Annotated in this window: 57 protein-coding genes and 1 pseudogene (1 of these 58 cut by a window edge); 36 read left to right on the forward strand and 22 right to left on the reverse strand. The window is 69.2% G+C overall.

What is annotated here, in order from left to right:
• The 4 genes in view from ABZX92_RS05485 to ABZX92_RS05500 are tightly spaced (at most 40 nt apart) and all read left to right on the forward strand, a layout consistent with a single transcriptional unit that may run on beyond the window.
• Positions 1-203 carry the end of an MFS transporter gene (locus tag ABZX92_RS05485; protein ID WP_355554468.1) on the forward strand. 1,429 nt of this gene lie to the left of the window's left edge, so the window shows 203 of its 1,632 coding nt (coding positions 1,430-1,632); the start codon falls outside the window, past its left edge; its stop codon occupies positions 201-203.
• Positions 185-1,444 (forward strand): GNAT family N-acetyltransferase, encoded by a 1,260-nt coding sequence (locus tag ABZX92_RS05490; RefSeq protein WP_355554365.1) that lies wholly within the window; start codon positions 185-187, stop codon positions 1,442-1,444. The genes ABZX92_RS05485 and ABZX92_RS05490 overlap by 19 nt, the downstream gene beginning before the upstream one ends.
• Before the next feature lie 40 nt (positions 1,445-1,484).
• Positions 1,485-1,997, forward strand: coding sequence for a general stress protein (locus ABZX92_RS05495; RefSeq protein ID WP_355554367.1), 513 nt, complete (start codon positions 1,485-1,487; stop codon positions 1,995-1,997).
• A complete protein-coding gene (locus ABZX92_RS05500) occupies positions 1,994-2,218 on the forward strand; it encodes a hypothetical protein (RefSeq protein ID WP_355554369.1) in 225 nt (74 codons plus the stop codon). The genes ABZX92_RS05495 and ABZX92_RS05500 overlap by 4 nt, the downstream gene beginning before the upstream one ends.
• A 71-nt stretch (positions 2,219-2,289) precedes the next feature.
• Here the strand turns inward: ABZX92_RS05500 and ABZX92_RS05505 are convergent, their stop codons facing one another.
• Positions 2,290-3,114 (reverse strand): MarR family transcriptional regulator, encoded by an 825-nt coding sequence (locus ABZX92_RS05505; protein WP_355554371.1) that lies wholly within the window; start codon positions 3,112-3,114, stop codon positions 2,290-2,292.
• Positions 3,115-3,153: 39 nt separating this feature from the next.
• Between ABZX92_RS05505 and ABZX92_RS05510 the strand changes: the two genes are divergently transcribed.
• The 6 genes from ABZX92_RS05510 (at position 3,154) to ABZX92_RS05535 (ending at position 7,750) form a co-directional block, all read left to right on the forward strand.
• The gene (locus ABZX92_RS05510; RefSeq protein WP_355554372.1) at positions 3,154-3,855 is read left to right on the forward strand and encodes a hypothetical protein; all 702 of its coding nucleotides are present in this window, start codon (positions 3,154-3,156) and stop codon (positions 3,853-3,855) included.
• Between the two features lie 49 nt (positions 3,856-3,904).
• Positions 3,905-4,552: an SGNH/GDSL hydrolase family protein gene (locus ABZX92_RS05515; protein ID WP_355554373.1), complete on the forward strand. Its 648-nt coding sequence runs from the start codon at positions 3,905-3,907 to the stop codon at positions 4,550-4,552.
• 56 nt (positions 4,553-4,608) lie between these two features.
• Positions 4,609-5,364, forward strand: coding sequence for a TetR/AcrR family transcriptional regulator C-terminal domain-containing protein (locus tag ABZX92_RS05520; protein ID WP_355554375.1), 756 nt, complete (start codon positions 4,609-4,611; stop codon positions 5,362-5,364).
• Positions 5,361-6,194 carry an NAD(P)H-binding protein gene (locus ABZX92_RS05525; protein ID WP_355554377.1) on the forward strand — a complete coding sequence of 278 codons (834 nt, stop codon included), beginning with the start codon at positions 5,361-5,363 and terminating at the stop codon, positions 6,192-6,194. The genes ABZX92_RS05520 and ABZX92_RS05525 overlap by 4 nt, the downstream gene beginning before the upstream one ends.
• A gap of 67 nt (positions 6,195-6,261) precedes the next feature.
• Positions 6,262-6,492: a hypothetical protein gene (locus ABZX92_RS05530; protein ID WP_355554379.1), complete on the forward strand. Its 231-nt coding sequence runs from the start codon at positions 6,262-6,264 to the stop codon at positions 6,490-6,492.
• Between the two features lie 7 nt (positions 6,493-6,499).
• On the forward strand, positions 6,500-7,750 hold the full coding sequence (locus tag ABZX92_RS05535) for an RNA polymerase sigma factor (protein WP_355554381.1): 1,251 nt from the start codon (positions 6,500-6,502) through the stop codon (positions 7,748-7,750).
• On the opposite strand, the gene ABZX92_RS05540 is transcribed toward ABZX92_RS05535, so the two are convergent.
• Positions 7,747-8,337, reverse strand: a complete 591-nt coding sequence (locus tag ABZX92_RS05540) for a LysE family translocator (protein ID WP_355554383.1) — start codon at positions 8,335-8,337, stop codon at positions 7,747-7,749. The genes ABZX92_RS05535 and ABZX92_RS05540 overlap by 4 nt on opposite strands.
• A gap of 108 nt (positions 8,338-8,445) precedes the next feature.
• On the opposite strand from ABZX92_RS05540, the gene ABZX92_RS05545 reads away from it, so the two are divergent.
• Positions 8,446-8,883: a VOC family protein gene (locus ABZX92_RS05545; protein ID WP_355554385.1), complete on the forward strand. Its 438-nt coding sequence runs from the start codon at positions 8,446-8,448 to the stop codon at positions 8,881-8,883.
• Here ABZX92_RS05545 and ABZX92_RS05550 read toward each other — a convergent pair.
• Positions 8,876-9,649, reverse strand: coding sequence for a helix-turn-helix domain-containing protein (locus ABZX92_RS05550; protein WP_355554387.1), 774 nt, complete (start codon positions 9,647-9,649; stop codon positions 8,876-8,878). The genes ABZX92_RS05545 and ABZX92_RS05550 overlap by 8 nt on opposite strands.
• 67 nt (positions 9,650-9,716) lie before the next feature.
• Between ABZX92_RS05550 and ABZX92_RS05555 the strand changes: the two genes are divergently transcribed.
• The 4 genes from ABZX92_RS05555 to ABZX92_RS05570 all read left to right on the forward strand — a co-directional run bounded on the left by ABZX92_RS05555 (position 9,717) and on the right by ABZX92_RS05570 (position 14,763).
• Positions 9,717-10,271: a TIGR03086 family metal-binding protein gene (locus ABZX92_RS05555; protein WP_355554389.1), complete on the forward strand. Its 555-nt coding sequence runs from the start codon at positions 9,717-9,719 to the stop codon at positions 10,269-10,271.
• 9 nt (positions 10,272-10,280) lie between these two features.
• Positions 10,281-10,964 (forward strand): aspartate/glutamate racemase family protein, encoded by a 684-nt coding sequence (locus tag ABZX92_RS05560; protein WP_355554391.1) that lies wholly within the window; start codon positions 10,281-10,283, stop codon positions 10,962-10,964.
• A gap of 41 nt (positions 10,965-11,005) precedes the next feature.
• Positions 11,006-11,512 (forward strand): hypothetical protein, encoded by a 507-nt coding sequence (locus tag ABZX92_RS05565; RefSeq protein WP_355554393.1) that lies wholly within the window; start codon positions 11,006-11,008, stop codon positions 11,510-11,512.
• A gap of 113 nt (positions 11,513-11,625) precedes the next feature.
• On the forward strand, positions 11,626-14,763 hold the full coding sequence (locus ABZX92_RS05570) for a S8 family peptidase (RefSeq protein ID WP_355554395.1): 3,138 nt from the start codon (positions 11,626-11,628) through the stop codon (positions 14,761-14,763).
• Between the two features lie 75 nt (positions 14,764-14,838).
• Here ABZX92_RS05570 and ABZX92_RS05575 read toward each other — a convergent pair whose 3' ends face one another.
• From ABZX92_RS05575 to ABZX92_RS05595, 5 genes are read right to left on the reverse strand one after another with little or no spacing between them, the layout of a single operon-like run.
• Positions 14,839-15,249 (reverse strand): YciI family protein, encoded by a 411-nt coding sequence (locus tag ABZX92_RS05575; RefSeq protein ID WP_355554470.1) that lies wholly within the window; start codon positions 15,247-15,249, stop codon positions 14,839-14,841.
• A gap of 5 nt (positions 15,250-15,254) precedes the next feature.
• Complete coding sequence (locus ABZX92_RS05580; RefSeq protein ID WP_355554397.1) at positions 15,255-15,653, reverse strand: VOC family protein; 399 nt, start codon at positions 15,651-15,653, stop codon at positions 15,255-15,257.
• A gap of 48 nt (positions 15,654-15,701) precedes the next feature.
• Positions 15,702-16,283 (reverse strand): TIGR03086 family metal-binding protein, encoded by a 582-nt coding sequence (locus ABZX92_RS05585; protein ID WP_355554398.1) that lies wholly within the window; start codon positions 16,281-16,283, stop codon positions 15,702-15,704.
• A 5-nt stretch (positions 16,284-16,288) separates the two neighbouring features.
• Positions 16,289-16,960, reverse strand: coding sequence for an RraA family protein (locus ABZX92_RS05590; protein ID WP_355554400.1), 672 nt, complete (start codon positions 16,958-16,960; stop codon positions 16,289-16,291).
• A gap of 11 nt (positions 16,961-16,971) precedes the next feature.
• Positions 16,972-18,132, reverse strand: a complete 1,161-nt coding sequence (locus tag ABZX92_RS05595) for an MFS transporter (protein WP_355554402.1) — start codon at positions 18,130-18,132, stop codon at positions 16,972-16,974.
• A gap of 74 nt (positions 18,133-18,206) precedes the next feature.
• Between ABZX92_RS05595 and ABZX92_RS05600 the strand changes: the two genes are divergently transcribed.
• Both ABZX92_RS05600 and ABZX92_RS05605 read left to right on the forward strand, forming a co-directional pair.
• A complete protein-coding gene (locus tag ABZX92_RS05600) occupies positions 18,207-18,944 on the forward strand; it encodes a DeoR/GlpR family DNA-binding transcription regulator (RefSeq protein WP_355554404.1) in 738 nt (245 codons plus the stop codon).
• Positions 18,941-19,516, forward strand: coding sequence for an HAD-IA family hydrolase (locus ABZX92_RS05605; RefSeq protein ID WP_355554406.1), 576 nt, complete (start codon positions 18,941-18,943; stop codon positions 19,514-19,516). The genes ABZX92_RS05600 and ABZX92_RS05605 overlap by 4 nt, the downstream gene beginning before the upstream one ends.
• Here ABZX92_RS05605 and ABZX92_RS05610 read toward each other — a convergent pair.
• Complete coding sequence (locus ABZX92_RS05610; protein ID WP_355554408.1) at positions 19,466-20,224, reverse strand: SDR family oxidoreductase; 759 nt, start codon at positions 20,222-20,224, stop codon at positions 19,466-19,468. The genes ABZX92_RS05605 and ABZX92_RS05610 overlap by 51 nt on opposite strands.
• Before the next feature lie 86 nt (positions 20,225-20,310).
• On the opposite strand from ABZX92_RS05610, the gene ABZX92_RS05615 reads away from it, so the two are divergent.
• Both ABZX92_RS05615 and ABZX92_RS05620 read left to right on the forward strand, forming a co-directional pair.
• Entirely contained in the window at positions 20,311-21,147 is an 837-nt protein-coding gene (locus ABZX92_RS05615; RefSeq protein ID WP_355554410.1) for a helix-turn-helix transcriptional regulator, read from the forward strand.
• On the forward strand, positions 21,144-21,629 hold the full coding sequence (locus ABZX92_RS05620; protein WP_355554412.1) for a hypothetical protein: 486 nt from the start codon (positions 21,144-21,146) through the stop codon (positions 21,627-21,629). The genes ABZX92_RS05615 and ABZX92_RS05620 overlap by 4 nt, the downstream gene beginning before the upstream one ends.
• Here the strand turns inward: ABZX92_RS05620 and ABZX92_RS05625 are convergent.
• The 3 genes from ABZX92_RS05625 to ABZX92_RS05635 are packed head-to-tail and all read right to left on the reverse strand — an operon-like array spanning position 21,626 to position 23,178.
• A complete protein-coding gene (locus ABZX92_RS05625) occupies positions 21,626-22,162 on the reverse strand; it encodes a vitamin K epoxide reductase family protein (RefSeq protein WP_355554414.1) in 537 nt (178 codons plus the stop codon). The genes ABZX92_RS05620 and ABZX92_RS05625 overlap by 4 nt on opposite strands.
• On the reverse strand, positions 22,159-22,758 hold the full coding sequence (locus ABZX92_RS05630; RefSeq protein ID WP_355554416.1) for a thioredoxin domain-containing protein: 600 nt from the start codon (positions 22,756-22,758) through the stop codon (positions 22,159-22,161). Before ABZX92_RS05630 ends, ABZX92_RS05625 begins: the two co-directional genes overlap by 4 nt.
• A 57-nt stretch (positions 22,759-22,815) precedes the next feature.
• Positions 22,816-23,178, reverse strand: coding sequence for a hypothetical protein (locus ABZX92_RS05635; protein ID WP_355554418.1), 363 nt, complete (start codon positions 23,176-23,178; stop codon positions 22,816-22,818).
• 246 nt (positions 23,179-23,424) lie between these two features.
• Between ABZX92_RS05635 and ABZX92_RS05640 the strand changes: the two are divergent.
• A pseudogene (locus tag ABZX92_RS05640) lies at positions 23,425-25,053 on the forward strand (TIR domain-containing protein); the annotation flags it as partial.
• Between the two features lie 654 nt (positions 25,054-25,707).
• Here the strand turns inward: ABZX92_RS05640 and ABZX92_RS05645 are convergent.
• Genes ABZX92_RS05645 through ABZX92_RS05660 form a run of 4 tightly spaced genes read right to left on the reverse strand, consistent with a single transcriptional unit; the run spans position 25,708 to position 29,502 of the window.
• Positions 25,708-26,850 carry a VWA domain-containing protein gene (locus ABZX92_RS05645; protein ID WP_355554472.1) on the reverse strand — a complete coding sequence of 381 codons (1,143 nt, stop codon included), beginning with the start codon at positions 26,848-26,850 and terminating at the stop codon, positions 25,708-25,710.
• Positions 26,847-27,479 carry a helix-turn-helix domain-containing protein gene (locus ABZX92_RS05650; protein ID WP_355554420.1) on the reverse strand — a complete coding sequence of 211 codons (633 nt, stop codon included), beginning with the start codon at positions 27,477-27,479 and terminating at the stop codon, positions 26,847-26,849. The genes ABZX92_RS05645 and ABZX92_RS05650 overlap by 4 nt, the downstream gene beginning before the upstream one ends.
• Positions 27,479-28,642: a fumarylacetoacetate hydrolase family protein gene (locus ABZX92_RS05655; protein WP_355554422.1), complete on the reverse strand. Its 1,164-nt coding sequence runs from the start codon at positions 28,640-28,642 to the stop codon at positions 27,479-27,481. The genes ABZX92_RS05650 and ABZX92_RS05655 overlap by 1 nt, the downstream gene beginning before the upstream one ends.
• Complete coding sequence (locus ABZX92_RS05660; protein WP_355554424.1) at positions 28,639-29,502, reverse strand: hypothetical protein; 864 nt, start codon at positions 29,500-29,502, stop codon at positions 28,639-28,641. The genes ABZX92_RS05655 and ABZX92_RS05660 overlap by 4 nt, the downstream gene beginning before the upstream one ends.
• Before the next feature lie 70 nt (positions 29,503-29,572).
• Here ABZX92_RS05660 and ABZX92_RS05665 point away from each other — a divergent pair, with 70 nt between their 5' ends.
• Genes ABZX92_RS05665 through ABZX92_RS05685 form a run of 5 tightly spaced genes read left to right on the forward strand, consistent with a single transcriptional unit; the run spans position 29,573 to position 37,028 of the window.
• Positions 29,573-30,745 carry a homogentisate 1,2-dioxygenase gene (locus tag ABZX92_RS05665; protein WP_355554426.1) on the forward strand — a complete coding sequence of 391 codons (1,173 nt, stop codon included), beginning with the start codon at positions 29,573-29,575 and terminating at the stop codon, positions 30,743-30,745.
• A 33-nt stretch (positions 30,746-30,778) separates the two neighbouring features.
• On the forward strand, positions 30,779-31,942 hold the full coding sequence (locus ABZX92_RS05670; protein WP_355554428.1) for an SWIM zinc finger family protein: 1,164 nt from the start codon (positions 30,779-30,781) through the stop codon (positions 31,940-31,942).
• Positions 31,943-31,988: 46 nt separating this feature from the next.
• Positions 31,989-33,593, forward strand: coding sequence for a DUF5691 domain-containing protein (locus ABZX92_RS05675; protein WP_355554430.1), 1,605 nt, complete (start codon positions 31,989-31,991; stop codon positions 33,591-33,593).
• Between the two features lie 47 nt (positions 33,594-33,640).
• Positions 33,641-34,726, forward strand: coding sequence for an AAA family ATPase (locus ABZX92_RS05680; RefSeq protein WP_355554432.1), 1,086 nt, complete (start codon positions 33,641-33,643; stop codon positions 34,724-34,726).
• Positions 34,719-37,028, forward strand: a complete 2,310-nt coding sequence (locus ABZX92_RS05685) for a DUF5682 family protein (RefSeq protein WP_355554434.1) — start codon at positions 34,719-34,721, stop codon at positions 37,026-37,028. The genes ABZX92_RS05680 and ABZX92_RS05685 overlap by 8 nt, the downstream gene beginning before the upstream one ends.
• On the opposite strand, the gene ABZX92_RS05690 is transcribed toward ABZX92_RS05685, so the two are convergent.
• Complete coding sequence (locus tag ABZX92_RS05690; RefSeq protein ID WP_355554436.1) at positions 37,025-37,387, reverse strand: cupin domain-containing protein; 363 nt, start codon at positions 37,385-37,387, stop codon at positions 37,025-37,027. The genes ABZX92_RS05685 and ABZX92_RS05690 overlap by 4 nt on opposite strands.
• A 63-nt stretch (positions 37,388-37,450) precedes the next feature.
• On the opposite strand from ABZX92_RS05690, the gene ABZX92_RS05695 reads away from it, so the two are divergent.
• The gene (locus tag ABZX92_RS05695; protein WP_355554438.1) at positions 37,451-37,900 is read left to right on the forward strand and encodes a MarR family transcriptional regulator; all 450 of its coding nucleotides are present in this window, start codon (positions 37,451-37,453) and stop codon (positions 37,898-37,900) included.
• Between the two features lie 3 nt (positions 37,901-37,903).
• On the opposite strand, the gene ABZX92_RS05700 is transcribed toward ABZX92_RS05695, so the two are convergent.
• On the reverse strand, positions 37,904-38,482 hold the full coding sequence (locus ABZX92_RS05700; protein WP_355554474.1) for a TMEM165/GDT1 family protein: 579 nt from the start codon (positions 38,480-38,482) through the stop codon (positions 37,904-37,906).
• A 329-nt stretch (positions 38,483-38,811) separates the two neighbouring features.
• On the opposite strand from ABZX92_RS05700, the gene ABZX92_RS05705 reads away from it, so the two are divergent.
• Genes ABZX92_RS05705 through ABZX92_RS05720 form a run of 4 tightly spaced genes read left to right on the forward strand, consistent with a single transcriptional unit; the run spans position 38,812 to position 45,396 of the window.
• Positions 38,812-40,278 (forward strand): cytochrome ubiquinol oxidase subunit I, encoded by a 1,467-nt coding sequence (locus ABZX92_RS05705; RefSeq protein WP_355554440.1) that lies wholly within the window; start codon positions 38,812-38,814, stop codon positions 40,276-40,278.
• Positions 40,279-40,290: 12 nt separating this feature from the next.
• Complete coding sequence (gene cydB / locus ABZX92_RS05710; RefSeq protein WP_355554442.1) at positions 40,291-41,259, forward strand: cytochrome d ubiquinol oxidase subunit II; 969 nt, start codon at positions 40,291-40,293, stop codon at positions 41,257-41,259.
• A 1-nt stretch (position 41,260) separates the two neighbouring features.
• Positions 41,261-44,284, forward strand: coding sequence for a thiol reductant ABC exporter subunit CydD (cydD, locus tag ABZX92_RS05715; RefSeq protein ID WP_355554444.1), 3,024 nt, complete (start codon positions 41,261-41,263; stop codon positions 44,282-44,284).
• Positions 44,285-44,289: 5 nt separating this feature from the next.
• Positions 44,290-45,396 (forward strand): GAF domain-containing sensor histidine kinase, encoded by a 1,107-nt coding sequence (locus ABZX92_RS05720; protein WP_355554446.1) that lies wholly within the window; start codon positions 44,290-44,292, stop codon positions 45,394-45,396.
• Here ABZX92_RS05720 and ABZX92_RS05725 read toward each other — a convergent pair.
• Complete coding sequence (locus ABZX92_RS05725; protein WP_355554448.1) at positions 45,374-45,991, reverse strand: response regulator transcription factor; 618 nt, start codon at positions 45,989-45,991, stop codon at positions 45,374-45,376. The two genes, ABZX92_RS05720 and ABZX92_RS05725, sit on opposite strands and share 23 nt — an antisense overlap.
• 61 nt (positions 45,992-46,052) lie before the next feature.
• Between ABZX92_RS05725 and ABZX92_RS05730 the strand changes: the two genes are divergently transcribed.
• The gene (locus ABZX92_RS05730) at positions 46,053-46,547 is read left to right on the forward strand and encodes a GNAT family N-acetyltransferase (RefSeq protein WP_319967269.1); all 495 of its coding nucleotides are present in this window, start codon (positions 46,053-46,055) and stop codon (positions 46,545-46,547) included.
• A gap of 42 nt (positions 46,548-46,589) precedes the next feature.
• On the opposite strand, the gene ABZX92_RS05735 is transcribed toward ABZX92_RS05730, so the two are convergent.
• Positions 46,590-47,108: a macro domain-containing protein gene (locus ABZX92_RS05735; protein WP_355554476.1), complete on the reverse strand. Its 519-nt coding sequence runs from the start codon at positions 47,106-47,108 to the stop codon at positions 46,590-46,592.
• Positions 47,109-47,255: 147 nt separating this feature from the next.
• On the opposite strand from ABZX92_RS05735, the gene pheA reads away from it, so the two are divergent.
• Both pheA and ABZX92_RS05745 read left to right on the forward strand, forming a co-directional pair.
• Complete coding sequence (pheA, locus tag ABZX92_RS05740; RefSeq protein WP_355554450.1) at positions 47,256-48,146, forward strand: prephenate dehydratase; 891 nt, start codon at positions 47,256-47,258, stop codon at positions 48,144-48,146.
• A complete protein-coding gene (locus ABZX92_RS05745; RefSeq protein ID WP_355554452.1) occupies positions 48,143-48,736 on the forward strand; it encodes a histidine phosphatase family protein in 594 nt (197 codons plus the stop codon). The genes pheA and ABZX92_RS05745 overlap by 4 nt, the downstream gene beginning before the upstream one ends.
• A 91-nt stretch (positions 48,737-48,827) precedes the next feature.
• On the opposite strand, the gene ABZX92_RS05750 is transcribed toward ABZX92_RS05745, so the two are convergent.
• Both ABZX92_RS05750 and ABZX92_RS05755 read right to left on the reverse strand, forming a co-directional pair.
• Positions 48,828-49,178, reverse strand: a complete 351-nt coding sequence (locus ABZX92_RS05750) for a metallopeptidase family protein (protein ID WP_355554454.1) — start codon at positions 49,176-49,178, stop codon at positions 48,828-48,830.
• Entirely contained in the window at positions 49,175-50,194 is a 1,020-nt protein-coding gene (locus ABZX92_RS05755) for a septum formation family protein (RefSeq protein WP_355554456.1), read from the reverse strand. Before ABZX92_RS05755 ends, ABZX92_RS05750 begins: the two co-directional genes overlap by 4 nt.
• Before the next feature lie 192 nt (positions 50,195-50,386).
• On the opposite strand from ABZX92_RS05755, the gene ABZX92_RS05760 reads away from it, so the two are divergent.
• From ABZX92_RS05760 to ABZX92_RS05770, 3 genes are read left to right on the forward strand one after another with little or no spacing between them, the layout of a single operon-like run.
• A complete protein-coding gene (locus ABZX92_RS05760) occupies positions 50,387-51,058 on the forward strand; it encodes a hypothetical protein (RefSeq protein WP_355554458.1) in 672 nt (223 codons plus the stop codon).
• 5 nt (positions 51,059-51,063) lie between these two features.
• Entirely contained in the window at positions 51,064-52,227 is a 1,164-nt protein-coding gene (locus ABZX92_RS05765) for a glutathionylspermidine synthase family protein (RefSeq protein WP_355554460.1), read from the forward strand.
• 21 nt (positions 52,228-52,248) lie between these two features.
• Positions 52,249-52,704, forward strand: a complete 456-nt coding sequence (locus ABZX92_RS05770) for a DUF350 domain-containing protein (RefSeq protein ID WP_355554462.1) — start codon at positions 52,249-52,251, stop codon at positions 52,702-52,704.
• The last annotated feature ends 123 nt before the right edge of the window (positions 52,705-52,827 follow it).

A 52,827-nucleotide genomic window follows, 5' to 3' on the forward strand; every position in this document is an offset into this window, starting at 1 on the left:
CGACGCTCCCGCCGGACCAGGCCGCCTTCCTGACCGGGCGGGGGTTCTTCCCGAGCCTGATCTCGCAGCCGTTCGCGCAGGGGCTCGCGATCGCCTTCGGGTTCGCGATCGTGCTGTGCCTGGTGGCGGCCGTGGCGTCGCTGATGTGCGGGAAACCGGTGGACAACCGGGTCACGATGGCGAAGTGGAAACAGAACGCCTGACGCTGCGCCCGCTCGGGCCGTCCGATGTGGACCTGCTGCACGAGTTGCACGCCGATCCCGAGGTCATGCGGTACCTCGACCCCGAACCGGTCGAGCACTTCCTCGGCGAGAGCTTCCTGGCGGCGTTCGAGAAGGACACCGGCCGGTTCGTCGGCTGGTTCGAGTTCAAGCCCGTCGGGGACGGTGTGGTCGAGCTCGGCTACCGGCTGCACCCGGAGTTCTGGGGCCGCGGATACGGCACCGAGGGCTCGAAAGCGCTGATAGCACGCGGTTTCACGACCGGTGACGTGCAGCGGGTCGTCGCCACCACGATGTTCGTCAACTCCGGCTCGCGGCGCGTGATGGAGAAGTCCGGGCTGCGGCACATCCGGACGTTCCACGTCGACTGGGCCGAGCCGCTGCCGGGCAGTGAACAGGGCGAAGTGGAGTACGCCCTCACCAAAGAGGAATGGCAGTCTGCGGTCATGTGGCAGACGGACTTGGTGGACCTCGACGCGTACTTCGCGCGCACGGGAGCGTCCGCGTCGAGCACGCTCACGGAGTTGCACGAGGCGCATGTGCGCGCCATCCCGTTCGAGAACATCGACGTGATGCTCGGCCTCGTGCCGTCGCTGGATCTCGCGGACATCCAGGCCAAGATGATCGGCCGACGCCGCGGCGGCTACTGCTACGAGCACCAGCTGCTGTTCACGGCCGTGCTGGAACGCCTCGGACATTCGGTCGCGCGGCGGATGAGCCGGGTGGCGACCGGGCCGCGCACGCATTTCGTGTCGCTCGTGGACGACCACCTGATCGACGTCGGGTTCGGCGCCGGGATGCTGCACCCGATGCCGCTGGTCGACGGCGCGGTGGTGGATCAGGCCGGGTGGCCGCACCGGCTGCGGCGCGCGGAAGGTCTGTGGGTGCTGGAGAAGGAGACCGCGGACGGCTGGCAACGCATGCACGCGTTCCACCCCGACGTCGAGCAGCTGCCCGTCGACTACCTGATGGCCAACCACTACATCGCCACGCACGAACGGTCGCCGTTCAGCCGCCAGCTCGTCGTCATGCGCCTCGAACCAGGACTGAGCCGCCGTTTGGTCGGCACGACGCTGACAATTGAGCGAGCGGGGAACAAACCTGAGAATTCTCAGGTTGAAAACCTTTCGGAAACCCTGGAATCGCTGGACATCACGCTTACCGAGAGGGAGCTGAGTCACATCGGCTCAACTGCGGGAACAATCGTGGGAGCGCATTCGTAATACGTGGTGTAAGGGAATCGCATATCGGAGGTGTTGCAAAATGACCACCGCGACTCCGTTCACCGCAGGAGCTGGCAACGCCGCAGGCGTGAACGCACTGCCCACCCCGCCCTCGGGCTGGCCGATCGGTTCCTACGCGACCTACGAAGAGGCGCAGCGGGCTGTCGACCACTTGGCGGACAACGACTTCCCGGTCGCCGACGTGACCATCGTCGGCGTCGAGCCGATGATCGTCGAACGTGTCACCGGCCGCCTGACCTGGGGCCGCGTCCTCGGCGCTGGTGCCGCGTCGGGTGCCTGGTTCGGTCTGTTCGTCGGTCTGCTGCTGGGCCTGTTCTCGACCGGTGGCGCTCTCGCCCCGATCGTCGTGGGCCTCATCGCCGGTACCGCGTTCGGGCTCGCCGGCGCCGCGGTCCGCTACGGCGCCACTCGCGGCAAGCGCGACTTCGCGTCCGTCACCCAGCTCGTGGCCGGTCGCTACGACGTGCTCAGCCAGCCGCGCAACGCCGAACGAGGCAAGGAAATGCTGACCAGCCTGGCCTGGCGGTCATGAGCACCCCGCTGACGGTCGACGAGCTGCGGGTCGCCCTCGAGGAGATTCGGCAGACCAGCGCCCGGCTGGGCATGTCCGCCGCCCAGCTGGCCTCGCGGGCCGACCAAGACCTGGGCCACGACGTCGCCGAGATCGTGAAGGACCTGAGGGCCGCCGCCAGTCAGCTGCGGGTGACCCAGCTGCTGCTCGAACCGGCCGGAGCCGATCTTCGAGTGGCCTGACAGACCAGCTCCCACCACACAGGAAACGCCGTCCCGGACCGGGGCGGCGTTTCCGCGTCTCCGTCCCTGGGTCACTGCGAGCCCGCGGCCACCAGCTTCGCGCTGATGGGTTCGAGCACGGCGACCAGCTCGTCCTGTTCGGCGGGCGAGAGCGCCTCGTACGGCGGGGCGGCGAGTTCGTCGGTCAGGTCCTCGACGCGTTGCTTGAGCTCGCGGCCCGCGTCGGTGAACCAGCCCTCGGCGTCGACGATCCCGCGCTCGCGCAGGCCGTCCATGGCCGCTTTGAGCCGCTTCTTCGGCAGGTGGTGGATGCGCCCGTGCGACTCCGGCGGGTGGATGCCCATCTCCAGCGCCGAGAGCACGTGCGCCTCGATGCCGCCGATGCCCGCGCCGACCAGGGCGGCGATGTGCCCGTCACCGCGGTGCTCGCGCAGCATGGTCGCGGAATGCCACAACCGGGCCACCGGATCGGCCGGGATGGGCAGCGTGCGCATCCCCGCGTACATAACCCGGCCGACCACGGGCGCGCTCGTCGCGGCTTTGGTGGTCAGGTCGGCGGCGCGCACCAGCCCGGGAGAGTCGGCCAGGTCGCCGACGATCCGCCGGACCGAGGCCGCGCTACCCCGTTCGCGGGCGGCGACGGACTCCTCGGGCGGGATCTTCTCCCACGCGCCCGGGATGTGCCGCGCGGCCTCCCCGTCGCCGAAGTTGTAGAACGCCGCGTGCACGACCTCCGCCGGCACGCGGCCGAGCGGTGCGGCGCGGCTGGCGAAGTAGCCGTCCCAGTAGTTGCCGTGGCCGAGCGCGGCCAGCTCCTCGTTGCACTCGTCGGCGAAGAAGGTGACCAGGCAGATCGGCTCGAGCAGGTCGTGGAAGCGCCGGGCGGTGTGAATCATGGCCGCCATCTTGCTCCCTCGGTTCCGCATACTGGCCAGGTGTGGATCACTGGGCTGCGTGCGCATTGGTGGCGTTTTGCGTTGGGTGCCGCGGGACTGGCGGTGTCCTTCGCGGACGCGAGCCTGTACCTGGCGTTGCCGATCCTGCTGTGGTGCGCGTTGGCCCGCACCGTGCGAACCGGACTCGTCGTCGGGCTGGTCCTGCTGGCTCTGCAGGCGTGGTTCGTCGTGCCGCGCGGGCTGGGCTGGTCCGGGCCGTGGGTGCCGGCCGCGATGGAGGGCTTCTGGCTCTACCCGCTGCTCACCGGGGTGGTGTGCTCGGTGAGCCTGCTGGTGGACGGGCGGTGGCTCGTCGGCGTCGTGTGGCTGGCGGCCGTGGTGGGGCTGGGTCTGCTGGGCACCGCGGTCGCCGTGCTGGACGAGCACGAGGGCGCCGCGCCCGGTGACGAAGGCGTCCTGCCCGGGCCGTCCGGGTTGCGGCTGAGCCATGCCGAGATGTGGTGCGGCTCGGGACACGGGGCCAATTGCGCGCGTCAGGTGGAGGCGACCGGCGAGCGCGCTCACGAGGTGATGCGCACACATCTGGCGTCGCACGGTTATACGTCCGCGAAGTCGTTGAGCAACAACGAAGAGCGGGTCTGCCGCAGCACCGGACTGGTGTTCGGGCGCGAGGTGTGTGCCGAGCTGAAGGACCTGTCGGCGACCGCTGTGAAGGTCACCTGGTACGTCAACAGGCGCTGATCAGCGTCGTGTGCGCGGCCTGTCAGCGGGTCGCGTCAGGGTTGCGGGCATGACGATCACGCTGAAGGCCGGCAGCACCGTGATGTTCACCGGCGACTCGATCAGCAGCTTCGTGCGACCGCCCGGTGAGGACCGCGCGGCGTACGCGCTGCAGGCCGCCGGCCGGTGGTGCTTCGAACACCCCGACCGGCCTCTGACCTGGCTCAACACCGCTCACCCCGGCGACACGGTGACCGATCTGGAAGCCCGCTGGCAGACCGACGTCCTCGACGCGCGCCCGGACGTGCTGTCGATCCTGGTCGGGATCAACGACGTCGGCCGGCGCACGATCCTCCCCGAGGCACCGGTGATCTCGACCGAGGAGTACGCGGACACCTATGACCGGCTGTTGAAGCCACTGGCGGACACAGAGCTGATCCTCGTCGAGCCGTTCCTGCTGCACGTGTCGGCCGTGGTCGAGGCCGGGCCCCACGGCGTGCTGATCGGCGACCAGGAACGCGAGGAGTGGCGCGCCGACCTGGAGCCGAAGATCGAGGTCGTGCACGAGCTCGCCACCCGGTACGACGCCGAGCTGCTCGAAGCCGACCGCCTCTTCACCGCCCTGGACACCCCGGAACGCTGGTCAGAGGACGGTGTGCACCTCACCGCCGCAGGTCACAGCGTTCTCGCGGAGGCTTGGCTGGAGCTGGTCGGTTGATTCCCGCAGGTCGTACGGTATTGTTTCCGTATGGCCTACGGAATTGGGGTGGACGGATGGCCTCCGAACGCAGTGGCGGGGGAGACCCGGTCAGGACGCTCGCACTGCTCTGGCGCACGCCGCAGGAGCCGAAGCCGGTCGGCAGGAAGCCCAAGGTGAGCGTCGACCAGATCGTCGCGGCGGCGATCGCGGTGGCCGACCGCGAAGGGCTCGGCGCGATGTCGATGGCCCGCGTCGCGCAGGAGCTGACCGTCGGCACGATGTCGCTCTACACGCACGTGCCGGGCAAGGGCGAGCTCCTCGACCTGATGGCCGACACCGTGCTGCAGGAACGTGCGCTCGGCTTTGACGGCACGTGGCGTGAGCGCATCAAGCACTACGCGGACCGCACCCGCGCGGTCTACCAGGCACATCCGTGGATGCGGGACGTGTCGATGGTCCGCCCGCCGCTCGGGCCGGGCCTGATGGACGGCCAGGAGTTCGTGCTGGCCGCTCTGACCGACGCGGGCCTGGAACCGCGCCAGGTCACCGTGGCGCACGTGGCGATCGAGGGGTTCGTCCACGGCGCGGCGGCGTCCGAAGTGGACGATCAACAGCTCGCGGCGGCCACCGGTGAGTCCGGCGACTCGTGGTGGGGCGCGCGGCAGGTGTTCTGGGACGACTACTTCGACGTGGAGCGCTATCCCGCGATGACCGCGCTGTGGAACGCCGGCGCCTACCACGCCGAGGGCACGCTCGCGGACAACATGCGCGGCTCGTTCGACTACGGGCTGGAGAAGCTGCTGGACGGAATCGAAGGGGGCCTGCGATGACGATCCTGGTGACCGGCGCGACGGGCAACGTCGGCCGATTGGTGGTGCGTGGCCTGGGTTCTGACGTCCGTGCGGTGAGCCGCAACCCGGCTCGCGCGTCGTTCCCGGCGGGTGTGGAGGTCGTGCGGGGCGATCTCGACGACCCGGCGAGCATCCCGTTCGACGGCGTGGAGAAGCTGTACTTGTTCGTCCACCCGCCGACCGCCGCGGAAGTCGTTGCGCGAGCGGTGAAAGCCGGTGTGCGCAGGATCGTCACGCTGTCCTCGGGCGCGGTGACCCACGGCTACGACACCAGCCACCACCTGCCGGTCGAGCAGGCGGTCGAGGCGTCCGGCGTCGAGTGGACCCACCTGCGGCCGGGCGAGTTCGCGGCCAACAAGATCGACCTGTGGGGTCCGTCGATCCGCGCGGACGGCACCATCGTGCACCCGAACCCCGACGAGTTCGGCCAGCCGATCCACGAGGCCGACATCGCCGAGGTGGCGATCAAGGTCCTGCTGGCGGACGGGCACGCGGGCAAGGCCTACAACCTGACCGGCCCGCCGCGGCTCACCCAGCGGCAGATGGCAGCGGAGTTGGGCGAGGCGATCGGGCGTCCGCTGCGGTTCCGGGACGTCACGGTCGAGGAGGCGCTCGCCTACTACGTGAGCGTCGGCTGGCCGGAGGAGATCGCCCGCTACATCCTCGGCATCGCCGGGTACGAGGGTGGCGAGGCGGACGACTTCAGCGACTACGAGTTCGTGGTGTCGCCGGACTACGAGCGGCTCATGGGCCGGCCGTACCGGACGTTCGCGCAGTGGGCACGTGATCACCGCGCCGACTTCACCTGATCATCGCGTCGATTTCCGGGCCTCCCGTTCGACGTCTCTGCAAGGGGAGCGCGATCGAGGAGGCCCGGTGCGGTTCATGGTGTTCGTCATAAGTCCGGATCCGTTGGCAGCACTGCACACCGACGCCCTCGAACGCGGCGGTGTCCTGCTCGACGCCGGCGACCTCGTGCCGCACGCCTGCGGGGTGTCCGGGTACTGGCTGATCGACGTCCGCAGCCGCGAGGAGGCGGTCGAACGCGTCAGGCGCATCCCCCTTCCGGCGTGCGTCGTGGAAATACGGCAGGTGGCTGTGGTCTGATGCCTCCATGGGGGCTACTACCTCGGTGCACCGCACCATCGACGCGGTTTGGCGGATGGAGTCGGCGAAGGTCATCGCCGCGCTCGCCCGGTACACGCGCGACGTCGGGCTCGCCGAGGAGATGGCGCAGGACGCGCTGGTCGCGGCGTTGGAGCAGTGGCCTGAGGACGGCGTGCCGAAGAATCCCGGCGCGTGGCTGATGACGACGGCCAAGCGGCGGGCGATCGACCAGATTCGCAGGCGGGAGAACTTCAACCGCAAGGTCGAGGAGATCGGGCGCGACGTCCAGGAGGCCACGCCGGATGCCAGCGAGGGCGTCGACGACGAGATCGGCGACGACCTGCTGAGCCTCATCTTCACCGCCTGCCACCCCGTTCTGGGCACCGAGGCACGGGTCGCCCTCACCCTCAAGATGCTCGGCGGCCTCAAGACCGAGGAGATCGCCCGCGCGTTCCTGGTCAGCGACTCGACCGTGGCGCAACGGATCGTGCGCGCCAAGAAGGCGCTGGCCGACGCCGGCGTGCCGTTCGAGGTCCCCGAAGGCCCCGACCTGCAGACCCGCCTCGCGTCCGTGCTCGAAGTCCTCTACCTGATCTTCAACGAGGGCTACTCCGCAACCCAGGGCGACGACTGGATGCGCCCTGAGCTGTGCGCGGAGGCGCTGCGGCTCGGTCGTGTGCTCGCGGAGCTCGCGCCCAAGGAGGCCGAGGTCCACAGCCTGGTCGCGCTGATGGAGATCCAGGCCTCGCGGTCGAAGGCCCGCACCGGACCGAACGGCGAACCCGTGCTGTTGCTCGAACAGGACCGCGGCAAGTGGGACTGGCTGCTCATCGGCCGCGGCCTCAAGGCGCTGGAACGGGCCGAAGCGCTCAACCAGCCGCCCGGCCCGTACTACGTGCAGGCCGCCCTCGCCGCGTGTCACGCCCGGGCTCGAAGGCCCGAGGACACCGACTGGCAACGCATCGCCACGCTCTACGAGGTGCTCGGGCAGATCTCGCCGTCGCCGATCGTCGAGCTCAACCGCGCGGTGGCGCTCTCCATGGCGTTCGGACCCGCCGCCGGGCTGGCGCTGGTCGACGAGATCTCCGGCGCGAAGGCGTTGCAGGGCTACCACCTGCTGCCCAGTGTGCGCGGCGACTTCCTGCTCAAGCTCGGCCGCGCCAAGGAGGCCAAGGCGGAGTTCGAGAAGGCCGCGAAGCTCACCCGCAACGAACGCGAGAAGACGCTGCTGCTCGAACGCGCCGCCGCCTGCGACTAGGTCAGCGCGAGCTTCACGCCCAGAGCGGCGAACGAAGCGGCGAAGAACCGGCGCAACCACACCAGCACGCGCGGCCGGGCCAGCACCCGGTCGCGCATCGACGCCGCGAACACCCCGTACACGGCGAAGACCGCGAACGTCAGCGCCATGAACACGCCGCTCAACGTGACCATCTCCTGAAAGCCCGAAGCGAACTGCGGCAGGAACGCCACGAAGAAGATCGTCAGCTTCGGGTTGAGCAGGTTGATCAGCACCGCCGACACCACGATCCTCCGCGCCGACGCAGGACCCGCCGCGGTGTCCACCACCAGCTCGCTCTTGTCCCGCAACGTCATCCACGCCAGGTACACCAGATAGGCGACACCCAGGTACTTCACGACCTGGAACGCCAGCGCGCTCGCGTGCAACAGCGCCGCCAACCCGGTGACCGTGGCCAGCACGTGCGGCACGATCCCCAGCGTGCAGCCGAACGCGGCGATCACACTCGCCTTCCGGCCGTGTGCGAGACCGGCCGACAACGTGTAGAGGACACCGGTTCCGGGTGTGGCGACCGCGATCAACGTCGTGACCAGGAATGCAAGGCTCATGCCGACAACCCTGCCGCGCAAGCGGTCCAGAAAGCAGAGCCAGATCTCGCCTTCGAAATTGGACCACTTCCGATGTCGAAGTGACGTCGGCGGTACCGTCCCAGGGATATGACCATCAAGAGCATGCACCACGTCGGCATGACCGTCACCGACCTCGCGGCGGCCGTCGCGTTCTTCGAAGCCCTCGGCATGGAGCTCGAAGGCAAGGCGCACATGGAGGGCGAGTTCGTCGACGGCGTGATCGGCCTCGACGGCTCCAAGAGCGAGATCGCGATGCTGCGCACCCCGGACGACCGGTACCGCATCGAGTTCAGCGAGTTCGAGACGCCGGACGCCGTCGACGGCAGCTCACATGCCCCGATCAACGCTCTCGGCCTGCGGCACGTCGCGTTCGTTGTGGACGACCTCGACGACACGCTCGCCCGCTTGAAGCCGCTCGGCGGCGAAGTGGTGCGCAACGTCGAGACCTACCAGAGCATGCTCAAGACCTGTTACGTCCGCGGTCCCGAGGGCATGCTCATCGAGCTGTGCGAGTACTTCAACTGAGTGCCCGCGCATAAGCCGCTGGAGACACTCCGACGGTCTGGGTGAAGTCCCGCACCAAGTGGGCCTGGTCGCTGTAACCGAGGTCGGCGGCCAGCCGTGACCACTCCACCTCGGACTCCGCCCGCTCCAACGCCTCGTGGATCCGGTACCGCAGGATCACCCACTTCGGGCTCACCCCGACGTAGTCCGCGAACAGCCGCTGCATCGTCCGCACCGAGACACCGGCGGCCCGCGCGAAGTCGGTGACCTTCCGGATCTCCCGGTCCTCGCGGATCTGTTGCACCAGGTCCATCGCGAGCGTGGCCTGCGCATCGGGCGTTGGTCCCCACGAGAGAAGGAACGCGTCGAGTGCGGCAACTCTCTCGTCCTCGTCTTCCACGTCCAGCACCGGCGACGACGGTATGTCGGTCTGCCGGACGCGCTTCCCGGTCCACCGCGACACCGGCTCGTCGCGGAACGGCCGGAACCCGCCGGGCCGGAACTGCACACCGGCCACCCGAATCGGCCCGTCGAGCACGTGGCTGAACAACCCCAGCGCCACTCCGGCGATCTCCGGGTGCGCGTACCCGTGTTCGAAGACGACGTTCACAGACGGATGCGGCACCACGTAGGAGGTGTACGGCTCATCGAGCGTGCCGTCGATCAGCCAGTAGTGCTCCAGATACGGCTGCAACTCCGCACACGGCACACGGCGGCGGAACCGCACGCGAGAGAAGAGCTCGCGCGCGTCCACGATCCCCCGAGTGTCCCGGCGCGGCCTTTGCACACCGGAGATCCTAGGTTGGCGCGTTTCTTCAAGAACGGCGAACCGCGGGCCAATAGCGTTCGGAACCATGAAGCTCAGCGTTCTGCTCGACCGCGCCCGCGACCACGCGTTGCCCGTCATCGCGAACATCACCGACGACGACCTGACCAAGCCCACCCCGTGCGCCGACTACGACGTCAGCGCCCTGCTCGACCACCTGCTGCACGTCGTCGTCGAGTTCCAGAAGCTCGCCGTCAAGCAGGACGCCGACTTCAGCCACACCCCGAACTACCCGCAGTGGCGCACGCAGTTCCCGTCCGAGACCGCAAAGCTCGTCGACGCGTGGGGCCAGCCCGGTGCGGACGAGGGCATCGCCGGGAACATGCAGATGCCGGCGCAGACCGTCGGTGGCCTGGCGCTGCTCGACCTCACCATCCACGCGTGGGACCTCGCTCAGGCGACCGGCCAGAACTTCGAGCCGGACACCGAGGTGTTCGACGAGGTCTCGAACCTCGTCACGCAGATGGGCCCGACGGCCATCGAGTGGAACGTGTTCAAGCCGCCCGTCGAGCCTCCGGCGGACGCGTCGCCGATGCAGCAGCTCGTCGCCCGCACCGGCCGCGACCCGCGCTGGAGTGCTTGACTTGGAGGCATGCTGACGATCGGGATGCTGGGCGGGATGAGCTGGGAGAGCAGCGCGGAGTACTACCGGCTCGCGAACGTGCTGGTGCGCGAACGCGTCGGCGGCCTGCACTCGGCCAAGATCGTGCTGCACTCGGTGGACTTCGCCGAGATCGAACGCATGCAGGTCGAGGGCCGCTGGGACGACGCGGGCAAGGCGCTCGCCGAAGCCGCCGCCGGTGTCCAGGCCGGCGGCGCTGACTTCCTGCTCATCTGCACCAACACCATGCACAAGGTGTTCGACGAGGTGCAGGCCGCGGTTGACATCCCGGTCATCCACCTCGGCGACACGACCGCGGCGGCCATCAAGAACGCGGGCCTGACCACGGTCGGGCTGCTCGGCACGGGGTTCACGATGGACCAGCCGTTCTACCGCGAACGCCTGGAGTCGCACGGGTTGCGCGTCCTGCTTCCGTCCACGGAGGACCGCGCGACCGTGCACAGGATCATCTACGACGAGCTGTGCCTCGGCATTGTCCGCGACGAGTCCCGCCGTGCCTACCAGGACGTGATCGCGCGGTTCGAGGGGGCGGAGGGGATCATCCTCGGCTGCACCGAGATCGAGCTGCTGATCAGCCAGGACGACGTGCCGCTGCCGGTGTTCCCGACGACCCGCCTGCACGTCGAGGCGGCCGTGGAGCGTGCCATCGGGTGAACGCCGGCGCTGATCGCCCAGGCATGCCCGATAGTGGACGGGTGCGCAGCGAGCGACTCGCGTGGTCCGGCCGTGACTGGCGGATGCCGGTCTGGTTCTGGCTCGGCCTGGTGACGATGTTCGTCAGCGTGCTGCACATCGTCATCGACTTCGGCGTCGGCTTGTTCGACCTGCACGGGACGCTCAGCCTGCCCGAGGCGACGACGCTCGTCGGCGTCGCGCTCATCCAGATCTGGTGGGCGGTCTCTTTCACGGCGGGCGCCCAGGGCAACGGCAGCGGTGTCGCCAGCGCCGGGATCCTCGGTGCCGGCTGGGCGGCGCTGACCAACGGCTTCCCGATCGTCTACTGCCCGCCCGTGTGCCCGGAAGCACGGCCGCTGACCGACATCGGCCACATCGGCAGCATCGTGTTCGGAATCCTGCTCCTGTTCGTCGCCATCTGGTCGCTGTGGCGCGCTCGGGTGCGCCCGCACTGGTTCCTGCCGGCCGTCGCGCTGGTGCTGCTGGTCGGCACCGTCGTGTCGCTGGCGAACACCGCGATCAGCTAGGCGCACGCCATTCTGTGAACGGTTGATGTGACCTGGCGTACAACGCGATCACCCTGGGACGTGTCTCAGTCACTGAGGGCTAATGCCTCCACGGTGAACCAGGGGAGTTCGCGTTGACACGAGCACATCTCGCCGCAGGGCTGACGGCTGTCGTGGTTGCCGCCACGGCAGCCGTTCCTGTTTCCGCGGCGCCACAACAAGAGGTGAATGCGGACGGGCTGACCACGAAGGTCACGCTCGTCACCGGTGACGAGGTCACCGTCACCAACGGCAAGGTCGAGGTCAGGGGCAGGGACAACGTCCGGTTCCACAGCTTCAAGGACGCTCGCGGCGACCTGCACGTCGTCCCGGACGACGCCCAGGGCAGGCTCAACTCGGGCGAGCTCGACGCGCGGCTGTTCGACGTCAGCCTGCTCGCCAGATCCGGTTACGACGACGCGTCCAGCAAGACCATTCCGCTGATCGTGCAGGGGCAGGGGATCAGCGCGGCGAACGCCGAGTCGTTGCCGAGCATCAACGCGCACGCGATGACCGCCGAGAAGAACGGCAGCTTCTGGTCCGGTGTCCGGGCGGCGGGCACCGGAAAGGTCTGGCTCGACGGCAAGGTGACCGCGTCACTGGACCGCAGTGCCGCGCAGGTCGGCGCGCCCGAGGCGTGGGCGAAGGGCTGGACCGGCAAGGACGTCACGGTCGCGGTGCTCGACACGGGCGTCGACGAGACGCACCCGGACCTCGCGGGCGCGGTCGTCGAATCGAAGAACTTCAGCGACAGCGACTCCACCGACGACCGCCTCGGCCACGGCACGCACGTCGCGTCCACGATCACCGGTGAGGGCAAGTACAAGGGCATCGCGCCCGACTCGAAGATCGTCAACGGCAAGGTGCTCGGCGACTACGGCGGCGGCCGCGAGAGCGACATCATCGCCGGCATGGAGTGGGCCGCGACCAAGGCCAAGGTCATCAACATGAGCCTCGGCAGCTCCTGGCCCGACGAGGGCACGGACCCGATGTCGTTGGCGCTCAACCGGATCACGGAGCAGACCGGGGCGCTGTTCGTGGTCGCCGCGGGCAACTCCGGTGGCCCGATCGGTTCACCCGGTTCCGCCGACGCGGCTCTCACCGTCGGCGCCGTGGACCGCGACGACAAGCTCGCCGAGTTCTCCTCGCGCGGCCCGCGGTGGACGAACAACGCGATCAAGCCCGACATCACCGCGCCGGGCGTCGACATCGTCGCGGCCAAGGCGAAGAACGGCCGGATCGGCACGCCCGCCGACGAAGGCCACGTCGCGCTCTCGGGCACCTCGATGGCCACGCCGCACGTGGCGGGCGCGGCGGCTGTCCTCGCGTCGCAGCACCCGTCGTGGAAAGCCGGTGACCTCAAGGCCGCGCTGATGAACTCGGCCAAGCCGAACCCGACGCTGACCGTCTACGACCAGGGTGCGGGACGTCTCGACGTGGGCCGTGCGGTGTCTTCGGCAGTGTCGACGAACGCGGGCAGTCTGTCGTTGGGCACCGCGTTGTGGCCGCACGACGACGACAAGCCGATCACGCAGAAGCTGACCTACCGCAACACCGGTACGTCCGACGTGACGGTGGATCTGAGCATCGCCGAGGTGAAGCCCGCCGGGTCGTTGTTCAGCGTGTCGCCGTCGAAGCTGACGATCCCCGCCGGTGGCACCGCGGACGCCGTGGTCACCGCCGACACCCGAGCTGCCACGCCGGACGCGATCTACGGCGCGGTGGTGCTGTCGTCCGACGGCGTGCGCGTGCCGATCGGTGTGGTGAAGGAGGTCGAGAGCTACGACGTGAAGCTCTCGTTCGTCGACGGGACCGGCAAGCCCGCGCCGGACTACACCTACCGGTTCGTCAGTGTCGACCAGCCGAAGGCGTACTTCCGCTTCGACCCGTCCGGCACGGTCGTGCAGCGCCTGCCCAAGGGCGCGTACTTCCTCGACTCGTCGGTCTACACGCCCAACGCCGACCCGACCAAGCGCGGCAGCAACACCGTCGCGATCGAGCCGGCGTTCAGCGTCACGGCCAACACCGACCTCGTGATCGACGCGCGCCAGGGCGTCAAACCCGTCATCAAGGTCGACCAGAAGGAGGCCATGCCGGCCGCGTCCGAGCTGGGTTTCGACATGACGACCAACTGGGGCACCACCGGCAGCACCTGGATCCTGAACGACTTCGAGAACGTGGCCGTGCGCCCGTCGGCGTCGTCCTGGCCGAAGTTCGACTTCTACGCGCAGAGCGTCATGGCCCGCCCGGACGGCAACGGGTCCTTCGCCGGCAGCCCGTACCAGTACCACGTGCGGATCGCCGAGAAGACCCGCGTCCCTGCCGACCTCCAGCGTGCCGTCCCCGACCGCGCGCTGGCTCACGTCAACTCGGTGACGCACGCGCGCGTCCCGGGTTCGATCGGCCAGCGCGACAACGGTGCGTCCGGGCCGTTGCCGTTGCGGCTCAAGGAGTTCTACACGCCCGACGTCGACTGGTCCGGTTCGCTGAGCGAGTTCACGAAGCTCGGCGAGTACCCCAGCCTCGGCTACCAGTTCTCGGCGGCGCCGCGGGTGTTCAAGGCCGGGCGCACGGTGACCGAGCACTGGAACAGCGCCGTCTACGGCCCGAGCCTGCCGAACGACCCGCGCTACGTCCGGTTCGCCGGCCGCGTGGGCAACGTGCTGCGCCTGGACGTGCCCATGTTCGGCGCGCAGGGCATGAACGGTGGCAGCCAGCACACCGGCCGCACCACCGTGACCGTCGACGGCAAGGTCATCTCCGACCAGGCCTACGCGGGCTCGGCGTACATCCCGAACGCCCCGGCGGAGAACAAGCGCTACTTCGCCCACGTCGAGGCGACCCGCGACTCGCAGTCGGCGCAGATCACCACCGACTGGCAGTTCACCTCGCAGAACGTGCCCGGCGAGGACTACAAGCCGGTGCCGCTGCTGGCGGTCCGGTTCGCGCCTCGGTTGGACGAGTACAACCGTGCCGGTCGGGTCGTCACCGTGCCGATCACGGTGGAGCGCAACGGAACGGGCACCGTCACGAACATCAAGGACCCGGCGGTGCAGGTGTCCTACGACGAGGGCAAGACGTGGAAGCAGATGCCGTTGCAGAAAACCCGCACCGGTTGGCAGGTCACTCTCTTCCACCCGCACAACGCCAAGAACGTCTCGTTCAAGGCCAGGGCCGCCGACGCGGGCGGTGAGGTCCAGCAGACCATCATCCGCGCCTACGACCTGAAGTAGCTCGCTCGGACGGTACGCGGGGCCCTTTCGTCCTCCAGGAGAGTACGAAAGCTCCCCGCGTACTGTTCCCGAGCGCTACTTCTGGTAGGGCGCGAGGGTGTCGGGGTCGACGTCCGGAGCGCCCATGACGGGGTGCACCTCGATCGGCTGGTTCAGGATCTGGCCGCCTGGACCGGGGCAGGCGGAGCACTTCTGCGCGATCTCCAGCACGCGGTCGTGGCTCGCGACGTCCACCACCCAGTACCCCGCGATGACCTCCTTGGACTCCGCGAACGGACCATCCACCACAACGGGACCGGAGTCGGAGCCGCGCACCACGAACGCCCGAGCCGGACCGCTCAAGCCCTCGGACTGCAGCAACTCACCCGTGGTCTGCAACTCCTCGTTCAACGCACGCATGTAGGCGATCATGCGGTGCATGTCCTCGTCCGACCACGCGGCGAGCCCCTCCCAGTCCTCCTGGCTGCCGCCGTAGCTGACCAGCATGTACTTCACTTCTGCTCCCCACCGGTCGCGCGGGCCTTGATCTCCTGCACGGCCCAGCTGTTGCCGTCCGGATCGTCGAAGAAGATGAACGACCCGCCGTCCAATTCGTTCATGCGCACGATCTCGCCGACGTCGACGCCGCGTTCGACGAGCTGCGCGCGGGCCTTCTCCAGGTCGGAGACGACCAGCTGCACGCCTTTCAGCGTGCCGGGCTCGCCCTTGACGATGCCCTTGCCCAGCACGATCGAGCACCCCGAGCCGGGCGGCGTGAGCTGCAGGACGCGGGTGTCCTCGTTGAACGTCGTGTCGTGGTCGACCTTGAAACCGAGCTGCTCGGAGTAGAAGCGCTTCGACCGGTCGATGTCCGAGACCGGCACGACGATGACTTCCAGGGTCCAGTCCATGGTGAAAGTTCCTCTCAGCGGTGGCCTTGCACCGACCCGTCGAAGTGCTCAGACACTTTTCGACACGGGGTCCCGGCCCACATACCCGAGCAGCCGGTCCTGCAGCGGGGCGTCGTCCGGCACGCGCACCTCGGCGCCGTAGACCTCGATGCCCGGACCGAACGCGCCGGGCGTGCGGAAGCGTTCCATCAGGTCGGCGGGCACGGACCGGGCCGTCGCCCAGAGTCGCTCCACGTCGGCCGCCGGAATCGTCTCGTCCTGGCCGGTGGCGCGCGCGAGGTCCCAGCCGTGCAGCACCAGGTCGTCGCTCACCACCTGGTCCACGTGGTCCTCCAGCAGCATCGGGCCCATCGGCGTCGAGACCTCGGTCGTCGCGCGGTCCGAGTCCAACGCCTCCTGCACCTGGCGCCGGGCCTCGCGGAAGTCCGTGAGCGGGTCATCGGTGCGTGGGATCGCGGCGCCGAGCATCACGCCGTGCATCTCGATGACGTGGTCCACGACCTCAAGAGCGGTCCACTTCGCGCAGGGCGATGCGTTCGTCCATTGGTCCGCACGCACGGCAGCGACCTTCGCCTCGAATGCCGCAGCACGAGCCCGGTACCGCGCCGAGATCGATGTTCCAGGGATCATGACCCTCACTCCTCGACTGCGCCACCGATCTTGCGCAGATGCTCGCGGAACGTCAGCCCGCTCGCCAGGTAGTCGCCGAACTGCAGCTGGCCGCGCAGGGACTCACCCTGCCTGACCCGTTCGGCCTGCGCCCGCTCAACGTCGCGAATCCCCGCCGCCTTGGCCAGCACGACCGGGACCTCGGATGCCGGCACGAACAGCACGCCGTCGTCGTCACCGAACACCACGTCGTCGGAAGTGACCGTCCACTGGTCGACCTCGGCCGTCGAGAGAGCTTCCGGCGCACGGTCCCGCAGCGACAACGGCCCGGTCGGGTTGGTGCCGAGGCTGAACACCGGCAGCCCGATCGCGCGGATGTCCTGGGTGTCGCGGTGCAGCCCCCAGATCACCACTCCGGCGAGCCCGGCGGCCTGCGCTTCGAGCACGATCAGGTCGCCGACACACGCCTCGTCGGTACGGCCGTCGTTGTCCACGACCAGCACGTCGCCGGGCTGCGACCGTTCGATGGCCTCCAGGAAGATGTCGACGCTGCCCGCGTGCCGGGCGGGCAGGACGCGGCCGGCGGTCTTGGTACCGGGGACGACCGGTGTGAGAGTGGCGGTGCGGACCGGGATGTTCGCCCGGATGCAGGCGTCGGCGAGATGCGCGGTGGTGAGATCCAGGGTGGCGAGATCCATGCCGCACAGTCTTATGCAGACACGCGCTCCGGCGTGTGTTCGGCCCGCAACACGCCCGCCGAGAGCGCCGCGACGACGCAGAACGCGACCGGCAGCAGGAACGCGACGTTGAGCGGCATGAGGTGCGTCATCCAGCCGATCACCGCGGGTCCGGCCAGCACGCCGACGTACCCGACCCCGACGACCCGCGACATGTTCGCCGCGGCCGCACCGGCTTCCGCGTGCCCGGCCGCGCTGAAGAGCTGCGGCACGGTGCCCGACAGCCCGGCGCCGGCGATCGCCCAGCCCGCCAGCGCGAGCCAGATCCACGGCGAGAACGCCGCCGTCGCGATCCCGGCCGCCCCGATCGCCGAGCCCCAGCGCAACACCGCCCGTGAGCCGATCCGCGCGGTGACGCGGTCCGCGAGCAGCCGTCCACCGGTCATCGTCGTCGCGAACGCGCCGTAGCCCAGCGCCGCGATCTCCGGTGCCGCGCCGAGGACGCCCTGCAGGTGCAGCACGCTCCAGTCGTAGGCCGCGCCCTCGCTCAGCATCACCAGACCCGCGAGCCCGGCCATGATCCAGATCCGGCGTGGCACCTTGCGCTTGCCGGTCGACGTGCTGACCTGCTGCTCTTCCTTCTCGTTGAGCAACGCACGAGCCGTGACGAGGCTGACCACGACGCCGAGCGCACTGGCCGCGCCGAGCGTGACAGCGGGGGAGAGGTCCCAGCTGAGCGTCCGCGACCCGATCAACGCCGCCGCCACGCCACCGAGCGACCACGTCGCGTGGAAGGCCGAGATCACCGGCCGCCGGTAGTGCCGCTCCACCACCACGGCGTGTGTGTTCATGCCGACGTCGATCAGCCCGTTGCCGAATCCGAAGATGAGCAGGGCCGCACCGAGCGTCCACGGCCCGACGGCGAAGCCGGGCAGCACCGCGGTGACGCTGTTGAGCACGCCAGCGACCGGCACCACGTACTTCACGCCGATGCGGTCGGTGACCTTGCCGCCGATCCGCATGCCCAGGAACGCGCCCAGCCCGAGCAACAGCAGCAGCCGGCCGAGCTCGGCGTGGTCGATGCCGGTGCGCTGCTCGACCGTCGGGATGTGCACGAGCCACATCCCGAGCAGGAACCCGTTGAGCCCGAAGTACGTGAAGGTGGCCACCCGCGCGGCCTTGAGAGCGTTCACTTGCCTCACGCTAACGAACAACATGCCTGTTCGAAAGATTGTGTTTCGCACACCACAAGTGTTCAATCTTGTTCGTGTCCCGCTTGAAACAGATCACCGAGGCAGTCCGCGACGCGGGCTCCCTGGGCGTGGCCGACCTCGCCACGCTGACCGGGGCGTCCGAGATGACCATCCGCCGCGACCTGGAGGTTCTCGCAGCTCAGGGAGTTCTCGAACGCTATCGTGGCGGCGCGCGCAGCCTGCTGCTGCGCGGCGAGGAGCCGCCGTTCGCGTTGCGCTCCGACGAGAACCCGGACGCCAAGCGCCGCATCGCCACCGTCGTCGCGGGCCTGATCGCGGACGGCGAGTCGGTCGTGCTCGACAGCGGCACCACGTGCTTGGAGGTCGCGCGGCTGCTGCACGACCGCCGCCTGACCGTCATGCCGCTCTCGCTGCACGCCGTGAACGCGCTGTCGACCAGCCCGTCGTTGACTTTGCTCGTACCTGGCGGACGACCTCGACCCGGCGAACTGGCGTTGACCGGTCCGCTGACTCTCGCGTCCTTGCAGGCTTTGCGCTTCGACACCGCCGTGATCGGCTGCTGCGGGCTTTCGGCATCGCAGGGCCTGACCGCTTTCGACCTGGAGGACGCCTCGGTGAAACGAGCCGCCATCGCCTCGGCCCGGCGCGTGATCGCCGCGGTCGACGCCTCGAAACTGACCCGCACCGCGCTCGCGTTCGTCGCCCCGGCGTCCTCTTTGGACGCTGTGGTGACCGACGCGGACGGCGACGAAGGCCTTGCCACCGCGGGCGTCACGGTGGTGACGGCGTGATCGTGCTGTTCGACATGTTCGGGGTGATCGCGCGCGACCAGAACCCGGAGGTCATGGCGCGGATGAGCACCGACCCGGAGTTCTGGGACGCCTACTGGAAGCACCGCCCGGCCTACGACTGCGGCGACGTGACGGCTCGGGAGTACTGGCAGCTCGTCGGCCACCCGCCGCAGGTCGAGAGGGACGTCCAGAGCTGGAGCCGGGTCGACTACGAGATGGTCGCGTACCTGCACGAACTGCACCGGGCCGGGCAGCGGATCGCGTTGCTGTCCAACATCCCCGAGGACCACGCCCAGAACTTCGAACGCACCTACGCGTGGCTGGACCTGTTCGAGGTGCGCGGCTTCTCGTGCCGGATCGGTCACGCCAAGCCGGAAGCCGGGGCGTTCGAATGGTGCCGCTCAAGGCTCGGCGACGACGACATCCTGTTCGTCGACGACAAGCTGGAGAACGTGCAGGCCGCCGAACGTCTCGGCATGCGCGGGCATCACTTCACCGGCATCGACGGCCTGCGGTCCGTTCTAGGCTCCGGCGCCGCCGTCGACCGGCACGATCGCGCCGGTCACCATTGACGCGCGGTCGCTGAGCAGCCACGCGGCGACCTCGGCGACCTCACGCGGTTCGGCCATGCGCCCGAGCGGGGTCGACGCGTTGATGCGCTCGACGATGCCGGGCGTGGCCGCCTCCCACGCGTCGATCATCTCCGTCGCCGTGCCGCCGGGCGTGATCCCGTTGACCCGGATTCCCTGAGGAGCCCAGGTCACGGCAGCGGTCTCGGTGAGGGAGTTGAGCGCCCTCTTCATCGCGCCGTACGCCGGCAGGGCGGGGTTCGCGCGGCGGCTGCCGATGCTGGAGGTGTTGACGATCGCCCCGGCTCCTCCCCGTCGCATGAGCGCGGCCTCGGCCGTCATGGCGGTCCAGTGAGCGCGGAAGTTCACCGCGAACTGCACGTCGACGTCCTCGTCGCTGGTGGTGTCGAGCGGCCCGGGGTGCTGGATCGTCGCGCCGTTGTTGAACGCGCCGTCGAGCCGTCCGTGCAGCTCCTCGACGCGGTCGACGGCAGCACGGATGCTCGCGCGGTCGGCGAGGTCCATGGTCACGGCGTCGGCGACACCGCCTGCCGCGCGGATCTCCTTCACGAGCAGGTCGAGAGGTTCACGGCTGCGCGCGGCGAGCACGACAGAGGCGCCCTCGGCCGCGAAGAGCCTGGCCGCTGCCGCTCCGATGCCGCGGCTGGCTCCGGTGATGAACATGATCTTGCCGGTGAGCAGGTTGGTCATGTCCACCAGTCAGCCCCGGACCGGGACGCGGATGCAGGCACAGGTAGTACCAGGATCAGCGGCCGCGGACCGGGCAGACTCGGGGTATGGACAAGCAGGAGCTCGGTGCGTTCCTCCGCAGCCGGCGCGAACGGCTCACGCCGGAGGACGTCGGTCTGCCTTCCGGTCCACGACGGCGCACACCGGGTCTGCGGCGCGAGGAGGTCGCGGTCCTCGCGCACATCTCCACGGAGTACTACATCCGGCTCGAACAGGGCAGAGCGCCGTGGCCGTCGGGGGAGGTCCTCGCCGGACTCGCGGGCGCGCTGCGGCTCACCGGCGCGGAGGCCGACCACCTGCACGTCCTCGCGGGCAGCGCGCCCGTCCGCACCGGGCTGCACCGGCGCGACGTCCGGCCGAGCATCCTCGCGCTGCTGCAACGGCTGCCGCAGACGGCCGGGTTCGTGACGTCCGCCGCGTTCGAGGTGCTCGCGTGGAACGACCTCGCGGCCGCGCTCATGGAGGACTTCGGTCAGCTCACCCCGCAGGACCGCAACCTCGCCCGCCGGGCCTTCCTGGAGCCGTCGGAGGTTCCGCTGTACGGGATCTCCGACGGCGCCGAGTTCCGCGTGCACGTCGTCATGCAGCTGCGCGCCACCCTCGCCCGCTACCCGTCCGATCCCGCCGTGACCGGCCTCGTCGAGGAGCTCCGTGGTGGCAGCGCTGACTTCGCCCGGCTGTGGGAGCGGGGTGACGTGCACGCCGAACCGACGCTGACGAAGACCTTCCGCCACCCGGTCGCCGGGCCGATCACCGTCGACTGTGACTCGCTCGCACTCACGGACCGCGACCAGCGCCTCGTGCTCTACAGCGCCCCGGTGGGCTCACCGGACGCCGACGCGCTGGCGTTTCTGAGCGTTCTCGGCGCTACCGTGCCGCGGTGAGCCGCAAGCTGCTGGCCGCGGCGTTCTACGCGCACGGCGACCTGGAAACGCCGGCCGAGGGGCCGATCCCGTGGGTCGACACCTCGGTGGAACGCCTCGACGACCACACCTGCGCGACGGTGTGGTTCCGCCAGAACGACTTCCTCGACCTGCGAGAGCAGGAACCCTCGACGCGCCTCGCCGACGACCCGGCCCTGCCGTTCGCGTACTTCTTCCGGGAGGCCGCTGCGAAGGCGGGCTGCGAGGTGGCGTTCCTCGCCACGCGCCTGCACCAGGCCGACCCCGACTGGCTGGCGGGGCGGTACTGGATGGTGCAGGCGCGCGACGCGGATTCCCTTGTGGCCGAAACGTTCGGGCTGCTCCGCCTCGACGACGGCATGGTGCTCGACTGGGAAGCACCGCGCCTCAACGAGCGCAACATCCTGCCGGGCGGCCCAGGCTTGACGATCTTCGCAGGTGCCGGATCGGCCCGTTGGTTCTAGACGAGCGTCGACCAGTAGAACCAGAACGCCTGCAGCACTCCGGCCGCGATCACCAGGTACCACAGGATCAGCACGACGCTGTGGAACTGGAAGCCCGGCCGGATGTTGCGCAGCGTCGTGTACCAGAAGATCGGGATCGTCACCGCCCACACGACCACGCAGTACGGGCAGAGCGCGCCGATCTCGTACAGCGACTGGAAGATCAGCCAGTGCACGAACAGCACGCCTGCTGTGACACCGATCTGCAGCCCGATCCACACCCAGCGCGGCAACGACACCCCGGCGAGCAGCAGCACGCCCACCGTCGTCACCACGGCGAACCCCGCGATGCCCAGTAGCGGGTTCGGGAACCCGAACACCTCGGCCTGTGCGGTCTTCATGACCGAGCCGCAGCTCAGCACCGGGTTGATGCTGCACGTCGGCACGTAGAACGGGTCCTTGACCAGCGCGATCTTCTCGACCGTCAGCACGAACGAGGCGACCAGGCCGACGAACCCGCCGGCCGCGAGCACCCACGAGACGATCCGGTTCACTTCGCGAGCTCCCGGTCGATCCCCGCCTTCAGGTTGTCGTAGCTGGGCGCGCCGCTGAACTTGGTGCCGTTGATGAAGAACGTCGGCGTTCCCTGCACCCCGAGCTTCGCCCCCTCGGCACGCGAGGCCAGCACCCGGTCGCGCAGCGTCGGGTCGTCGAGCGCCTTCTCGAACGCGGCGGTGTCGAGCGCGAGCTGCCGAGCCACGTTCAGGAACTTCGCGCGCTGCGACGTCTGCTGGCCGCCCCACTCCTGCTGCGACTCGAACAGCGCCTTGAACATCTCGTGCTTCCTGCCCTGCGCGTCGGCGGCCTCGACGGCGATCGCGGCCAGTTCGGCGTTGCGGTGCATGGGAAGCGGGAAGTGCTTGACGGTGAACGTGACCCGGTCGCCGTACTCGTTCTTGAGCTTCTCCACGCCGGGGAAGGCGGCGCGGCACGACGGGCACTCCATGTCGAGGTACTCGACGACGGTCACCTTGCCGTCCGCGGACTGCGGAGCGGCGGTCGTGTCGTTGCGGGAGAACAGCAGGAAACCGGCGACCACCACCACGACGACGGCGACGATGACCAGGGACAGGCGAGCGTTTTTGGACATGGCTTGGAGAACCTCCTGCGAAGGCTGGGAAAGTGGGCTTGGCGACCTGCGAGCGGTCTATGTGCGCAGCACGCAGAGCTGCGCCAGCCGTACTTCCAGCCGACGTGAAGGACGAGACCAAACCTGTGCGGGAATGAGGCGCGCGGGCACGGACCCGGCCCGCCGCAGCACGGCGAACCCGATCAGCACCGCCAACGCCACCACGAGACACGCGCCCGCGACGAGAATGCCCTCCAGCAACCCGCCGTCATCGGCCTGGTCGGAGTGGGCCACCACGTGGGTGCTCGACGTCGGACACTGCGCGGTCCAGGCGAACTCCGTCTCACACGGAGTGCCCTGCATCATCGCGACGCTGGCCACCAGCGCGAGCACGGCGAACACGCGCGCGAGGTACGCACGGGTTCGCGAGGCGCCGGTCACGTGATCCAGCGTAGCGACCTACGCTGATCGACATGGAGCGAGTCGGCAGCTTCGGGGTTGCCGAGATCGGCAGGTCGCTCGTGGCGGGCCTGTGTCACGGCGGCGACACGTCCTCACCGATCCACTCTCGCCGCGCAGCGCCGCCACCTCTGCCTCGCTGGCTTCTGTCCACTCCGATGTGCACGTGTGCGGCTTCGACCAGGAGGTCGTCGGCAACTCTGATCTGGTGATCATCGCCGTGCACCGATGCGCCTCTGGCCCGGGCCAACCCGTGGTGAACGCCCTCTTCGACCGGCTGGGCGGCGCGCTGCCGGTCGCGGACGAGGCGGAATTCGACGTGTTCTCCGCACTGAGCGGGACGTTGACCACGCACTACGCGTATCTCTCACCGTCGGGCCGCCGGTACCATTCGCGCCCGAACGGAGGTGTGGGGTGGCCAGGGTGTTCGTCAGCTACGCGAGCCCGGACCTCGCGCTGGCCGTGCAGCTGCACGAGTGGCTCGAAGACGACGGCCACGAGGTGTTCCTCGACCGCGACCCCCGCAACGGCATCGCGGTCGGCGACGAATGGGTCCGCCGCCTGCACGAACGCCTCCGCTGGGCCAACGCATTGCTCTGCGTGATCACGAAGGACTACCTCGACTCGGGCTGGTGCACCGCCGAGCTCAACACTGCACGCCTGCTGGGCACCAGGGTCCTGCCGGTGCGGCCCGGCACCGTCGCCCACCCTCTGCTAGACGACGTCCAGCACACCGACCTCACCGACCCGGCCGCCGCCAGGGCCCGCACGGCCAGAGCGCTGAGGGAGATCGACGCGGCCGGAGACCCGCACTGGCCGGACGGACGCTCCCCGTTCCCCGGCCTCGTGCCGCTCGACGCCGACCGCCACCGCGTCTTCTTCGGCCGCGATCGCGAAGTCGCCGACCTGGTCGAGCTCACCCAGGAGAACCACAGCGGCACGCTCGTCGTCGGCCCGTCCGGCTGCGGCAAGTCCTCACTCGTGCGCGCGGGCCTGATCCCCGCGATGGCCGGTGTCCCCGGCGTGTTCCCCCTGCCCGTGGTGGTGCCGGGACACGACCCGGTGAGCGCGCTGGACCGGGCCCTCGCCCACACCCCGCCGCAACGCCCGCTGCTCGTGATCGACCAGCTGGAGGAGGTCTTCACGCTGTCCGACGTGCACGGGCGCCGGGAGTTCGCGCACCGGCTGCGGGACGCGGACGTCCACCTCGTGTGCACGATCCGCCCGGAGTACCTCACCGAGTTGCTGTCAGACCCGCACCTCGCCGACCTGTGCGGCCGCGTCCACCCGGTGACGCCGCTGCGCCGGGAGTCGCTGCGAGAGATCATCGAACGGCCCGCCGCGATCGCCGGCATTGCGATCGACGAGCAGCTCACCTCCCGGATGATCGAGGACACCGGCGACGGAACCGCGCTGCCGCTGCTCGCGTTCACCCTCGCCGAGCTCGGCGACGGCGTGCGGCGCGGCGGCAGGCTCTCGTCCGCCCGGTACGACGCGCTGGGCGGAGTGCGCGGTGCGTTGCTCGCGGAGTCCGACGCGGCCCTGCGCGCCGCCACCACCTCGACCGGCCGCACCGCCCAGGACGTGCTCGCCGCGCTGCTCTCACTCGTCACCGTGGACGAACACGGCCGGCCCGCCCGCCGCCACGTGCGGCGCAGTTCGTTCCCCGAGCTCGCCGAGTTCGTGACCCGGCGCCTGATCACCACCGACACGATCGCCGGCGACGTCGTCATCGCCGTCGCGCACGAGGCCTTCCTGACCGAATGGCCGCCGCTGGCCGAAGCGATCACCGAACACGCCGCCGCACTGCGCACCCGCCGTGTCCTCGAACAGGCCGCCACCGAGTGGACCGCGGCGGACAGAGCCTCCTCGCGGCTGTGGCAGGGCGCCCATTTGCACGTGGCCCGCGAGGACGTCACGCGGGTGGACCTGTCCGCCACGGCGGCCGACTTCCTCCACGCGAGCGTCCGCCACGACCGACGCCGACGCCGCACCACCGTGAGCGTGCTGTCGGTCCTGCTCGTCATCGCGCTGGCCGGCGCGGCGATCGCCTACAACCGCCAGCTCATCGCGCAGGACCGTCAGACGGAAGCCGAACAACGCCAACGCACTGCGGTCGCCCAGCAGCTCGTCGTCCAGGCGGGCAACCTCACCTCGGCCGTCCCGTCGGCCGCGCTGATGCTCGGCATCGCCGCCGGGCGGATCGACCCCGGCAACGACTCCGCGAAGGCCGTGGTCCGGCAGACGCTCGCGGGAAGCGGCTATCTGGGCGACCTTCCGGACCAGACGCGGGTCGTACAGGCCCGGCACACGAAGCTGCTCGCAGGCGTCGGCGCCGACGGTTCCGCGACCGTGTGGTCCACCTCGGCACCGGGCGCGCCCCAACTGAAACACCGGATCGCCGTCGACGGAATGACACTGCGCCGAGCGGCGATCTCACCGGACGGCCGGACGGCTGGTGGCGATGACGCGCGGGCTGGCGTTCCTTGTGCGCGGACGGGTCGTGGACCGCTAACGGCCCGTTGCGATGCCTTCGGACTCCGCCCACTGCGTGAGGTCGTCCTTGCGCAGCGCGGCCGCCAGCAGTTCGGGGAACTTGTCCGGGGTGCAGGCGAACGCGGGTGCGCCCAGGGCGTGCAGCTTGGCCGCGAGCTCGTGGTCGTAGGCAGGGGTGCCGGAGTCGCTGAGCGCCAGCAGGTTCACGACCGTGACGCCGCTCGCGACCAGCTCGCGGACCCGTCGCTGCAGCTCGGTCTCCGACCCGCCCTCGTACAGGTCGCTGATGATCACGACGACCGTGTCGGTGGGCCTGCGGACCTGGGTCTGCGCGTAGGCGACCGCGCGGTTGATGTCCGTGCCGCCGCCGAGCTGGGCGCTGAACAGGAGATCCACCGGGTCGCTGAGCTGGTCGGTGAGGTCCGCGACCTCGGTGTCGAACACGACGAGCTTCGTCGAGATCGAGCGGATGGACGCCAGCGCCGACCCGAGCACCGCCGCGTGCACCAACGAGTCCGCCATCGAGCCGGACTGGTCGACGAGCAGGATCACGTCCCGCATCGCGGCCGTGCGGCTGCGCCTGCGGTGGCCGATCAGGTCCTCGACGATGACGGTTTTGTGCTGTGGCTGGTAGTTCTTGAGGTTCGCCTTGATCGTCGTCGCCCAGTCGACGTCCTGCAGCTGCGGCCTTCTGGTGCGCCGGGACCTGTCGACGGCGCCGCGAACGGCTTCGACGAGCCGGTCTTTGAGGCGCTTCTCGATGTCCTCGACCACTTGGCGCACCACGGCTTTCGCCGTGTCGCGGGTGCGGGCGGGGATCGCGCGGGAGAGTTGCAGCAGGGTGCTGACGAGGTTCACGTCCGGCTCGACCGACTGCAGCAGTTCGGGTTCGAGCAGCAGTTGCTTGAGGCCGAGCTTCTCGACCGCGTCCCGTTGCATCACCTGGACGACGGACGTGGGGAAGTACTTGCGGACGTCGCCGAGCCAGCGGTGCAGCTGCGGTGAGCTCGCGCCCAGACCGGCTCCACGATCGCCACCGCCGCCGTAGAGACCCGTGAGCGCGCCATCGCGTCGTTGGTCGTCATCTCCGAGCTGCGCGACGTCTTCCGCGCTGGGACCTAACAGGAGACGCCAACGGCGGAGCCGCTCTTCGGTCATTTGAGAGCCGCCGCCACTTCTTCGGCCGCACGCATGACGTGCGGACCGACCACGTCCGCGTCGAGCTTCTCCAGGGCCACGACACCGACGGATGCGCGCAGGCCCGGGACACCGCGGACCGGAACCGCGACGCCGTACGCGTTGGGCTGCAGCTCGCCGGTGGAGACGACCCAGCTGTCGACGGGCTGCGAGATGGCCTTGCCGGCCGCCCCGCGGTGCACCGGATGGCGAGAACCCACCCGGTACGCCACGTGGAAAGCGGTCCACGACGGTTCGACGACCGCGACGGCCTGGGCCTCGGTGCCGTCAGCGACGGTGAGGTGCGCGGTGGCGCCGACCTTCTCCGCGAGCTCTCTGAGCGCGGGATTGGCCGCCATCCGCAGCTGGGGGAGGACGTTGGACGCGAGCCTGAGCACGCCGAGGCCCAGCCGGACCTTCGAGCCCTCCCGGCGCACGAGACCGCGCGCCTGGAGCGGCACCAGAAGCCGGTAGACCGCGGCCCTGGACGCGCCGATGGCGTTGGCGAGCTCCGAGATCGACGGGGCCTCGGACTCCGCCTCAGCGACCGCCTGGAGCAGCGCCAGACCCCGTTCCAGGGTCAGCGAGCTCTCCTTCGTCGCTCCGACCATCACGCACTCCGAACTGTTCCCACCACCTCGGCGAGACCGACCACGGAGCCGCCTTCACCGGGAGCGGTCGCGGTCAGCCTGACCGTGTCGCCGTCCTCCAGGAAGGACCTCGTGGAGCCGTCGTCGAGCTTGAACGGTTCCTTGCCACCCCAGCTGAGTTCGAGGAACGAGCCGCGCTCGTCCTTCTCCGGTCCCGAGACCGTGCCCGAGGCGAACAGATCACCTGGGCGAACGGTAGCCCCGTTGACCGTCATGTGCGCCAGCTGTTGCACAAATGACCACGACATCTCGCGGAACGGAGGCCTCGCGACGATGGTGTCGTTGAGCTCCACCGTGATCGTGATGTCCAGGCCCCAGGGCTGATCCGTGGTCAGGTAGTCGTGCAGCTTGTTCGGCAGCGGCGGCGTCGGGACGCGTGCAACTGAGAACGCTTCGAGCGGTGTGATCCACGCGCCGATCGACGTGGCGAACGACTTGGCGAGGAACGGGCCGAGCGGCTGGTACTCCCACGCCTGGATGTCGCGCGCCGACCAGTCGTTGACCAGAGCGACGCCGAAGACGTGCTCGGCGGCCCTGCTCGTGGACACGTTGGCCGCCTGCGGGCCACCGCAGACGAACCCGACCTCGGCCTCGATGTCGAGACGCTCCGACGGACCGAACTTCGGGCCCTCGCTGCCGCGCTTCTGGCCGTTCGGGCGGACGATCTCCGTGCCCGAGACGTACACCGTGCCCGCTCGGCCGTGGTAGCCGATCGGGAGGTGCGTCCAGTTCGGGGTGAGGGCGTCGCCGTCAGGGCGGAACATCTTGCCGACGTTCTCGGCGTGATGCCTCGAGCTGTAGAAGTCCACGTAGTCGCCGACCGTGAACGGCAGCTTGGCGGACTCGATGCCGGTCAGCTCGGCACCCTTCGGCGCGGAGGTCGCGGTGACGATCTCCTTGAGCTTGGCGCGCAGCACGCTCCAGACCGGGCGGCCCGCCTTCAACAGCGGGTCGAGCGAGTCGCCCTGGACGTACTCGCTGCACTTGCCCAGCGCGAGGCTCTTGAGGAGCAACGCCTGGTCACCGACGCGGACGGCCACGCCCCCGTCGACGACGCCGTAGGGGAGGGTCTGCGGTCCGAACGGCTGGTCTTCGGTGAAGTTCGGGTCGCTGATCCAGCTCACAGCAGTCCAAGCCCCTCGAGGTCGGCGACAGGTTCGGCGAGCGAGCACGAGCCGTAGCTCGCGAAGACGCCGCGGACGGCGTGCGCGGCCTGGTCGCTGAGCGCCTTGGCCTCGGCGGTGAGCGCCTCGGCGTCGGTGCTCGCGAGCGCCTCGCGGACGTCGCGGCCGCTGAGGCTGCGCGCGGTGGCCACGAGGAGGTTCAGGAAGCCGTGGTGGGTGAAGTTCTGCTCGTCGGTGTAGCGAACGGCCTTGTGCAGGCCCGCGGTCGCCTTGAACGCGACGCCGCCACCGCTGACGACGGACAGGAAGTCCGCGACCTCGTCGACGCTCGGGAAGTTCTCGGTGCTGAGACCACCGCAGCGGAGCTTGGGCCAGCTGCCGTGCTCGATCACCCGGCGGACGCCGTCGAGCCACTCCGGGCCGCCGCGACGGGGTTCCACGACGCGGATGACGTCCTCCGGCACGAACTCGGACACGCGCTCGAGCCACACCTCGTCCACATCGGACGGTGCGGGCATCTCGACCATGCGCAGCGCCAGGAGCTCGCTTCGGCTCTCGACGATGGACACGGCCTTCGGCACACCGCCGAGACCCGTGTCGATCACGAGGCTCAGCGCGATCGGCTTCGGTGGCTTGACCTTGATCAGCTCGGTGATCAGCTCGGCGAGACGCGACGCCGGGCACAGGAAAAGTCCCATGACACCGGACCACTCGCCGACTCTCCCGTCGAGGTGACCGCGCACCGCGTCGGGCATCGACGCGCTCCCCGGAGGGAACAGCGCGGCATCGTCCACAAGCCTCGCGAGCAGGGGCGGAGTACCGCGCGGACCGGGCGCACGGAGTTCGACAGCGCTTGACACGGCTGACACGCTAGCTGGGTATCGGTAAGTGAACAAAGATGTCCGATAGTCGAACGCCTCCGGAGTCGTCATGGCCTACTACCGCCAGGTCGGGGAGATCCCCCGAAAGCGCCACACCCAGTTCCGCAAACCGGACGGTGGGCTCTACGCGGAAGAGCTGATGGGGGTAGAGGGGTTCTCGGCTGATTCGGCCCTGCTCTACCACCGGTACCTGCCCACCGCGATCGTGAACGCGGAGACGGTGAAGGACGAGCGCGGTGGTGTTGCTCCCAACCTGCCGCTGAAGCCGCGGGCGTTCAAGACGCAGGACCTGACCTGGGCTTCCGATGACGTCGACGCGGTGACCGGGCGGCGGAAGCTGTTCGGGAATGCCGACGTGACCATCGGTTTTGTGGTCGCTTCGGCGCCTTCTCCGTTGTACCGCAACGCTTTTGGTGACGAGCTGCTGTACGTGCAGTCCGGTGCCGGCGTGATCGAGACGATCTACGGGGCGCTGGACGTCGCGGACGGCGACTACGTCGTGCTGCCGACCTCCTGCACCTATCGGGTGGTGCCGTCGTCGCCGATGTCGTTGCTGGTGCTGGAGGCGACCGGGCACATCGGGCCGCCCAAGCGCTATCTGTCCGCGAAGGGCCAGTTCCTGGAGCACTCGCCGTACTGCGAGCGGGACATCCGGGGTCCGGTCGAGCCGTTGCTGGTCGACGGGACCGATGTCGATGTTCTGGTCCGGCATCGTGCGGGGCTGACTCGCTTCACCTACGCCAATCACCCGTTCGACGTCGTCGGCTGGGACGGGCACCTGTACCCGTGGGTGTTCAACATCCGCGACTTCGAGCCGATCACCGGCCGCGTGCACCAGCCGCCGCCCGTGCACCAGACGTTCGAGGGCCCGAACTTCGTGGTGTGCTCGTTCTGCCCGCGCAAGGTCGACTACCACCCGCTGGCCGTGCCGGTGCCGTACAACCACGCGAACGTCGACTCGGACGAGCTGATGTTCTACGTGGGCGGCAACTACGAGGCGCGCAAGGGGTCGGGGATCGGCATCGGCTCGATGTCGCTGCACCCGTCCGGCTGCACGCACGGCCCGCAGCCCGGCGCGGTCGAGGCGTCCCTGGGCGTGGACTACTTCGACGAGACCGCGGTCATGGTCGACACGTTCAGGCCCTTGGAACTCGGCGAGGCCGCGGAGGCCTGTGAGGACCCGGCTTACGCGTGGACGTGGGCCCGTCGCGGTCCGGCCTGATTTTCTGTCGGTGGTCCTCGCTAGTTTGGTTTCGTGAGGACACGAGCCGTTCCGATGCGCTGGCAGGGCCTGGGCAAGGCCCTGCCGGTGCTGTGGGGCCTCTACACGGGCTCCGGCTCCGTGCCGTACCGCGTGTGCGTCGACCTGGCGGCGGGCTCCGCGAAGTGCACGTGCCCGTCTCGCAAGTTCCCCTGCAAGCACGCCGTGTCGTTGCAGGAGCTCGACATCCCGGACGCTCTGCCGCCGGACTGGGTGGAGGAGTGGACGACTCGCCGCGCCACCCGCGAGCTCGACTCGTCGCCGGAAGCCGTGGCTCGTCGTCTGCGGGCGCGGGAGAAGACGGCTGATCGCCGGGCGGCCGCGATGTCGTCGGGCATCGACGGCCTGCGCGACTGGCTGCTGGACGTGGCCTCGGCCGGCGTGGCGTCGTTGCCCGGCCGTCCCGCGTCGTGGTGGCAGGCGTTCATCGCCCGCATGATCGACGCCCAGGTGCCCGGTGTCGCCGCGGCGGTGTCGGAGATCCAGGAGATCGTGGCGCGGTCCGGCCCGCGCTGGACCTCCGACGTGGCCGACCGCTTGGGCGGCCTGCACCTGTTGTGCTTCGTGCAGCCGCGCTCGCGGCTGGGCGTGACGATCCCGGAGGAGACCGTCCGGGCCACGCCGGGTGTGTCCGACCGCTGGGTGGCCTTGCTCCGCCTGGAGACCGACGACGGCCGGGTCCGCACCGTGCGCCAGTGGTGCTGGGGCCGTGCTTCCGGCCGCTGGGTGGTGGCCATTCGCCACTCCGCCGTGGGTGCTCCCGTTCCGTTGCTGCCGCACGGTCAGGAGTCCTCGGCCCTGGTGCACTTCTATCCCGGCTCTGACCGAGTGGCTCTGGGAGAGCTGGCCGGGTCCCGCCCGCCGGACGTGGTGCCGGCCCCTGATTCGTGGCGCTCGTCGCTGGCCTCGCTCGAACCGATGCTGATGGCCGACCCGTGGCAGCGCCTGTTCCCGCTCGGCTGCGCTTCGGTCCGGTTGTGCGGCACGTCCCTGGTCGACTCGTCCGGTCATGGGTTGCCGGTCCGTGACGACAGCGGCCTCGACATGGCGCTTGCGTTGACGGGCGGTGCTTCGTTCGACGCGTGGGGCCTCTGGGACGGCCACGCTCTCCGTCTGGGCGCTGTGACGGTCGACGGGACCCTGGAGGTGGTCGCGTGACCACAACGCGTCTACGGCCTTCTGAGCGCCTCTCGGAGGTGACGTTGTGAAGGCCGAGTGGTCCAAGACCGTCCAGGAGCTCCTGATCGGCACCGCTCGCGGCGGCGGCTCCCCGACCGATCTGCTGTCGTCGTGCGCCGCGTTGGGCGTGGCCGCGTTCGGCGCCACCCTGCCCCGGGAGGTGGAGGCCGAACCGCTGGCGCCCGCCCCGCCGGAGCTCGCGCTGCTACCGCGCCCCGCGGCTCGCGCGGTCCTCGAAGCGATCATGAGCGTCGACGACGAGGTCCTCCTCACCGAGTGGTGCGCCCTCGCCAAGGCCAACAACGTGGTGGCCGAACACCGCGTGCTCCCGGCTCTGCTGGCCCTCGGCACCGCCCGCCCGGGCCTGCGCGCGGCAGTGGTCGAGGTCCTCGGCACCCGAGGCCGCTGGCTCGCCAGCACCCGCCCGGGCTGGTCGTGGGCGTCCGGCACCACCCCGCTGGTCGACGAGGTCCCGCTGGCCGAGATCCTCGACCTCCCGAGCGCCCAACGGGTCCGAGCCCTGCGCCGCAAACGCAAGTCCGACCCTCGGGGCGTTGGCGCCTTCATCGCCGCGGAGTTCGACGACTCCCGCCGCTCGGCCGACCGCCAGGTCCTGATCAGCGCCCTGGAAACGGCCCTGGGTCCAGCCGACGAGGAACTGCTGGAAACCGCGCTCGACGACCGGGCCTCCGCCGTCCACGACGAGGCCCTGCGCCTGCTCCGCAAACTCCCGACCTCGGCCCTGTCCGCCCGAGCCGCCGCCCGCCTGACTGCCGGCCTCCGCCTCACCGCGGACGGCTTCGACGTCCGCACCGATGAGCTGTGGACCACCCAGCCCGACCCGGACGAGCAACGCGACCTCATGCGCGACGGCTCCGAGAAGGGCGTGGCAGGCCGCATCCGAGCGGCTGCCGCCAGCGTCCCGCCGTCCTACTGGACCGCCCGCCTGGAAACCGACGACCGAGGCGCGGCCGAGGTCCTGCGCCGCGGCCCCTGGGCAGGCGCGCTGCTGCGAGGCATCGCCGACCAACTGGCCGCCGCCACCGACCCGCGCCCCTGGGCAGTGGCCGCCGCCGAAACCCTGACCGGCATGGAACAGCTGGAAATGCTGGCCGCCCTCCCTGCCTCCGTGGCCGAGCAGGCGGTGGTCGCCGTCTCCGTGAACTGGCACTACGATCTCCTCGACCACGCCTGCGCCCAACTCCCAGCCCCGTGGTCCCCAGAAACCACCAGGGCCCTCCTGCACCGCTACGCCGCCCTCCCAGACCCCCGCTGGCGCACCGGCCGCCCACCAGCCGTCCTCCTCGCCCGAGGCAACGCCGACCTCCTCGGCGCCAACTGGGAGGGCCTGACCCGCCGCTGGCCCGAGAACTCCCTGGAACTGGAAGTCCTCCGCCTCCGCATCCGCCTCCGCGAGTCGTTCGCCCCACCCGCCCCAGCCTCGCCCGAGCCAGCGCCGCCCGACACCTCGGCGGCGACCGGTCAGATGCCTGCCGACGCCACGCCCACCGGTCCTGCGGCCAATGCCTCAGCGGGTCCGGCTGCCGCCGAGCCGCCCGCGTCCGCCGAGCCGCCCGGCTCCACTCCGCCTCCCTTACCCGCCGCCGACCCCGCGAGCGACACCGACTGACCGCACCAGCACACTTCGAACCAAGGCAACGCAATCCAGGAGGCCCAGTGACCGCCGTGCTCAGGCCGACGGCCGAACAGCAGTACGCCGCCGAGCTGGCAGCCGTCGCGGCCCAGGACGACCGTCAGCGGCCGCCCAACTGGAACCTGTCCCCGCAGGCCGTCGTCACCTACGTCCTCGGCGGCACCCTGCCGGACGGCACCGTGATCACGCCGAAGTACGTCGGTGCCAGAAGGCTCGTCGAGGTCGCGGTGGGCACGCTGGTCACGGATCGCGCGCTGCTCCTCGTCGGCGTTCCCGGCACGGCCAAGTCGTGGCTGTCCGAGCACCTCGCGGCGGCCATCAGCGGCGACTCGACGCTGGTCGTCCAAGGAACGGCAGGCACGAGCGAGGACCAGGTCCGCTACGGCTGGAACTACGCCCGCCTCATCGCCGAGGGGCCGAGCGAGCGGGCCGTCGTGCCGAGCCCGGTCATGAAAGCCATGCAACAAGGCGCGGTCGTCAGGGTCGAGGAGCTGACCCGCATGCCGTCCGAGGTCCAGGACTCGTTCATCACCATCCTCAGCGAGAAGTCGCTGCCGGTTCCGGAGCTGAACACCCAGGTCCAGGCCGTGCCGGGCTTCACGGTCATCGCCACGGCCAACGATCGCGACCGGGGCGTCAACCAGATGTCGTCGGCGCTCGCGCGGCGCTTCAACACCGTCGTGCTGCCGCCGCCCGCCACCGAGGACGCCGAGGTCGAGATCGTCGTCACCCGCGCGCAGCAGCTCGGCAAGGCGCTCCAGCTGCCGGCCGAGCCGCCCGCGCTCGAAGAGGTGCGCCGGGTCGTGAGGATCTTCCGCGAGCTGCGCAACGGCTCCACTGTGGACGGTCGTACGCAGCTGAAGAAGCCCAGCGGCAGCCTGTCCACGGCGGAGGCCATCTCGGTCATCGCCAACGGCATGGCGCTCGCCGGTCACTTCGGCGACGGCACGCTCGGCGCGGACGAACTCGCGTCAGGGCTCATCGGGTCGATCATCAAGGACCGCGTGTCGGACGCGACGGTGTGGCAGGAGTACCTGGAGACGGTGCTGAAGGAGCGCGTCGAGTGGCGTGACCTCTACCGCGCCTGCCTGGACGCCAGCGGTGACTGAGTCGGATGCTGGGCCGGTCCTCCTCGGCATCCGGCACCACGGCCCCGGCTCGGCCCGGATGGTCAAGCGAGCGCTCGAACAAACAAGGCCCGCGCTCATCCTGATCGAAGGACCACCCGAGGCCGACGCACTCCTGGAGCACGTCCACGCGCTCACCCCGCCGGTCGCGATCCTGCTCCACGACGAGGCCGAGCCCGAGAACGCCGCCTTCTGGCCGTTCGCGGAGTTCTCCCCGGAGTGGCAGGCCCTTCGCTACGCCGACGAACACAACACCCCAGTGCGTTTCTTCGACCTCCCGGCAGCGAGCTCGATCGGCGACGACGGCCCGAGCGGCAACGTCGACCCCATCGGCCTGCTGGCTGAGGCGGCCGGGTTCGACGACCCGGAACGCTGGTGGGAAGACGTCGTCGAGCACAGCGAGTCGGACCCGATCGACCTGGCGAACGCCATTGCGGAAGCCATGGTCGCGGTGCGCCACGAGTTCGAAGCAGAAGTAGGTGAACGCACTCTCAGAAGAGAGGCGTTCATGCGCCAGGCGATCCGCAAGGCGCGCAAGGAAACCGATGGCCCGATCGTCGTCGTCTGCGGCGCCTGGCACGTCCCGGCGCTCCTGCAGAAACCGACCGTCGCAGCAGACACCGCGTTGCTGAAAGGCATGCGCAGAAGGAAGATCTCCGGCACCTGGGTCCCGTGGAGCCACGGTCAGCTGGCGGCGGAGTCGGGCTACGGCGCGGGAGTCGACTCGCCGGGCTGGTACGCCCATCTCTGGCGACACCAGGCGGACGTCGTTCCGCGCTGGTTCGCCAAAGCCGCCGCTGTGCTCAGAGAAGAAGACCTCCCAGCGTCCACGGCGAGTGCGGTGGAAGCCGTCAGGCTGGCGGAAACCCTTGCTGCACTGAGAGAGCGCCCGTCCCCAGGCCTCAGCGAGGTCAACGAAGCAGCCCTCGCGGTGCTGTGCGGCGGCGACGAGGTCCCGCTCCAGCTGGTCCACCGCAAACTCGTCGTGGGCGAACAGCTGGGCGAGGTCGGCGAGGCCGTCCCGAGGTCACCGCTGGCGGCAGATCTCCAACGCCTGCAACGAAAACTGCGGCTTCCCGCGGACGTCCAGCCCAAGCAGCTCAAACTGGACCTCCGCAAGGACACCGACCGCGAACGCTCGAAACTCCTGCAACGACTGGAAGTCCTCGGCGTCCCGTGGGGCAAGTCGGACCGCTCCAACTCGCTGGGCACCTTCGCCGAGGTCTGGCAGCTCCGCTGGGACCCGATCTTCGCGGTCTCCGTCGCGGTAGCCGCCCGCCACGGCACCACCGTCCACACGGCCGCCGAGAACGTCCTCACGCAAGCAGCCCAGGACGCGACCCGAGTGGCCACGGCGGCGAGCACCCTGAGCAAGGCGGTCGGCTGCGAGCTCCCGAAGGCCGTCATCGAGTCCCGCAACGCCCTCGACCGCTGCGCCGCCATGGCCACCGACGCCCTCGAACTCCTCGCCGCCCTCCCGGACCTGGCCAGAACGGTCCGCTACGGCTCGGTCCGCGGCACCGACCCGGAACTCCTCAGGGTCGCTCTCCACGGCCTCCTCACCAGAGGCGCGGTCGGCCTCCCGCTCGCCTGCCGCAACATCGACGACGAAACCGCGGAGAACGCACTCCAGATCGTCGACGGCGCCCACGAGGCCACCCGGCTGGCCGCCGACGACGACCACCAGAAGACCTGGTGGCGAGCGCTGCACGCGCTCGTCAAAGCAGAAGCCCACGGCCTCCCGACAGGCCGAGCCACCCGCCTGCTCTGGGAAGCGGGCGAGCTGACCAGCGACGACGTGGCGGCGAGACTTCATCGAAGTGTCGCCACCGCGTTCGTCGCCGGCTTCCTGCGGGGTTCGGCGACGCTGCTCGCCGCCGACCCGAGACTGTTCGGCCTCATCGACGAGTGGCTGACCGGACTGCGCGGTGAGGCGTTCGACGACGCGCTGCCGTTGCTGCGCCGCGCCATCACCGACTTCACGCCCGCCGAGCGGCGCCTGCTCGGCGAACGGGTCGTCGCGGGCGGAACCCCTCAGCCCGCACGCGACGACGAGTGGGACCTGGAGATCGCGGAACGACTCGCGGCCCACGTCCGGAGCCTCATGAGTTTGGCGACCGGCGAACCCGCCGATCCCAGCATCGTGACCGCACCGGACGAAAAGCGCCTCGACGAGTCCCAAGAGCTCATCGACGAGGCCAAGAAGATCGCCCGCGACCTCCGCGAGGAGGTCCCGGACACCGCACCCGAGCCTCCGAGAGAAGAGGGCTCGCCGGCCAACTAGGCCGCCCAGGGCGGCGTGACCGTCGTCCCGTCGGCCAGCGTGCCGATGATGCCCACCGAGGTCGCGACCAGCACCCGAGCAGGGCCGCCGGTCAGCGACAGCTCGGTGTTCGGCTGCACCACGATCACGTCACCGGCGCCTGCGGTCTGCCCCTGGATCGTCACCGACCCGGACAGCACGTAGAAGACCTCCTCCTTCGACGCCCGGTGCGGCGTCGGGTCGCCGCCTTCCGGCACGTCGACGGTCCACAGCGCGATCTCGGTGCTGCCGCGCGACGGCGAAGCGAACGGCCTGAACTCGAACCCGCCGAACTCGAACGGCTCTACGGAATCCCCCGTAACCAGCAAGGCAACCTCCATGTAGTCAACTTGGTTGTCTAACCATAGAATAAAGACAACCAGGTTGTCTACCAGGGGAGTGAGATGGAACCGGTGCCGATGCTGCTGGCGATGACGTACCGCGCCATGGGCGACCAGTTCCACGACCGGCTCAGGCAGATCGGCCTGGAACCGCTGCGACCCGCGCACGGCTACGTCTTCCGGTTCCTCAAGGAGAAGCGCGCCACGACCGTCGACATCGGACAGCACCTCGGCGTCACCAAGCAGGCCGCCGCGAAGATCGTCAACGAGCTCGACGAGTGGGGCTATGTGCTCAGGGAACCCCACCCCACGGACAAGCGCGCGCAGTACGTCACGTTGACCACGAAGGGCCGCGACTACCTGAAGTTCGCCGACAACCTGTGGTCAGACCTCGAGCACGAGATGGCCGAGGCGATCGGGGAGACCACGCTCGGCACCATCAAGACCGGCCTCGCGGAGTACCTGCAGCACGTCCACGGCGGGGACCAGCCAGGCCTGCGACCGGTCTGGTGAGCCTCAGAACACCTGCGTCAGCGCGATCACGCCGAACACCGCGAAGATCGCCCCGGCGACTCGCTGGATCCAGTGCGTCGGCAACCGCCCGGCGAGCTTGCGTCCCACCAGCACGGCCAGTCCGGCCACCGCGACCAGGGCAAACCAAGCGCCGAGACCGACCATCAACGGTTCCCCGTACCGAGCGGTGATGCCGGCGGTCGCGAGCTGCGACGCGTCACCCCACTCGGCCGCGAACAGCACGCCGAACGACGTCAGCGCCGCACGCCAGAACGACACGTCGGTGCGCACGCCGGCCTCGTCCGCCGAGTCGGCGTCGCGGGAGAACCCCTCCTTCAACAGCAGGAACGCACCCACGCCGAACAGAAGAGCCACCACGCCCGCGACCAGGCGGTCGGGGAGCAGGGTGATGGCCGAGCCGAACGCCGCGCCGACCACGGTCTGCACGGCGAAAGCCGAGATCACGCCCACGAACACCGGCCACCCGCGGTAGCGCGTGGTCAGCACCAGGGTCGCGACCATGGTCTTGTCAGGGAGCTCGACGAGGAACACCACCGCGAACGCGGTGATGAACGCGAGCAATGAGGTGGCCAAGAGGTTCCTCCACGTCCGAACACGAGCCCGGACGGAGGCGCAACAGACCCCGACCAGGCATGCTGCAACCTGGCCGGAGGTCTCGTTCGCCCGTTCAGAACGGGTGTGGGACCGGATCTGCGCGAAGGCGGATCAGTATGTCGATCACCACGCCACCGGCCGACTGCTCCGGTGGGAACTACTCCCCTCTGGCGCACACATCGTAACTGACGCATGTCACCCGAACGGCGTGACTTCGCGCACGGGACCTTGGTCCCGAGCTGGGACGGGACCGTCGTACCTGATGGGATCCATGATCCAGACCTAGGCTCTGAATCGTGGACGTACTCGAACTCGCGCGGTGGCAGTTCGGCATCACCACCGTCTACCACTTCCTGATGGTGCCGCTGACGATCGGCCTGTCCCTGCTGGTGGCGGGGATGCAGACCGCGTGGGTGCGCACCGGCGACGAGCGCTACTACAAGATGACGAAGTTCTGGGGGAAGCTCCTCCTGATCAACTTCGCCATGGGTGTGGTGACGGGCATCGTGCAGGAGTTCCAGTTCGGCATGGCCTGGAGCGCCTACTCGCGGTTCGTCGGTGACGTGTTCGGCGCGCCGCTCGCGATGGAGGGCATCGTCGCCTTCTTCGTCGAGTCGACGTTCCTCGGCCTGTGGATCTTCGGCTGGGACAAGCTGCCGAAGAAGGTCCACCTCGCCTGCGCCTGGGCGTTCAGCCTCGCGACGATGGCCAGCGCGTACTTCATCCTCGCCGCAAACTCGTGGATGCAGCACCCGGTCGGCATCGAGCTGCACGACGGCAAGCCGCGCCTCACCTCGATCTGGGCCGTGCTGACCAACAACACGGTGCTCGCCGCCTTCCCGCACACCATCGCGGGCGCGTTCGCAGTGGCCGGCGCGTTCCTCGTGGGCATCGCCGCCTGGCACCTCTACCGCAAGTCGCAGGACGAGGGCGTCTGGCGCAGCTCGCTCAAGCTCGGCACCTGGGTCGGCGTGGTCGCGTTCAGCGCACTGGCCATCACCGGTGACTGGCAGGGCAAGCTGATGTTCGAGCAGCAGCCGATGAAGATGGCGGCCGCGGAAGCGTTGTGCCACACCGAACAGCCCGCGTCGTTCAGCATCTTCGCGTACGGTGACGTGGCGCGGCCCGACTGCGAGAACGTCAAGAGCATCACCGTGCCCGCACTGCTGAGCTTCTTGGCGCACAACGACTTCAGCAGCGAGGTCAAGGGCATCCAAGATCTTGTCCCGCTGTACCAGCAGAAGTACGGCGAGTTCTACCCGGTCGACGAACGGCTCGGTGAGCTCAGCGGCAAGCCGATCGACTACGTGCCGGCGCTTCCGGTGACGTACTGGGGCTTCCGCTTGATGATCGGGTTCGGCGGGATCTCGGCCGGCCTGGGTGTCTTCATGCTGTGGCTGACGCGCAGGAACCGGACGCCCACCGGCTGGTGGTTCCCGGTACTGGGCCTCGCCGGCATCGCGACTCCCTTCCTGGCCAACAGCTTCGGCTGGATCTTCACCGAGATGGGGCGGCAGCCGTTCGTGGTGGTGCCCAACCCGACCGGTGTGGACGGTGTCTGGATGTTCACCGCGCAGGCGGTGAGCGGCATCTCGCCCGCGGAGATCCTGACCTCGCTCATCGCGCTCACCACGGTCTACAGCGTGCTGGCGGTCGTGGAGTTCTACCTGATCCGCAAGTACGTCAGAGGTGGGATCCCGGGCGTACTGCCGCCGACGACCCCGGACAAGACCGACGACGGCGCCCTGGCGTTCGCGTACTAGGGGAGAGGCGACGTGGAAACGCTCTGGTTCGTGCTGATCGCCGTGCTGTGGCTCGGCTATCTGTTCCTCGAAGGTTTCGACTTCGGTGTCGGCATGCTGCTGCCCGTTCTGGGCCGCACGAACGCCGAACGCCGGGTCATGATCAACACCATCGGGCCGGTGTGGGACGGCAACGAGGTGTGGCTCATCGTCGCGATCGGTGCCACGTTCGCGGCCTTCCCCGGCTGGTATGCGGCGCTGCTGAGCGCCGCGTACCTGCCACTAACGTTGTTCCTCATCGCGTTGATCGGGCGCGGGGTCGCGTTCGACTACCGCGGCAAGGTCGAGTCGGCGCGCTGGCGCAAGGCCTGGGACACCGTGATCATCGTCGGCTCGTGGACCGCGACCCTGTGCGTCGGCCTGCTGATCTCGACCACGGTGCTGGGCCTGCCGATCGACGTGAACGGCGACCGCGTGGGCTCGGTGTTCGCGGCATTCCGGCTGGACACAGTCGTTGGCGCGCTTGCCTTCGCGGGCTACGCGCTGGTGCACGGCGCGGTCTTCACGGCGTTGAAGACCGAGGGCGAGATCCGTGACCGCGCCCGCCGCGTCGCGCTGACGCTGGCTCCAGTGGCGCTACTGCCTTTGATCGCGCTGCTCGCGATCGTCGCCGGCCTCTGGGCGGGTGTGGTGGTGCTGGTGCTCGCCGCCGCGATGTGGCGACTGCTCGCGAACCGCGACGGCCAGTCGTTCGCGTTGATGGGCCTCGCGATCGCCGCGAGTGTGGCGATCCTGTTCGGCTCGCTCTACCCGAACGTGCTGCCGTCGACGCTCAACGACGCGTGGTCGCTCACGGTCGCCAACACCGCGTCGAGCCCGTACACGCTGCAGGTGATCACCTGGGTCGCCGGGTTCGGCACGCCCGCGGTGCTCGTCTACCAGGGCTGGACCTACTGGGTGTTCCGCAAGCGCATCGGCGTGCGGCACATCCCGGTGAACTGAGATGAAGCGAGGCCCGCTGGGGGCACTTCCCCAGCTCTCGAAGAACGCCAGGCGCGCCCTCGCGGGGGTGGGGGCCCTGGCGTTCCTCAACGCCCTCGCGCTCGTCGCCCAGGCCGTCGCGCTGGCCTCGGTGATCACGACTCGCGAGGGCCTGCCGCTGCTGGCCGTGGCGATCCTGGCGCGCGCAGCGCTGTCGTGGGCAACGGAATCTGCCGCTGCGCGCGCCGCCGCCGGTGCGAAGGAGGAGCTGCGGACCCAGCTGCTGGCCAGGTCGTTCGAACGCGGCCCGGGCTGGATCGCGGACCGCGGCACGGCCGAGCTGTCGGTGCTCGCGACCAAGGGCCTCGACGCGCTCGACGCCTACTTCACCCGCTACCTGCCCGCGCTGGTCACGGCCGTGATCGTGCCGCCCCTGGTCGGCGCGTGGATCCTCTTCACGGACTGGCCGTCGGCGGTCCTGATCGCCGTGACCGTGCCGCTGATCCCGGTCTTCGCCGCGTTGATCGGCTGGTACACCGAGAAGCGCGTCCAGAAGGCCGCCGACGTCACCGAGCTCCTGTCGGCCCAGCTCCTCGAACTCCTCCGCGCTCTCCCGATCCTCACGGTCTTCGGTCGCGCCAAGCAGCAGGCCACGGCCGTCCGCCAGATCGGCGAACAACACCGCAAGGCCACGATGGGCACGCTGAAGGTCGCGTTCCTGTCAGCTTTGGTCCTGGAGATCGCCGCCTCGCTGTCTGTCGCTCTGATCGCGGTCGGCATCGGCATCCGGCTCGTCCACGGCGATCTGACGCTGATGACCGCGCTGGTCGTGCTGATCCTGGCTCCCGAGTGCTACCTGCCTCTTCGTGCTGCCGGAGCCGCTCACCACGCCAGCGAGGACGGCCTCGAAGCCGTCCGCAGAGTGTCTGCCGTCGTCGCAGGAGGGAACGCGGGGCCCCCGCGTTCCCCACAAGGAAACGTAGGGCCCCCGCGTTCCCTCAGCGGCAGGGTTTTTGTCGACAATTTGCGGGTGCTGAGGCGGGGTGGGTTTGCGCCGGATGGGGTCAGCTTTGAGGTGGGGCCGGGGGAGATTTATCGGCTTGAGGGTGTGAGTGGCGCTGGGAAGTCGACGACGTTCCAGGTGTTGCTGGGTTTCCTGGAGCCGACGGACGGAACAGCCGTCGTGGCTGGCGATGTTGCGTACGTGCCGCAGAAGCCTGCGTTCGCTGCTGCTACGCCGCGTGCGGAGTTGGAGTTGACGGTTCCTGGGGCAGAGGACATAGAGGACGTTGCGCATGAGGTTGTGGCGGCTCATCTGCTCGACCGGCAGATCACTGATCTTTCGACAGGTGAGCGTCAACGGGTTGCTGTCGCGCGCGCCTTGCTGAGGGTTCGTCACGGCGCCACGGTGTTGCTGCTCGACGAACCGACCGCGCACCTGGACCCGGTGACAAGTCGCAAAGTCGACAAAGCGATCAAGAGAGCAAGCGCCACGGCGGCCGTCGTCCTCGCTTCGCACCGCGAGAAGGAGGCGACCGAGGACGAGACGTTCGTCAGGGTCGTCACGGAGGAGACGCTGCAGGAACGCCCGAAGCGCCTGCCGATTCCGCTCAAAGGTGCTGCGTTGGGCGTGTTGGCCACCGTCGCGGGCATCGCGCTCACGGCGCTGGCCTCGTACCTGATCGCGCGGGCGGCCGAGATGCCGCCGATCCTGACGCTGTCGGTGCTGGTCGTGGGCGTGCGGACGTTCGCGCTGAGCAAAGGCGTGCTGCGGTACGTCGAGCGATTGGTCACGCACCACGAGGCGTTCCAGCTGGCCACGAACCTGCGTGCCGAGTTGTGGCTACGGCTTGTGCGCACCCAACGCCGTGATGGTCTGCAACGGCTCGTCGACGACACCGACACCGTTCGCGACCTCGTGCCGCGCGTGCTCGTGCCGCCGGTCGTGGCGCTTGGCGCGGGTATCGCGACCACGATCCTGTTCGCGTTCATCGATCCGGCTGCTGCTCTGACGCTCGGCGGGTTGCTGCTGGCGGCAGGGCTCGCCGCTCCGGCCGTCGCGGTGTGGACCGAACGCCGGGCCAGCACGAAGCTCGCCAGGGGCCGCCGCAAGGTCGCCCGCGACACGATCAACGCACTCGCCGCCGCACCGGATCTCATCGCGCACGACGCCCACCACCGCCTGTTGGAGCAGCTCCAAGCCGAGGACGCCGAGCTGGCCGGGGAGACCCGCAAGCAAGCGTTTGGCACGGGCGCTGCCACGGCGATCGTCCTGCTCGCGACCGGTGCGGCGGCCCTGATCTGCGCCACCACCGGCAACCCGGTGCTCGGCCTCGTTCCGCTCGCCCTCGCCGAACCACTGGCCGCCTTGCCGCTCGCCGCTCAGCAGCGCAAGGCGCTCCAGGAGGCCAGCGCGCGGCTCCAGTTCGACGCGCCGGAACGTCCGGAACAGCCGAAGGGAAGGCGGATCCGGCTGGAGAACGTCGACGTCCGCTGGCCCGGCGCGACCGAGCCGACGTTGCGGGACCTCCATCTCAACGTCGAGCCCGGCACGCACGTGGCGATCGTCGGACCGTCGGGCTGCGGCAAGTCGACGCTGTTCGCGCTGCTCCTGGGGTTCCTGCAGCCAGAACGCGGGATCGTCGAGCTGCCGCGCGCCACCTGGTGCCCGCAGGAGCCGATGCTGGTCAGCACGACGGTCCGGGAGAACCTGCGGATGTCGGGTCAGCACGACGACGAGCAGCTGCGCGAAGCACTGGAACTGGCTTGCCTGCCGGAGTGGGCGGACCGGCTCGACACCGTGATCAGGCCTGACCAGGTGTCCGGCGGCGAGGCGCAAAGGCTTGCGCTGGCCAGGGCGTTGCTGCACGACGCCGACGTGGTGCTGCTCGACGAGCCGACCGCCCACCTCGACGAACCGACCGCGCGGAAACTCCTCGACCAGCTCAGGCACGACGGCAGGACGATCTTGCACATCACTCACCGTCCGGACGAGGCCGCGAGGGCGGACCTCGTGCTGGACCTCGGCACACCCGCATACCGTTGAGGACCATGGACCCCTCCCTGGCGCGGCGCGTGCTCGTCGCGTCGACCGAGATCACGTCGGCGGCGCTGGAAGACCCGGAGAACGTGCTGCGGCTCGTGGTGGAGGCGGCCGCGGAGATCGCGGACGCCGACCTCGGGCTGGCCATGCTCGCCACGGAGGAGGACGACGGCACGCTCACGGTCGAGGCGTCCAGCGGCGAGCCGGTCGTGGCGACGCTGAGCCCGCGCAGTGCCGCGGCCAAGGCGGCACGGACCGGTGTTCCGGTGATGGCCGACGACGTGACGAGCGATCCGCGCACGGCTCCGTACGTGCCGCACGCGCTGAGGGGCTACGGGCCGTTCGCGGTGGCGCCGTTCGGCACGTCGGACCGCAAGATCGGCGCTCTGGCGGTTTATCGCCGTAGAGACAAAGCGCCGTTCACACAGGAGACGGTGGACGTGCTGTCGGCGTTCGCGGCACAGGCAGGCCTCGCCGTCGTGCTGGCCGAGGGTTTCACCGCACGGCAGCGCGTCGCGGTCTACGAGGAGCGCGAACGGATCGCCCGCGACCTGCACGACGTGATCATCCAGCGGCTCTACGGCGCCGGGGTGCAGCTCAGCCTGCTGGAACGGCGGCTGGGCAAGAAGCTGGACCCGGGTCAGCGCGCCCGGATCAACGAGGCCGTGGACCTGGTCGACGAGACGATCGCCGAGGTCCGCGCGACCGTCCGCAAGCTGCGCAACACCGACCCGGCCGACTCCGCGGACCTGCTCGACTCGATCAACGCCGAGGTGCGCACGGCCGGCGAGCTGCTCGGATTTTCGCCGCGCCTGCACGTGGCCGGTGATCTGGCGAACGTGCCACGGCGACACGCCGACGACGCGCGGGCGGCGTTGCGTGAGGCGTTGTCGAACGTCGTGCGCCACTCAGGGGCGACGCACGTGCAGATCGACGTACGGCGTGACGAGAAGCATCTGCTGCTACGAGTCGCGGACAACGGATGCGGTATCCCGTCCGGGGTGACTCAACGCGGATTGCGGCATCTCGCCGAGAGGGCGAAGTCCGCGAGTGGCGATTTCCGCGTCGTGAGTTCACCGAACGGGACGACGCTCACCTGGTCCGTCCCCGTTTAGCCACCCAGGCAGCGGCTTGTGTCCGCCGTTCCATCCCGAGTTTGGCGAGCACGGACGTCACGTAGTTCTTCACCGTCTTCTCCGCGAGGAAGAGACGTTCACCGATTTGGCGGTTTGTGAGGCCCTCGCCGATGAGTTCGAGCACGCGCTGTTCCTGATCGGTGAGGCCGACCGGGGCCGGATTGCGCATCCGTTCGAGTACCCGGCTTGTGGTCGCGGGGTCCAGAAGGGACCGTCCTGCCGCGACTTCGCGGACGGCCGTCACGACGTCCTGACCGCGAACCTGCTTGAGCAGATAGCCCGACGCACCGGCCATGATGGCCCCGACCAACGCCTCCTCGTCGTCGAACGCGGTCAGCACGAGACAGCGGATGCCGAGATCCCGGAGAGATCGGCACAGGTCGACACCACTGCCATCGGGAAGCTGAACGTCCACGACGGCCACATCGGGCGGTGTCTTTTGAGCCCGAGCAATCGCCTCGCCGACAGATCCGGCCTCCGCGATGACCGAGATGTCCGTCTCGTCGTCCAGCATCTCGCGCAGTCCTCTGCGCACCACTTCGTGGTCGTCAACCAACAAAACTCGCACTGGCACGAATCCACCGTACGTCGAATGGCTGTTCCTGAGCGTGACTCGGATTGGCACAGTTCTTGTCATGGCAGAAGGCTCGGTACGACCGGTCGAGGAAGCAGATCGCATAGTTGTCGCCCGACTGGTTCTCGAGCTATGGGGAGCACACACGGCCGTCGCGCACGGCGAGGTGTTCTTCCCCGCGAGTCTGCCGGGCTTCCTCGTGGAGAAGCAGGGCCAGGTGCTGGGTCTGCTGACCTACGCGGTGGCGAACCACCAGCTGGAGATCGTCACGATCGACGCGCTTCGGCGGGGCCGCGGCGTCGGCACCGCGCTGGTCGACGCCGCGGTTCGCCAGGCGCGCACGCTCGGATGCAACCGGGTGCGCCTGACGACCACCAACGACAACCTCGACGCGATCCGCTTCTACCAGCGGCGCGGGTTCAAGCTCTCCGCGTTGAGACCAGATGCGGTGCGCGAGGCGCGCAAGCTCAAGCCCGAGATCCCGGCAGTTGGGGATTTCGGTATCCCCATCACAGATGAGCTCGACCTGGAGCGATGGGTCGCTCCACGGCAGTAGTCCACAGGCATCCACAACTTTGTCCACAGGGTTGTGCACAAGCTAGACGTGGAGCGGGTTGAACGCTTCGTCCCACGCTGCCGCGACCTGATGCGCGCACGTGGACGGCGCGACGCCTCCCACCCCGGTGCCGAGTCCCGGCATCGCGATGGTGTGGACGGCGTCGCGCACCGGCGTGCCGTCTTCGAGGCGCCCTTCGAGCCACAGCCTGAGCACCGCCCGTGCCGCGAGGTACGGGTGGACCGTGTCGATCGGCAGCCGCTCGCCGGGCCGGCGCATGGTCGGCGCGCTGATGAGCCACGCCGGCTCGGTCTCGCCCGTCGCCACGATCTGCGCCTCGCCCACCGGGAGCTCGCCGCCGTGCAGCGTGAGGACCGCGCTGCGGACGTTGTTCTCGACCTCGGGGAACGCCGTGGCGTAGACGGCGTCGATGCCACCGCGCATCCAGCCCTGCGAGTTGGCCGGGCTGACGATGGCCTGCGCGTGGATGTCCAGCACGGACCCGCGATGCACCCGCACTCCGGCGCGTCCGTTCGCGACAGCGAGCCAGGCGTTCGCCATCGGTTCGTCGACCGCGCACAACACGAGTTCTGGCGCTAGAACGGGCACACCCCAAGCATTCCAGTTCGAACGGTCCTGGCGGAACCCAGGTTTGGCGGCAGACACAGGCGTGATTTGCGCCTCTGATCGCCGCACTACGCTGACCCGATGCCGCGCATTGCGTACTTCGGACCACAGGGCACCTTCACCGAGCAGGCAGCGCTTCGCTTCGAGGGCGAACTGGTTCCGTTCGAAACGATCCCGCTCGCGATCGCCGCGCTGCGTGGCGGCGACACCGAGTTCGCGTGCGTGCCGATCGAGAACTCCGTCGAGGGCGCCGTGCCCGCGACGCTCGACGCGCTGATCCGCGACGAGCCGGTCGCGGCCGTGGCCGAGACCGTGCTGGACGTCCGGTTCAGCGTCCTGGTGCGTCCGGGGACGACTTCGATCGGGACCATCGCTTCGCACCCGCACGCCCTGGCGCAGGTCCGCGAGTGGATCGCTGCCTCGTTGCCCGGCGTCACCTCGATCGCCACGTCGTCCACCGCCGCTGCTGCCGCCGCCGTTGAGCGCGGCGAGTTCGACGCCGCCGTGACCGCTCCAGTGGCCGTGCACCACTACAAGCTGGACGAGTACGCGACGGACGTGCTGGACGTGGCCGATGCGCGGACCCGATTCCTGTTGCTGCGCCGACCGGGCGCACTGCCTGAGCCGACCGGAGCAGACCGCACCAGCGTCGTCGTGACCACCCCGGACCGCATGGGCGTGCTGTCCGAACTGCTCAGCGAGCTGGCGTTGCGTGGCATCAATCTCACCGGCCTCGAATCGCGCCCCACGAAGGGCAAACTGGGGGAGTACCGCTTCTACATCGACGTCGAGGGGCACATCGCAGAACCGAGGATCGGTGACGCGCTGGCCGCGCTGCACCGACACTCGCGCGAGATCCGGTTCCTCGGGTCCTTCCCGAAGGCCGACCAGAGGCCTGTCGAGGCCCACAACGCCGAGTTCGCCGCAGCAGCCGCTTGGGTCGATGCTGTCAGAAAGGGCGAGACCGGGTGAGGTTGCTGCTGGTCAGGCACGGTGAGACGGCGTCGAACATCGAACGCAAGCTGGACACGGCCATGCCCGGCCCGCCCCTCACCGAGCTGGGCCAGAAGCAGGCCCGCGAACTGTCCGACGTGCTGGTCGGCGAGGACATCGTCGCCGTCTACGCGAGCATCGGCCTGCGCGCCCAGCAAACCGCCGCTCCGACCGCCGAACGCCTCGGCCTGCCCGTGCAGATCCTTGAGGGCGTCCACGAGATCCAGGTCGGGTCGTTGGAGGGGCGCAACGACACCGAGGCCTACAAGACCTACCTCGACACCGTGATCAAGTGGGCCGAGGGCGCGCTGGACGTCGCGTTCCCCGGCGGCGGCGAGACCGGTCAGCAGGTGCTGGACCGCTTCCTCGGCGCGATCTCTTCGATCGAGCAGGACGGCACCGTCATGGTCGTGACGCACGGCGGCTCTGGCCGGATGGGCGCGTTGGCGCTGGCGTCGAACGTGCCGGTGGAGCTGGCCGAGAACCTGCTGCCGAACACCGGCGTCGTCGTGCTGGAGTCCGAGGGCGACGGCTGGGTGTGCCGCTCCTGGGCGGGCGTCGAGCTCTAGCCGCGTCGAGCGGCAGGCCTCTGACCTCAGCACGACACGGCGTGGACTGGTCTGGCACCTGCAGGCGTACGCACTGGAGTGCGGAAACCGGTCAACCCCAGCCGAGTTCGTGCAGGCGTGCGTCGTCCACCCCGAAGTGGTGCGCGATCTCGTGGACCACCGTGATGATCACTTCCTCCACGACGTCCTCCTCGGAGTCGCAGATGTCGAGGATCGCCTCGCGGTAGATGAAGATGTGGTCCGGCAGGTTGCCGCCGTAGTCCGTGTTGCGCTCGGTCAGCGCGATCCCCTGGTACAGCCCGAGCAGTGAGGGTTCGTCCGGATTGCGGTCCTCGACCAGCACCACCACGTTGTTCATCGCGTGCGTGAACTCCGGCGGAACGAGGTCCAGAGCCTCCTCGACCAGCTCGTCGAAGCGAGCCCTGGTCATCTCGACCGTCATCGGTTCTCGGTGGTCGTCGTGGGCGCGGAGGACGACGGCTTGTCGGGCTTGCCGGACTCCGACGGCTTGCCCGACTCCGAGGGGGGCTTGGCGGACTCGGAGTGCAGTGGGGCGCCGGTGGGCTCGTCCTGCGCCTTGACCGAGGTGGTCTGCGGCGGGTTCGCGGTGGTCAGCGGGGCGCCGTTGGGGTTGCGGACGCTGCCCTTCCAGGCCACCAGGTTGTTGCCCTGGGGGACTGCGCCGATCTTGCAGTTGGCCTTGCGGGAGCCGACCGCCCAGCTCTTCTCCGAGCGGGTGTCCCAGGTGACGAGCAGGTTCTTGGCCTTCAGGTCCGCGCCGCCGGTGTAGTCGTTGGCGATCGCGGCGCACTTCTCGGACATCACCGCGTCCTGCTTGTCGGGGGCCAGGAACTCGCCCTCCGGGTGCTGGACGACGCCGATGATCTCGAACGCGTGCGGCTGGGCGCAGTCGACCGGGTCGCCGACCGTGTTGTTCTCCGCCAGGGCGAGGCACACCGCCGGGTCGTAGACGTTCGACTGGTCCTGGGTCTTGGCGCTGCCGAACGACGGCAGAGCCGCCCCCGAGGGCGCGGTGACCTGCAGGCCGCAGCGGAGTTGTCGGTAGCCGTCCGACCAGCGCTTCTCGTCCGGGTTCAGGGTGCTGACGCCGTACTTGCCCTCGGGGTCGAGCTTGCCGGACATGTACGAGGTGGTGGCCTGCGAGCAGTGCTCCTCCGCGATCTTCTCCCAGGCCTGCGCGTTCGGGAACGGCGCTTCCTTCGGGTACGCGCCGGTGATGTCGGCCGTACCGGTGACCTCGAAGCGGTGGGCGGCGCCGCAGTCGACCTTCTGCGCGTCGGAGAGGTCCTTGCGCTCCCAGTTCAGGCACTCGCCCGGCACGGCCTGATAAGCGGCGTTGACCTTCTCGCGGCTGGACCCGAGCGGGCCTCCTGCCAGCACAGATGTGAACGCGGACATCATCAGGAGCACGAACGCGCCGAGGAAAGCACCGACCATCACAAGCCGCGTGTCGCGGATGTGACCAGATCGACTCAACCAACCGGCGCTCGGAGACATCTCATCCATGATGCCTGTGCCGTGTGAGACGGCTGTGCGCCGGGTTCGGTCGAGTGTTGCTATTAGGACACTCGTCATCGAATCGGCCGTGTTTCAGCCGGGTCGCTAGGTACCTTGCCCGCGGGAGTGGTGATGACTGACAACAACGTGCCAGGACCTGGCCAGCCGACGCCCCAGCCTGGGCCGCCCGGCCAGCCGCAGCAGCCGCAACAGCAGCCGGAGCCGTCGCAACAGCAGCAGCCGCCGCCGTACCAGCCAGCGCCGCAGCCGAACGCGCCCGCCAAGGGCAAGGGCAGCGTGCGCCAGCAGCAGGCCGGCGTGACGCAGCCGCGTCAGGCGACGGTCGCCGAGCAGCGTGCTCGTGCCGCCGCGTTGAAGGCGCAGCAGGAGCGGTTCGCCGCCGAGTCGGCCGCGTTCGAGAAGAAGCGCAAGACGCGCAAGCGCCTGCTCATCGGTGGCGGCGTCACCGTGGGCATCGTGGCGCTGGTCGCGATCTGGTACGCGGCCGCGAGCCCGTCGAACGTCACGGCGCAGTGCACGGACCAGAACAACGTGATCGTCGACGACGACTACTGCTCCGACTCCTACTACCGCAGCCACGGCGGTTACAGCAGCGGCGGCTTCATCTACATCGGTGGCTCCTCGTACCGCTACAACTACGGCGGGTCAGGCGTCGTCGGTCAGAAGGCGGTCGGCGGCAGCTACACGATCCCCAAGGGCGCGAACGTCGCCACGAAGTCCGGCACGTCCATCCAGCGCGGCGGCTTCGGGGTCAGCAGCGGTTCGTCCAGCAGCGGAGGCTGACCCAGTTGCGTCGTGACACCTCGCAACCGCGGCCGAACTGGCAGCGCACGGTTTCAGACCAGGGGTTGGTCTTCGGCCTGCCGGCGAAGTACGCGAACGGATCCGACCGGCCCTACTGGGACGAGTCGGTGCACTACGTGTTCGAGATGAGCGAGATCCTCTCGCTCGAAGCCGACGTCGAGCTGCTCCACTCCATGTGCCTCGACGCGGTCGACAACGTGGTGCTCACCGAGCGCTACCGGGACTTCGGCATCCCCGAGTGGGTCTGGCCGCACATCGCCGAGTCGTGGCGCCGCCGCGACCCGCACGTCTACGGCCGCTTCGACCTGCGCTACGACGGCTCCGGCCCGGCGAAGCTGCTCGAGTACAACGCGGACACCCCCACGTCTCTGCTGGAGGCCGCGTACATCCAGTGGTACTGGAAGACCGACGTCTTCCCGGACGACGACCAGTGGAACTCGCTGCACGAACGCCTGGTCGAGCGCTGGACCGAGATCGGCGCCAAGCTGCCGTCCGGTGAGCTGCACTTCAGCTGGTCGAGCGCCGACCCGTCCGGCGAGGACCACCTCACCGCCGCGTGCCTGCAGGAGACGGCCGCCGAGGCAGGCCTGAACACCGTGGGCATCGCGATGGAGGACATCGGCTGGGACACGCTGCTCAACCGGTTCGTCGACCTCGAAGAGTCCCCGATGAACGCGGCGTTCAAGCTCTACCCCTGGGAGTGGGTGGTCGAGGAGCAGTTCGGCCGCCACGCCGTCGAGTCGCTGCCCGGCACCCTGTGGATCGAGCCGCTGTGGAAGATGCTGCTCTCCAACAAGGCGCTGCTCGCGATCCTGTGGGAGATGCACCCCGGCCACCCGAACCTGCTCCCGGCCTACCTGAACAACCCCGGCATGCTCACCGAGTACGTGCGCAAGCCGCTGCTCGGGCGTGAAGGGGCGAACATCCAGATCGTCGCTCCGGGCTACGAGACGCAGACCGGTGGCGTGTACGGCAAAGAAGGTTTCGTGTACCAGCTGTTCGATCCGCTTCCGGAGTTCGACGGCTACCGCCCCGCGTTGGGCGCCTGGGTCGTCGGCGACACGTCGGCAGGCCTCGGCATCCGGGAAACGGTCGGTCTGGTGACCGACGATGGCGCGGCGTTCGTGCCGCATCGAATTGTTGAGTAAGACTCCGAAAGGGAACAGCACATGACGACCACGCTGCTCGCGTTGGATCCTGGCTTCGGCGCGACCCTGGGTCGGAACATCGGCGCGATCGCGCTGTACGCCGTCGTCGGTCTCGTCCTCATGGTGTTCGGCTTCTACGCGATCGACTGGACGACGCCGGGCAAGCTGTCCGCCCTCGTCCGCAACGGTTGCCCGAACGCCGTCATCGTGACCGCCTCCGGCCTGCTGTCGATGGCGTTCATCGTCGTCATCGCGATCACGTCGTCGGTCGGCAAGCTCGACGAGGGCCTGCTGTCCGCGCTGATCTACGGCCTGGTCGGCATCATCGTGCAGGTCGCCGCAGTGCGTCTGCTGGAGTGGGTGACCCGCCTCGACATCGGCTCGATCATCGAGTCGGACCGGTTCGCGCCGGCCTCGGTCGTCGTCGCCTCGGCCCACGTCGCTCTCGGTCTCGTGGTGGCCGTCGCCATCAGCTGACCGCTTTCCGCATCGCGAAAGTCACGCGGGGGCCCCGCGTTTCCTTCTTGACGATGTCGTTGCCAGCGCGTGGAATCGACTGTGTGCCCGAGTGTCGGTACCTGGGTGGGACACGCTCCGCGA

The sequence above is a fragment of the Lentzea sp. NPDC006480 genome (genome assembly GCF_040611995.1).
In the GTDB taxonomy this organism is placed as follows: domain Bacteria; phylum Actinomycetota; class Actinomycetes; order Mycobacteriales; family Pseudonocardiaceae; genus Lentzea.

What these genes read in the sequence shown, in the direction of transcription:
- ABZX92_RS05505 (WP_355554371.1), bottom strand. Translation starts at nt 3,114, where the DNA reads ATGATTCACACCGCCCGGCGCTTCCACGACCTGCTCGAGCCGATCTGC.
- ABZX92_RS05560 (WP_355554391.1), top strand. Translation starts at nt 10,281, where the DNA reads ATGCTGACGATCGGGATGCTGGGCGGGATGAGCTGGGAGAGCAGCGCG.
- ABZX92_RS05610 (WP_355554408.1), bottom strand. Translation starts at nt 20,224, where the DNA reads ATGACCAACCTGCTCACCGGCAAGATCATGTTCATCACCGGAGCCAGC.
- ABZX92_RS05665 (WP_355554426.1), top strand. Translation starts at nt 29,573, where the DNA reads ATGGCCTACTACCGCCAGGTCGGGGAGATCCCCCGAAAGCGCCACACC.
- ABZX92_RS05735 (WP_355554476.1), bottom strand. Translation starts at nt 47,108, where the DNA reads ATGGCGAACGCCTGGCTCGCTGTCGCGAACGGACGCGCCGGAGTGCGG.
- ABZX92_RS05555 (WP_355554389.1), top strand. Translation starts at nt 9,717, where the DNA reads ATGAAGCTCAGCGTTCTGCTCGACCGCGCCCGCGACCACGCGTTGCCC.
- pheA (WP_355554450.1), top strand. Translation starts at nt 47,256, where the DNA reads ATGCCGCGCATTGCGTACTTCGGACCACAGGGCACCTTCACCGAGCAG.
- ABZX92_RS05720 (WP_355554446.1), top strand. Translation starts at nt 44,290, where the DNA reads ATGGACCCCTCCCTGGCGCGGCGCGTGCTCGTCGCGTCGACCGAGATC.
- ABZX92_RS05615 (WP_355554410.1), top strand. Translation starts at nt 20,311, where the DNA reads ATGGACAAGCAGGAGCTCGGTGCGTTCCTCCGCAGCCGGCGCGAACGG.
- ABZX92_RS05695 (WP_355554438.1), top strand. Translation starts at nt 37,451, where the DNA reads ATGGAACCGGTGCCGATGCTGCTGGCGATGACGTACCGCGCCATGGGC.
- ABZX92_RS05500 (WP_355554369.1), top strand. Translation starts at nt 1,994, where the DNA reads ATGAGCACCCCGCTGACGGTCGACGAGCTGCGGGTCGCCCTCGAGGAG.
- ABZX92_RS05750 (WP_355554454.1), bottom strand. Translation starts at nt 49,178, where the DNA reads ATGACGGTCGAGATGACCAGGGCTCGCTTCGACGAGCTGGTCGAGGAG.
- ABZX92_RS05760 (WP_355554458.1), top strand. Translation starts at nt 50,387, where the DNA reads ATGACTGACAACAACGTGCCAGGACCTGGCCAGCCGACGCCCCAGCCT.
- ABZX92_RS05520 (WP_355554375.1), top strand. Translation starts at nt 4,609, where the DNA reads ATGGCCTCCGAACGCAGTGGCGGGGGAGACCCGGTCAGGACGCTCGCA.
- ABZX92_RS05585 (WP_355554398.1), bottom strand. Translation starts at nt 16,283, where the DNA reads ATGATCCCTGGAACATCGATCTCGGCGCGGTACCGGGCTCGTGCTGCG.
- cydD (WP_355554444.1), top strand. Translation starts at nt 41,261, where the DNA reads ATGAAGCGAGGCCCGCTGGGGGCACTTCCCCAGCTCTCGAAGAACGCC.
- ABZX92_RS05770 (WP_355554462.1), top strand. Translation starts at nt 52,249, where the DNA reads ATGACGACCACGCTGCTCGCGTTGGATCCTGGCTTCGGCGCGACCCTG.
- ABZX92_RS05580 (WP_355554397.1), bottom strand. Translation starts at nt 15,653, where the DNA reads ATGGACTGGACCCTGGAAGTCATCGTCGTGCCGGTCTCGGACATCGAC.
- ABZX92_RS05540 (WP_355554383.1), bottom strand. Translation starts at nt 8,337, where the DNA reads ATGAGCCTTGCATTCCTGGTCACGACGTTGATCGCGGTCGCCACACCC.
- ABZX92_RS05645 (WP_355554472.1), bottom strand. Translation starts at nt 26,850, where the DNA reads ATGACCGAAGAGCGGCTCCGCCGTTGGCGTCTCCTGTTAGGTCCCAGC.
- ABZX92_RS05755 (WP_355554456.1), bottom strand. Translation starts at nt 50,194, where the DNA reads ATGGTCGGTGCTTTCCTCGGCGCGTTCGTGCTCCTGATGATGTCCGCG.
- ABZX92_RS05495 (WP_355554367.1), top strand. Translation starts at nt 1,485, where the DNA reads ATGACCACCGCGACTCCGTTCACCGCAGGAGCTGGCAACGCCGCAGGC.
- ABZX92_RS05525 (WP_355554377.1), top strand. Translation starts at nt 5,361, where the DNA reads ATGACGATCCTGGTGACCGGCGCGACGGGCAACGTCGGCCGATTGGTG.
- ABZX92_RS05515 (WP_355554373.1), top strand. Translation starts at nt 3,905, where the DNA reads ATGACGATCACGCTGAAGGCCGGCAGCACCGTGATGTTCACCGGCGAC.
- ABZX92_RS05590 (WP_355554400.1), bottom strand. Translation starts at nt 16,960, where the DNA reads ATGGATCTCGCCACCCTGGATCTCACCACCGCGCATCTCGCCGACGCC.
- ABZX92_RS05690 (WP_355554436.1), bottom strand. Translation starts at nt 37,387, where the DNA reads ATGGAGGTTGCCTTGCTGGTTACGGGGGATTCCGTAGAGCCGTTCGAG.
- ABZX92_RS05730 (WP_319967269.1), top strand. Translation starts at nt 46,053, where the DNA reads ATGGCAGAAGGCTCGGTACGACCGGTCGAGGAAGCAGATCGCATAGTT.
- ABZX92_RS05630 (WP_355554416.1), bottom strand. Translation starts at nt 22,758, where the DNA reads ATGTCCAAAAACGCTCGCCTGTCCCTGGTCATCGTCGCCGTCGTCGTG.
- ABZX92_RS05575 (WP_355554470.1), bottom strand. Translation starts at nt 15,249, where the DNA reads ATGCTGGTCAGCTACGGCGGCAGCCAGGAGGACTGGGAGGGGCTCGCC.
- ABZX92_RS05650 (WP_355554420.1), bottom strand. Translation starts at nt 27,479, where the DNA reads ATGGTCGGAGCGACGAAGGAGAGCTCGCTGACCCTGGAACGGGGTCTG.
- ABZX92_RS05535 (WP_355554381.1), top strand. Translation starts at nt 6,500, where the DNA reads ATGGGGGCTACTACCTCGGTGCACCGCACCATCGACGCGGTTTGGCGG.
- ABZX92_RS05545 (WP_355554385.1), top strand. Translation starts at nt 8,446, where the DNA reads ATGACCATCAAGAGCATGCACCACGTCGGCATGACCGTCACCGACCTC.